This is a genomic window from Methanomethylovorans sp. PtaU1.Bin093 (assembly GCF_002067275.1).
Taxonomy (GTDB): Archaea; Halobacteriota; Methanosarcinia; order Methanosarcinales; family Methanosarcinaceae; genus Methanomethylovorans.
The window spans coordinates 1-47,100 of the sequence record NZ_MVQX01000028.1; the positions used below are offsets into that span (position 1 = coordinate 1).

At 45.6% G+C, this 47,100-nt stretch carries 46 protein-coding genes, 1 tRNA gene and 1 pseudogene; 29 read left to right on the forward strand and 19 right to left on the reverse strand.

The window, feature by feature from the left end:
• Both A4E24_RS02660 and nadA read right to left on the reverse strand, forming a co-directional pair.
• Positions 1 to 1,305, reverse strand: a pseudogene (locus tag A4E24_RS02660) (LVIVD repeat-containing protein); the annotation flags it as partial.
• Positions 1,306 to 1,695: 390 nt separating this feature from the next.
• A complete protein-coding gene (nadA, locus tag A4E24_RS02665) occupies positions 1,696 to 2,613 on the reverse strand; it encodes a quinolinate synthase NadA (protein ID WP_292351421.1) in 918 nt (305 codons plus the stop codon).
• Positions 2,614 to 2,730: 117 nt separating this feature from the next.
• Between nadA and thiM the strand changes: the two genes are divergently transcribed.
• From thiM to A4E24_RS02695, 6 genes are all read left to right on the forward strand, one after another.
• Positions 2,731 to 3,516, forward strand: a complete 786-nt coding sequence (gene thiM, locus A4E24_RS02670; protein ID WP_292351499.1) for a hydroxyethylthiazole kinase — start codon at positions 2,731 to 2,733, stop codon at positions 3,514 to 3,516.
• A gap of 18 nt (positions 3,517 to 3,534) precedes the next feature.
• Positions 3,535 to 4,188, forward strand: coding sequence for a thiamine phosphate synthase (thiE, locus tag A4E24_RS02675; RefSeq protein WP_292351423.1), 654 nt, complete (start codon positions 3,535 to 3,537; stop codon positions 4,186 to 4,188).
• A 99-nt stretch (positions 4,189 to 4,287) separates the two neighbouring features.
• On the forward strand, positions 4,288 to 5,022 hold the full coding sequence (locus A4E24_RS02680; protein WP_292351425.1) for a HesA/MoeB/ThiF family protein: 735 nt from the start codon (positions 4,288 to 4,290) through the stop codon (positions 5,020 to 5,022).
• Between the two features lie 395 nt (positions 5,023 to 5,417).
• Positions 5,418 to 5,672, forward strand: a complete 255-nt coding sequence (locus tag A4E24_RS02685) for a hypothetical protein (protein ID WP_292351426.1) — start codon at positions 5,418 to 5,420, stop codon at positions 5,670 to 5,672.
• A gap of 126 nt (positions 5,673 to 5,798) precedes the next feature.
• Positions 5,799 to 6,785, forward strand: a complete 987-nt coding sequence (locus A4E24_RS02690) for a phosphotransferase (RefSeq protein ID WP_292351428.1) — start codon at positions 5,799 to 5,801, stop codon at positions 6,783 to 6,785.
• Complete coding sequence (locus tag A4E24_RS02695) at positions 6,764 to 7,423, forward strand: HAD family hydrolase (RefSeq protein ID WP_292351430.1); 660 nt, start codon at positions 6,764 to 6,766, stop codon at positions 7,421 to 7,423. The genes A4E24_RS02690 and A4E24_RS02695 overlap by 22 nt, the downstream gene beginning before the upstream one ends.
• A 275-nt stretch (positions 7,424 to 7,698) precedes the next feature.
• On the opposite strand, the gene A4E24_RS02700 is transcribed toward A4E24_RS02695, so the two are convergent.
• Positions 7,699 to 10,155 carry a PAS domain S-box protein gene (locus A4E24_RS02700; protein WP_292351431.1) on the reverse strand — a complete coding sequence of 819 codons (2,457 nt, stop codon included), beginning with the start codon at positions 10,153 to 10,155 and terminating at the stop codon, positions 7,699 to 7,701.
• A 102-nt stretch (positions 10,156 to 10,257) separates the two neighbouring features.
• Entirely contained in the window at positions 10,258 to 10,437 is a 180-nt protein-coding gene (locus tag A4E24_RS02705) for an MM0924 family protein (RefSeq protein ID WP_292351434.1), read from the reverse strand.
• A gap of 360 nt (positions 10,438 to 10,797) precedes the next feature.
• Between A4E24_RS02705 and mch the strand changes: the two genes are divergently transcribed.
• Positions 10,798 to 11,760 carry a methenyltetrahydromethanopterin cyclohydrolase gene (gene mch, locus A4E24_RS02710; protein WP_292351435.1) on the forward strand — a complete coding sequence of 321 codons (963 nt, stop codon included), beginning with the start codon at positions 10,798 to 10,800 and terminating at the stop codon, positions 11,758 to 11,760.
• A gap of 300 nt (positions 11,761 to 12,060) precedes the next feature.
• Here mch and A4E24_RS02715 read toward each other — a convergent pair whose 3' ends face one another.
• Complete coding sequence (locus A4E24_RS02715; RefSeq protein ID WP_292351437.1) at positions 12,061 to 12,894, reverse strand: CPBP family intramembrane glutamic endopeptidase; 834 nt, start codon at positions 12,892 to 12,894, stop codon at positions 12,061 to 12,063.
• Positions 12,895 to 13,402: 508 nt separating this feature from the next.
• Here A4E24_RS02715 and A4E24_RS02720 point away from each other — a divergent pair.
• On the forward strand, positions 13,403 to 13,636 hold the full coding sequence (locus A4E24_RS02720) for a hypothetical protein (protein WP_292351438.1): 234 nt from the start codon (positions 13,403 to 13,405) through the stop codon (positions 13,634 to 13,636).
• Entirely contained in the window at positions 13,636 to 13,899 is a 264-nt protein-coding gene (locus A4E24_RS02725; RefSeq protein WP_292351440.1) for a type II toxin-antitoxin system RelE/ParE family toxin, read from the forward strand. The genes A4E24_RS02720 and A4E24_RS02725 overlap by 1 nt, the downstream gene beginning before the upstream one ends.
• Positions 13,900 to 13,991: 92 nt before the next feature.
• On the opposite strand, the gene A4E24_RS02730 is transcribed toward A4E24_RS02725, so the two are convergent.
• The 3 genes from A4E24_RS02730 to A4E24_RS02740 all read right to left on the reverse strand — a co-directional run bounded on the left by A4E24_RS02730 (position 13,992) and on the right by A4E24_RS02740 (position 17,916).
• Complete coding sequence (locus A4E24_RS02730; protein ID WP_292351441.1) at positions 13,992 to 15,233, reverse strand: SLC13 family permease; 1,242 nt, start codon at positions 15,231 to 15,233, stop codon at positions 13,992 to 13,994.
• A gap of 86 nt (positions 15,234 to 15,319) precedes the next feature.
• Complete coding sequence (locus tag A4E24_RS02735; RefSeq protein ID WP_292351501.1) at positions 15,320 to 17,467, reverse strand: PEP/pyruvate-binding domain-containing protein; 2,148 nt, start codon at positions 17,465 to 17,467, stop codon at positions 15,320 to 15,322.
• Positions 17,467 to 17,916: a pyridoxamine 5'-phosphate oxidase family protein gene (locus tag A4E24_RS02740; RefSeq protein ID WP_292351443.1), complete on the reverse strand. Its 450-nt coding sequence runs from the start codon at positions 17,914 to 17,916 to the stop codon at positions 17,467 to 17,469. Before A4E24_RS02740 ends, A4E24_RS02735 begins: the two co-directional genes overlap by 1 nt.
• 88 nt (positions 17,917 to 18,004) lie before the next feature.
• On the opposite strand from A4E24_RS02740, the gene A4E24_RS02745 reads away from it, so the two are divergent.
• Positions 18,005 to 18,235 (forward strand): DUF2892 domain-containing protein, encoded by a 231-nt coding sequence (locus A4E24_RS02745; RefSeq protein WP_292351445.1) that lies wholly within the window; start codon positions 18,005 to 18,007, stop codon positions 18,233 to 18,235.
• Between the two features lie 21 nt (positions 18,236 to 18,256).
• On the opposite strand, the gene A4E24_RS02750 is transcribed toward A4E24_RS02745, so the two are convergent.
• Positions 18,257 to 19,543, reverse strand: a complete 1,287-nt coding sequence (locus tag A4E24_RS02750) for an MFS transporter (RefSeq protein WP_292351447.1) — start codon at positions 19,541 to 19,543, stop codon at positions 18,257 to 18,259.
• A gap of 88 nt (positions 19,544 to 19,631) precedes the next feature.
• Here A4E24_RS02750 and alaXM point away from each other — a divergent pair, with 88 nt between their 5' ends.
• The 17 genes from alaXM (at position 19,632) to A4E24_RS02835 (ending at position 31,934) form a co-directional block, all read left to right on the forward strand.
• Positions 19,632 to 20,339 carry an alanyl-tRNA editing protein AlaXM gene (gene alaXM, locus A4E24_RS02755; protein WP_292351449.1) on the forward strand — a complete coding sequence of 236 codons (708 nt, stop codon included), beginning with the start codon at positions 19,632 to 19,634 and terminating at the stop codon, positions 20,337 to 20,339.
• A gap of 215 nt (positions 20,340 to 20,554) precedes the next feature.
• On the forward strand, positions 20,555 to 22,126 hold the full coding sequence (serA, locus tag A4E24_RS02760; protein ID WP_292351451.1) for a phosphoglycerate dehydrogenase: 1,572 nt from the start codon (positions 20,555 to 20,557) through the stop codon (positions 22,124 to 22,126).
• Positions 22,127 to 22,185: 59 nt separating this feature from the next.
• On the forward strand, positions 22,186 to 22,665 hold the full coding sequence (locus A4E24_RS02765; protein ID WP_292351453.1) for a hypothetical protein: 480 nt from the start codon (positions 22,186 to 22,188) through the stop codon (positions 22,663 to 22,665).
• Positions 22,665 to 23,132 (forward strand): DUF2240 family protein, encoded by a 468-nt coding sequence (locus A4E24_RS02770; protein WP_292351455.1) that lies wholly within the window; start codon positions 22,665 to 22,667, stop codon positions 23,130 to 23,132. The genes A4E24_RS02765 and A4E24_RS02770 overlap by 1 nt, the downstream gene beginning before the upstream one ends.
• Positions 23,133 to 23,274: 142 nt before the next feature.
• Positions 23,275 to 23,655 carry a 50S ribosomal protein L18e gene (locus A4E24_RS02775; protein ID WP_292351457.1) on the forward strand — a complete coding sequence of 127 codons (381 nt, stop codon included), beginning with the start codon at positions 23,275 to 23,277 and terminating at the stop codon, positions 23,653 to 23,655.
• 12 nt (positions 23,656 to 23,667) lie between these two features.
• On the forward strand, positions 23,668 to 24,087 hold the full coding sequence (locus A4E24_RS02780) for a 50S ribosomal protein L13 (protein WP_292351458.1): 420 nt from the start codon (positions 23,668 to 23,670) through the stop codon (positions 24,085 to 24,087).
• An 11-nt stretch (positions 24,088 to 24,098) separates the two neighbouring features.
• Positions 24,099 to 24,503 carry a 30S ribosomal protein S9 gene (locus tag A4E24_RS02785; protein ID WP_292351459.1) on the forward strand — a complete coding sequence of 135 codons (405 nt, stop codon included), beginning with the start codon at positions 24,099 to 24,101 and terminating at the stop codon, positions 24,501 to 24,503.
• 11 nt (positions 24,504 to 24,514) lie between these two features.
• The gene (locus A4E24_RS02790) at positions 24,515 to 24,703 is read left to right on the forward strand and encodes a DNA-directed RNA polymerase subunit N (RefSeq protein WP_292351461.1); all 189 of its coding nucleotides are present in this window, start codon (positions 24,515 to 24,517) and stop codon (positions 24,701 to 24,703) included.
• Positions 24,704 to 24,801 (forward strand) — tRNA-Pro (locus tag A4E24_RS02795).
• Between the two features lie 200 nt (positions 24,802 to 25,001).
• Positions 25,002 to 25,196: a DNA-directed RNA polymerase subunit K gene (locus A4E24_RS02800; RefSeq protein WP_292351463.1), complete on the forward strand. Its 195-nt coding sequence runs from the start codon at positions 25,002 to 25,004 to the stop codon at positions 25,194 to 25,196.
• On the forward strand, positions 25,193 to 25,864 hold the full coding sequence (gene rpsB, locus A4E24_RS02805; RefSeq protein ID WP_292351464.1) for a 30S ribosomal protein S2: 672 nt from the start codon (positions 25,193 to 25,195) through the stop codon (positions 25,862 to 25,864). The genes A4E24_RS02800 and rpsB overlap by 4 nt, the downstream gene beginning before the upstream one ends.
• A 67-nt stretch (positions 25,865 to 25,931) precedes the next feature.
• Positions 25,932 to 26,732 carry an MEMO1 family protein gene (locus A4E24_RS02810; protein WP_292351466.1) on the forward strand — a complete coding sequence of 267 codons (801 nt, stop codon included), beginning with the start codon at positions 25,932 to 25,934 and terminating at the stop codon, positions 26,730 to 26,732.
• Positions 26,733 to 26,742: 10 nt separating this feature from the next.
• Positions 26,743 to 27,657: a mevalonate kinase gene (locus A4E24_RS02815; protein ID WP_292351468.1), complete on the forward strand. Its 915-nt coding sequence runs from the start codon at positions 26,743 to 26,745 to the stop codon at positions 27,655 to 27,657.
• 1 nt (position 27,658) lies between these two features.
• On the forward strand, positions 27,659 to 28,450 hold the full coding sequence (locus A4E24_RS02820; RefSeq protein ID WP_292351470.1) for an isopentenyl phosphate kinase: 792 nt from the start codon (positions 27,659 to 27,661) through the stop codon (positions 28,448 to 28,450).
• Between the two features lies 1 nt (position 28,451).
• Positions 28,452 to 29,555 carry a type 2 isopentenyl-diphosphate Delta-isomerase gene (gene fni, locus A4E24_RS02825; RefSeq protein WP_394334452.1) on the forward strand — a complete coding sequence of 368 codons (1,104 nt, stop codon included), beginning with the start codon at positions 28,452 to 28,454 and terminating at the stop codon, positions 29,553 to 29,555.
• Between the two features lie 45 nt (positions 29,556 to 29,600).
• On the forward strand, positions 29,601 to 30,944 hold the full coding sequence (locus tag A4E24_RS02830; RefSeq protein WP_292351473.1) for an RNase J family beta-CASP ribonuclease: 1,344 nt from the start codon (positions 29,601 to 29,603) through the stop codon (positions 30,942 to 30,944).
• Positions 30,945 to 30,968: 24 nt separating this feature from the next.
• Positions 30,969 to 31,934: a polyprenyl synthetase family protein gene (locus A4E24_RS02835; protein ID WP_292351475.1), complete on the forward strand. Its 966-nt coding sequence runs from the start codon at positions 30,969 to 30,971 to the stop codon at positions 31,932 to 31,934.
• A 118-nt stretch (positions 31,935 to 32,052) separates the two neighbouring features.
• Here the strand turns inward: A4E24_RS02835 and ppdK are convergent, their stop codons facing one another.
• From ppdK to A4E24_RS02850, 3 genes are all read right to left on the reverse strand, one after another.
• Positions 32,053 to 34,719 carry a pyruvate, phosphate dikinase gene (gene ppdK, locus A4E24_RS02840; protein ID WP_292351477.1) on the reverse strand — a complete coding sequence of 889 codons (2,667 nt, stop codon included), beginning with the start codon at positions 34,717 to 34,719 and terminating at the stop codon, positions 32,053 to 32,055.
• A 261-nt stretch (positions 34,720 to 34,980) separates the two neighbouring features.
• Entirely contained in the window at positions 34,981 to 35,793 is an 813-nt protein-coding gene (locus tag A4E24_RS02845; RefSeq protein ID WP_292351479.1) for a nitrilase-related carbon-nitrogen hydrolase, read from the reverse strand.
• A 102-nt stretch (positions 35,794 to 35,895) separates the two neighbouring features.
• The gene (locus tag A4E24_RS02850) at positions 35,896 to 36,324 is read right to left on the reverse strand and encodes a hypothetical protein (protein ID WP_292351480.1); all 429 of its coding nucleotides are present in this window, start codon (positions 36,322 to 36,324) and stop codon (positions 35,896 to 35,898) included.
• Between the two features lie 240 nt (positions 36,325 to 36,564).
• Here A4E24_RS02850 and A4E24_RS02855 point away from each other — a divergent pair, with 240 nt between their 5' ends.
• Positions 36,565 to 37,545 (forward strand): radical SAM protein, encoded by a 981-nt coding sequence (locus tag A4E24_RS02855; protein WP_292351483.1) that lies wholly within the window; start codon positions 36,565 to 36,567, stop codon positions 37,543 to 37,545.
• Between the two features lie 17 nt (positions 37,546 to 37,562).
• Here the strand turns inward: A4E24_RS02855 and A4E24_RS02860 are convergent, their stop codons facing one another.
• The 7 genes from A4E24_RS02860 to A4E24_RS02890 form a co-directional block, all read right to left on the reverse strand.
• Positions 37,563 to 38,117, reverse strand: coding sequence for a GNAT family N-acetyltransferase (locus A4E24_RS02860; protein ID WP_292351485.1), 555 nt, complete (start codon positions 38,115 to 38,117; stop codon positions 37,563 to 37,565).
• A 44-nt stretch (positions 38,118 to 38,161) separates the two neighbouring features.
• Complete coding sequence (locus A4E24_RS02865; protein ID WP_292351487.1) at positions 38,162 to 38,392, reverse strand: hypothetical protein; 231 nt, start codon at positions 38,390 to 38,392, stop codon at positions 38,162 to 38,164.
• Positions 38,393 to 38,405: 13 nt separating this feature from the next.
• The gene (locus A4E24_RS02870; RefSeq protein ID WP_292351488.1) at positions 38,406 to 41,168 is read right to left on the reverse strand and encodes a heavy metal translocating P-type ATPase; all 2,763 of its coding nucleotides are present in this window, start codon (positions 41,166 to 41,168) and stop codon (positions 38,406 to 38,408) included.
• Positions 41,169 to 41,187: 19 nt separating this feature from the next.
• A complete protein-coding gene (locus A4E24_RS02875; protein WP_292351490.1) occupies positions 41,188 to 41,397 on the reverse strand; it encodes a heavy-metal-associated domain-containing protein in 210 nt (69 codons plus the stop codon).
• Positions 41,398 to 41,505: 108 nt separating this feature from the next.
• Positions 41,506 to 42,387 (reverse strand): EFR1 family ferrodoxin, encoded by an 882-nt coding sequence (locus A4E24_RS02880; RefSeq protein WP_292351492.1) that lies wholly within the window; start codon positions 42,385 to 42,387, stop codon positions 41,506 to 41,508.
• A 62-nt stretch (positions 42,388 to 42,449) separates the two neighbouring features.
• Complete coding sequence (locus A4E24_RS02885) at positions 42,450 to 43,469, reverse strand: restriction endonuclease (RefSeq protein WP_292351494.1); 1,020 nt, start codon at positions 43,467 to 43,469, stop codon at positions 42,450 to 42,452.
• Positions 43,470 to 43,991: 522 nt separating this feature from the next.
• Positions 43,992 to 45,068, reverse strand: a complete 1,077-nt coding sequence (locus A4E24_RS02890; protein ID WP_292351496.1) for a YbhN family protein — start codon at positions 45,066 to 45,068, stop codon at positions 43,992 to 43,994.
• A 383-nt stretch (positions 45,069 to 45,451) separates the two neighbouring features.
• On the opposite strand from A4E24_RS02890, the gene A4E24_RS02895 reads away from it, so the two are divergent.
• Positions 45,452 to 47,100, forward strand: a 1,649-nt coding sequence (locus tag A4E24_RS02895; RefSeq protein WP_292351497.1) for an HAD-IC family P-type ATPase, incomplete at its 3' end; no start/stop codon positions are given.

The following is a 47,100-nucleotide window of genomic DNA, read 5'->3' on the forward strand; positions in this document are numbered from 1 at the left end:
AAATACAGGTGATGAGGAGTTACTGATGTCCACTATCACAAGACTGTTGTTAAAGTCGGCTATATATGCATAATTGCCTGAGACCGCAACACCAGAAGCGTAACCCTCGGTATCATACCATCCTGCAAGCGCCGGCGCTGACGGATCAGTTACATTCACGATCACAAGACCATTGTAATCATCGGCTATATACGCATAATTGCCTGAAATGGTAACACCATAGGAGTAGCCCTCTGTATAAAAATTCCCAACAAATTCGGGAGACGAGGAGTTGCTGATATCCACTATCACAAGACTGTTGTTATAATCGGCTATATACGCATAATTGCCTGAAATAGCAACATCCAGTGAAAAACCATCCGTATCAAAAATGCTTTCAAGAGCTGGTGCCACAGAAGCATTGACATTCACGATCACAAGGCCACTGTAACCATCAGCTACATAGGCATAATTCTCTGAGGCGGCAACACCAAATGAATTACCTGCAGTATCATAACTTCCGGCAAGTGTTGGTGCTGAGGGATCCGTGGCATCCAGGATCACAAGGCCATTTTCTTGGTCGGCTACATAGGCATAATTGTCTGAAACAGCAACACCAAACGAATTACCTGCAGTATCATAGCTACCTGCAAGTCTTGGTACTGACGGGTCAGTGACATCTACGATCACAAGACCATCTGCACCATTGGTCACGTAGGCATAATTGTCTGAAAAAGCAACACCCAACGCAGAACTTATATAATAACTGCCTGCAAGGGTTGGTGCGACCGGATCACTGACATCCAGTATCATAAGGCCACTGTGACCGTCAGCCAAATAAGCATAATTGCCTGACACAGCAACGTTATTTGCTGCAACTGTTTCATAACTTCCCACAAGAGTTGGGGCGGATGGATCAGTGATGTCGATAATAAGAAGTCCCTTATTATCATTGGCTACATAGGCATAATTACCCGAAACAACAACATCCGATGCATTGGCATCAGTATCATAGCCACCTGCAAGTGTTGGTGCAGACGGATCAGTTACATTCACGATCACAAGACCACTATAGCTATCCCCCATGTCGGTCTCAGCGACGTAGGCATAATTTCCGGAAACTGCAACACCAAATAAGTACCCCTCAGTATAATAACTTCCAACAAATTCAGGTGATGAGGGATTACTTATATCCACGATCACAAGGCTATTATCATAGTCGGCTATATATGCATAATTGCCTGCAACAGCGACATCCAGTGAAAAACCGTCTGTATCATAATTACCTTCAAGTACTGCTGCAGAGCAAACCCCTGCAGTGATCATTATCAAAAACAGAACAACGAAATAATTTATATATTTGTTTGCCATACTCTGGTTCGATCTGATATTCATATGTACCACGCACTCTAAATTTTACTGCATATCCTAATTGAGTTTTGAAGTTCAGAAACCAAAGGAGAGTATAAAAAATTCCTTTGCAAAGCTAAGTGATTGTTGTTTCAACCCTCCCGAATTTGTTTCCCCTTTAATTAACTAAATACTTTTTTGTCCCATCTATATATAGTTTCCCACAAACAAGTATAGGGCACGCATTAAGCAAAAATTTAGTGATCTAAACAATATCATTGGGAAAAATGGTGAGGCTGTTGCAGGCTGCATATAGCAGATCTGATCCAGGATCTCAAAAGACCCTATAATTGAACATTTGATCATTTACACTGCCAGCATCCTTTTAATTGCCTTCCTTGCCCTGTTAGCTATCTCCTCAGGCACTGTTCTCCTGGGCTTAAGCAATTCCAGTGACTCACAGACCCTGGCAAGGTCCGTCCTTTTCATGTTGGTGCATACTGCCTGGGAAGATAATGGATAACATTTCTTGTCAGGACACTTTCTTTCCAGTTGGTGCAGGATGCCTATCTCAGTGCCTATGATGAACTCCTTATCCGGTGCTGAACAGACGTGTTTGATCATGCCAGATGTGGAAAATATGTGATCAGCAAGGTCAATGACCTCAGCCCTGCATTCGGGATGGACGAGCAGCTTTGCATCAGGATGAGCGCTGTGTACCTTCATTACGTCATCCGTTGTTATCCTGTCATGTACAAAACAGAATCCCTGCCAGGGCAGGATCTCTTTGGAAGAAAAACGGGCAACGTAATTGGCAAGGTTTTTATCAGGCAGGAAAATGACCTGTTCCTGTTCAAGTGATCCCACTATTTTAATGGCGTTCGAGGACGTACAACATATATCGCTCTCTGCTTTCACTTCTGCAGTAGTGTTCACGTAGCTGACCACAGCAGCATCCGGGAACCTTCTTCGAAGCATGCGTACTTCATCCGCTGTGATCATTGAAGCCATAGGACAGCATGCGTCTTCAGCAGGCAGAAGTACGGTCTTTTCAGGATTCAGGATGCAGGCGGTTTCAGCCATGAAATCCACACCGCAAAAAACAACTACATCGCATTCAACGGACCTTGCGGCACGGGCAAGTTCAAGTGAATCGCCTACTATGTCCGCTATGTCCTGTACCTCAGGGACCTGGTAATTGTGTGCCAGGATGGTGGCATTTCTTTTTTCTTTTAATTGCAGGATACGATCTTGTAAGGTTTCTGTCATATTGCTCTCATTCACAACCTTTAAATGTTCACGATTGTGAATACATATGCATTCCACACTTGTAAACTTTACGACAGACTAAAATGACATTAATATACTAAGAGCACCTTAAGTGTGTACCGAGGAGTAATGATGCAGGAACCCCTTAAAAAAATAAAGGAAACAAGACCGCTGATACACCATATCACAAATTGGGTCACTATATATGATTGCGCGAACATTACACGCACCTTTGGCGCTCTTCCTGTAATGGCCCATGCACCAGAGGAATGCGCGGATATGACACGCATCTCGTCTGCTCTTGTGCTTAACATAGGCACCCTGACAAACGAGCTGATCGACGCGATGATACTTTCTGCGAAAGCCGCGAACGAGAAAAAGATACCTGTCGTCCTCGATGCTGTTGGCGTCGGCGCTACGAAGTTCAGAGATTACATGGCTGCGAAGATCATCGATTCGGTTCATGTCGATATCATCAAAGGGAACTATTCCGAGATAGCAAAACTTGCAGGCGAAAAAGCTCAGACAAAAGGTGTCGAGGCAACTTCCATCAATGCTGATCCCAGGCTGATAGCAAGAGAACTTGCAACATCCAAGTCCTGCACAATAGTCATGACGGGAAAAGAGGACATTATCAGCAATGGCAAAAAGACTTTCGTTGTCAAGAACGGACATGAGCTGATGGGGTCCATTGTAGGAACAGGATGCATGGCCGCTTCAGTGATAGGCTCTTTCGCTGCTGTCAATCCAGACCATTGTGATGCCTCAAAAGATGCCCTCTGTTATTTTGGGATAGCAGGAGAACTTGCTGCTGAGGTCTCGCGTGGTCCTGGGAGCTTCAAGGTAAATTTATATGACGAGGCATTCGGTCTTTCTGACGAAAAAGCCGAAAAGATGATGAACTTCGAAGCATACTGAATTATCCGGTGGAGAAACATGGTCACTAAAAAGGAAATGCTAAAGGAGATCGACTTTTATCTTGTGACCGACTCCGGTCTTTCAAAGCAGGGGACCTTGTCCGACGTGCGGGATGCAGTTGCGTCCGGCTGCCGGATAGTGCAGTACAGAGAGAAGAACAAGAGCACCAAGGAAATGGTCGCAGAAGCCTTGCAGATCAAGGCAATATGCGGGGATGAGGCTTTATTCCTGGTGAACGACAGGATAGATGTTGCTCTGGCTGTGGATGCGGATGGTGTGCACATCGGTCAGGATGATATGCCCATAGATATTGCAAGAGCGATCCTTGGCGCTGACAAGGTCATTGGTCTTACGGTCCACAACACTAGTGAGGCCACAGAAGCTGAAAAAAGCGGTGCTGATTATGTAGGGCTCAGCCCTATATTCGACACTGCTACAAAAAGCGATGCGGGTAAGGGTATTGGCACTGCGAGGATAAGGGATGTTAAAAATGCTATCAATATACCCATAGTTGCCATCGGTGGAATTAATAAAGAGAACTGCAAAAGCGTGATAGAGAATGGTGCCGATGCTCTGGTGGCAATATCCGCAGTGTTATGCAGTGACGACGTACGACGTGAGACCCGGGATTTCATTACTATTGTCAGGAAGGCTTTCGGTCGTATCTCCTGATGTGATGCATGCGGTATTCTCCACCGGTTTCGATCCCATGAGCTATATTCACTATTGTGAAAAGTGAAGTATGACAATAATTCAAAAAGGAGTAAGACAGTGCTTAGTGAGCAGGAATTGCAGCGCTACCAGCGCCAGGTAATGATATTCGGTAAAGACGGGCAGGAACGCTTGAAAAGATCCCGGGTGTTCATTGCAGGCGGAGGGGGGTTGGGTTGTCCCGTAGCACTTTATCTTGCAGTTGCCGGTGTTGGATGCATTGACATTGTGGACCGGGATGTCGTGGAGCAGACTAATCTGAACCGTCAGGTGCTGCACTGGGAAAAGGACATAGGTAAACCTAAGGTCCTCTCCATCGAAGAAAAGATCCGGGAAATAAACCCTGATGTCAAGGTCATTGCACGACATGAGACCATAACTGAGCATAATGTTCTCGAACTTGTAAGGGATACAGATATCATAGTGGACGCCTTGGATAATTTCTCTGCGAGATATCTGCTCAATCATGCAGCTCTGCAGAACGGCATTCCTCTTGTACATGGGGCTATCCGGGGCTTTGACGGTCAGGTTATCACTATAGTTCCGGGTAAGACCGCTTGCCTGAAGTGTGTATTCCCATCTGCGCCTCCTGAAGAGATATTCCCTGTGATCGGTGTGACCCCCGGTATTATCGGTACGCTCCAGGCAAACGAAGTGCTCAAGTGCCTTCTGCGAATGGGCGAACCCCTTGAAGGACGATTGCTTGTATGGGATGGTCTGAATGCGAAAATGGACTCCTTTACAGTTAAACGCAGGGATAACTGCGAAGCCTGTGGGGATCCAAAACACTCTTAACTATCTGTCAAATGCATTGAATGTTATCATTAATAACAGTGTTATCAAGCCCCAAGTTAAAGGCCCGAAGTGATCATGAATATTTTACTGAACGTTCCAGTGGAAATAAAGGGGTTTTATATTTATAATGTTACATAAAATGAAACTTTTGTGGTAGAGTTTAACATCAAAGAAGAGAGGGAACAAGTTATATGAATGGATCACGGGTATGCTTTAATATGAATTTTTTTATGAATAGAAATTATTCTAATCGATGATGCAGAAAAAAAATGACCACTTATCCAAAAAAGACTGTAGCAACCTATATATGTAAATATATACTATTAATCATTAAGTAAAGCTGCTTTGCTCCCGAAGCAGCCCATGGCATCAAATACCTGAATGATGTGTTGATCATGACACATGTTGTTGTAAAAAATGTTTTTAGGAAAGAGAGCATTGGATTTACTGGATTACTCACAATTGCTTTAGTGGCTGCTAAGTCAATGGGGTTCCTGGACATCGAATGGTTATGGGTATTTGCACCATTGTGGTGGCCTGCGGCGTTCGTTCTTGGTTTGATGCTGATCGTTGTAGCTCTGATAATAATAGCACTTTTCCTCGCTATTATTGCTGTAAATGCTGTAAAGATCGCGTATCACCTGACATAAATAAAGTGGATCACGTATTGTTTATGTTTTTATAAATGTATGTGATGTTGTGCTGCATTCATTGCAGCACAGAGTGCATTCTATTGAAATCTAAATAGTTACAAATAGGATGATATAGCTAGATGGATGTATAACTCCTCTGAAATTATCGGAGCGGTGATCCCTGTTTTGAACCATCATGTAAGTACTTTAGGCCCTGGTGACGTTTTCCGGGATTGGCTGGTACATGCACTTGGAGACAGAATAAAGAACAAACACTGTAAAGTAGACGTTTTTAAGTACCTGCCCTCGTCACACACTGTATGCAGGTATAAGTTCAAAGGGGAGAGGTACAGTGTTATAGTGAAGTTCTTTGCAGAGCCTACGGGAAAATTGAAAAGATACAATGCTTCCGAGGCAATGGCCAAGGAATACAATAATCTTATGGCAGTCCGGTCCATCATAAACGTTCCCGCACCGATAGCAATGCATAGGGACTTCAACTGTGCCCTTGTGACCGAATATATTTCGGGCAAGTCTCTTGCATGGCATCTGTCACATGAGAATGATCTTTATGACAGGCTTACATCTGTTGCTCACATGCAGCGCAGGCTCCATGAACATACACGACATGACTATTATGACAAGGCGAGAGACTTCGCTAATTTTCATAGTGTGCTGGACCATCTTAAGCTTGATCGCTCCACGAGGGACCATTTCGATCAGCTGCTTGGGAAATGGTGGTACAGTCACCTTCTTGACCAAAGGCAGGGCTGTATGATACACAGGGACGCAACGCCCTCCAATTATGTGTTCCATAAAGATGTTCCATATATCCTCGATCTTGAAAGTTCCTGGTACAATGCACACTATGCAAGGGACCTGGGGATAATGTGCTCCGAACTTAAGAACCATTTCCAGCTTCAGAAAGGTTCAGGCAGGCTTGCGGAACCATATATAGGTCATTTTTTGTGGCATTACAGTAAAAATGAAAGTGACTTTTTAAGAACCACCAAAGTCATTCCTTTCTTTATGAGCCTGGGCTTTTTGAGGTCTGCCAGACTGCACAGGCACTATCCACATCACGAGTATCTGATAAAGGAGGCAGCTGCATGTTTGCGATCTCTCGGATAAAAGGTATTATCTTTGATTGCTACGGGACCCTGATAGATATAGATACAGACGAAGATGACTATTATACGTTCGATACTGTGAGCAAATGGCTGAAATACAAAGGAGTGAAGATCGACCCTGATCTTCTAAAATTCGAATATCATTCAAAGGTCCGGGATAAAATGGAAGTTTCTAAAGAAAAATACCCGGAAGTAAGAGTGGAAGAGATATTTGCAGAGATCTGCGATGAGCACGCTATATGGAAGAGTGACACCACGTATCTGGGCATTGAGACTTCAAAAGTGTTCCGCTCAGCGTCCCTGCGCAGGCTGCGTCCTTTCCAGGAAAGCCTGGAACTACTCAAAAGATACAAAGATCTTCCCCTGTGTTTAGTTTCTAATGGACAGCGTGTGTTTTCCGAAAAGGAGTTGCGTTTTCTGGGGTTATACGAATTTTTCGATCATGTGATCTTTTCTTCTGATGTGAGATACAAAAAACCAGATCAGCGCATCTTCAGGATAGCACTTGAGCGTATGAAGCTCAAGCCTGAAGAAGTGCTTTCAGTTGGTGATACTACAGAAAATGATATAATCGCGCCTCAGGAAATAGGAATGGAGGCCATGCATATCTATGATGCCTGGAGGGACTTGCTCGATTAAGATCAATTGATACCATCTTTCTTCTGTCTTCAGGCAAATATTTCTCATGCACATCGTCCACTTAATTTGAGGTTCGATCTCCATGAACATGATATTTGATCTTTTACTCTATGTGCTCATGTATACAATTTATTTCGCATCTCTTACATTTTGCTTATCTGCGATCTATACTTTTGAGGTAAAATACGTTTTTGATTTAGACGGCTTCCTATGTACTGTGTTTTAATATATAATCTTTTGCTATGCGTGGATCAATGTCATAAAAAATAAAAGGACTATGCTCTGTCGCCTGCAGGCAACTCAAAAGTGAAGTTGCTGCCCTTACCCGGTTCGCTCTCCACCCACACTCTGCCTCCATGAAGTTCGACCAGTTCTTTGACAACTGCAAGCCCAAGACCTGTACCCTCATACTGTTTGGATACAGAATTATCCAGTTGTATGAACGGAGTGAAAAGTTTTTTCTGGTCGTCGGAAGAGATGCCTATGCCATTATCAATAACAGATATGCGTACCATCGACCCTGCCAAACTTGCCTGAATGTTTATCTCCCCTCCATTGGGAGTGAACTTGATAGCATTACCGAGCAAGTTATAAAGTATCTGCTTTACTTTTGCCTCATCGGCCATTAGGATGATATTAGCATCATTGTCTTTCAGTATATTCACAGTTATTTTCTTCTTTGTTGCAAGAGGCTGCATTGTTGCCACCATTTCTGCTATAAGCCCCTCAAGCTTTACCAGTGCCGGAAAAAGTTCCATCTTTCCAGCTTCCACTTTTGAAATATCCAGTATATCGTTGATAAGGTTGAGCAGGTGTTTGCCGCTGTTTGAGATGTGCTGAATATAATGATCATGTTTAGTGCTTAGCTCACCGAAATATCCTTCCAGCATAACGTCGGAAAAACCAATTATAGCATTAAGGGGTGTGCGCAGTTCATGGCTCATGTTGGCAAGGAATTCGCTCTTAGTGTGGCTTGCCGCCTCGGCAATAACCTTTGCATGAAGCAGAGATTCCTCCAGCCGCTTACGTTCACTGATATCTCTTATGATCGACTGTATTGTATATGGACGTACATCCATGATCGAACCACTTACATCTGCGACCATCCTATGGCCATCTGCCTTAATGAGTTCTATCTCCATGCGGAAAGTGCCTTCATGCCGGATCTTTCTCTGGGCCTCTAAAAGCATATCCAACTGATCGGAAGGCAAGATATCAGTGAATGACAGCTTCGTTAGTTCTTCTTTAGTGTATCCCAGCATTTCACAGGCTCTAGAATTAACATCTATATGATTACCTTCCAGATCATATAATATTATGGCATCATTGGACTGTTCAAAAAGAGACCTGTATTTTTTCTCGCTTTTGATGAGTTCCGCCTCTGCATGCTTTCGCCATGTGATGTTTATAATGGTGCCGAAGATCTTAACCGTTCCATCCTGCTGAAGATGTGCTATCGTACTGGAGCTCACCCAGGCTATATGGCCATTATCTGCGACCAGGCGATAGTCCAGATCAAAATAGTTCTCGGGATTATCTAAAGCGAGGTTTAGGGCATCAAGGACTTTTTGAGTATCTTCGGGATGGATACAGGAGGAATACTTATCCCAATCGTTCCCTATGGTTCCCCGAGGTAATCCCAGCATTTTGTCCACAGCTGGAGATATATACGTATTGATGAGCTTTTCATTCTCATCAACATCAGCTTTCCAGATGGTGGTATCTATTGCATTGACAACATGCTCATAATCTTCCTCTTTTCTGACCAGCAGACTTTCGGTATGTTTGCGCTCAAGGACATTGATGATCATCTCACCTATGAGCTTCAATAGATAAAGAGTAGTTTCGTCCCATTCTTTTTTCTGAGTTTGGCAATCCAGTCCTATAAAACCACTGAATTTACCTTTATAGGATATCGGAACCAACAGCACAGATAAAATTCCGAACTCAAGAAGTGTTTCTTTAACAGTGATGTCCTCGTCAGTTAATTGCTGAGTGTCAGGCACATAAATGCTTTCGAATTTATTGAACTTGTTCAACTGTTTTGGTACCGGAAATTTTTGGTTGACGCCTATCTGTGATATAATACCTTCGGCATGCCATTCATGAGTCTTGATGACAAGACCTGTATCATCAGTTGCTAAAAAAATACTAGCTCTCTCTGCACCAGTAAATTTGGCAATTTCCTCCAGGGTTTGATCGACCTTAGTGTCAATATCTTTAAAACTTGTATTTATAAAATTACTGGAAATATGTGAATAGATGTTTTCTTGCCGTTTTTTTTGTTCCAGTTCGCTACGTGTTTGCTTTATTATCGTGGCATCTTCGACCACTGCATGACAACCGATGACCTGTCCTTCTTTGTCTATCCGGGGGATCGTCTTAAAACGCACAAAAGCCTCTTTACCCCATTTAGAATGATAACATGTCTCTATTTCTGTGATCTTACCGGTTGAAATGGCTTCCCGGATGCTGGCCGATATGCCGGAGGCGACCAAGGGCGGAAAGGTTAGCAGATTGATCTGTTTTGTGGATGCAGCTGAAGGAGAACCCATGAACTCAAGAAGAAATCTATTGACTGCAGTGACGTTTCCCCTGGTATCAAATGAAAGGATCCCTAAAGGCAATTCATCAATAAGATCATTGCAATTCTCTTCATCCGGTCCGTCAGATAAGATCCTTACATATTTAAGTGGAAACATAATGTTCTTTGCAAATTCTATGCTCTCCATATACCAAGGTCTGAAGTTCCACTCCAATGGAAATGGCCCTTTTATACAGTTGCCATATCTGAAAATGATCTTTTTGTGTTTCCCGCGTGAATCGGGTATAGTTCATGCTGTTATGGTAATGATCTTATCAACAGCTATTGATGTGTATCGGCCTTGAACTATCTCAAGTCGGACAAAACCGTTCCCGCACTCTTTAACCTTGCCTTTGAAAGTGGCAATCCCACCGCAGTAGATCGTCACTATCCTGCCAAGGAAGTCCCGCACGATAAAATCCTCCATCATGTTCGTTCTCCCGATGTATGATGATGGCCTCACTATTTATTCTATATATATAATTTGATATAAAAGTTTGCATCGATATAAGACTAAGGCATTCGGCCATATTACAAAATAATTAGAGTTGTCTCTCTTATTTAGTCATATGAGTTCTTTGACAAGTGCAAGCCCCAGTCCGGTGCCTTCATATCCTGTGGCAACAGAAGAATCCGGTTATGTGAGGTTTTAACAGTTTGTCCATGTCTTGGAATGAGATGCACATATATGTGTCGATCACTGATCCATCCGTTCAGTGTGCTTCAAATCGCTAGTTATATATGCTTTTCAATCAAAACAGAGCCAACGAACTAACTCAGAGTGATATTTGTGATCAGTGTCAACGAAAAGGGATTAGATATAATCGATGAGATGCTCGACTGGGAAGAAGAACTCAATGTCCAGTCCTTTGAACTTGGGAACGGGGCTACTGTAATTGACTGCGGTGTCAAGATGCAGGGTGGTTACGATGCAGGTATGTACCTGTCCCGTCTGTGTCTTGCTGACCTTGCAGACCTAAGCTATACTAAGTTCGATCTGAACGGACTGCCGGTGCCTGCCATACAGGTAGCTACCGATCATCCGGTCATAGCATGCATGGGTTCACAGTATGCCGGCTGGAGAATATCCGTAGGAAAGTACTTTGGAATGGGTTCAGGACCTGCGAGGGCCCTTGGCCTTAAGCCAAAAGAACTTTATGAGGAGATCGGGTACAAGGATGACTCTGAGTTTGCGGTCCTGGTCATGGAATCATCTGCTCTTCCCACAGAAGAAGTAGTGGAATATATCGCAAAGCACTGCAGCGTTGATACTGAGAATGTGTACATTGCCGTAGCACCTACTGCTTCGATCGCAGGCAGTGTGCAGATATCAGCAAGGATAGTAGAGACCGGTATACACAAACTGGAATCAATAGGATTCGATATCAATACCATTAAGAGTGGTTTCGGAGTAGCTCCCATTGCACCCATCGTAGGTGACGATACAAAATGCATGGGCTCGACCAATGACTGCATTATCTATTGTGGTGAGACCTATTATACAGTTGAGTATGGAGATGCTGAAAAGCTGGCTGAGTATGTTAAGAAGGCACCATCCACAACATCAAGGGACTTTGGTAAACCGTTCTTCACCACCTTCAAAGAAGCAGGCTTCGACTTCTTCAAGGTTGATGCTGGTATGTTCGCTCCTGCAAAGATCACCATAAATGACAAGAAAACAAAGAAGTCATTTACAAGCGGTCGTATCAACCCTGGTATCCTTCTCGATTCATTTGGAATAAAGGAAGTCTGATCCTTTTAAATTCAGGTACATCCCACTGGATTGTACCTTTTTTGGCGAATGATATTTTATTTCATTTATAGTGGTTATGCTTCTTAAATTTTGGACAACTTTCTTACTGGAAACAGGTTTTTAACTCAAAGCTGCAAGGTCTCAAAGGTTTGTTTTCATCTTTGCGTTGAGAATATTTTGTGCACATTCGTAATGAAATGAATCTCTATAGATCGATAGAGGGCACGGAGATAGTTCTTGTTCTGTATTCGGCGTTCTTCGTGTACTCTGTGGTTAGATCGTTATTGAAGATACTGCACATCAGAAAAACCCAAGTCCGGGACCTAAGAGCGGTATCAGACCGAACAGGAAGACGTTCACAGCCCCGTGGGTCAGAGCGATCAATGGTAAGCTGCCTGTTTTCTGGAACATGTATCCCATCACTATGCCTGCAAAACCTGTGAGCAGCAGCTCGTATACACTTCCATAGCCTGAGTGCATCATTCCGAAAAGGGCACCTGTAACTACCAGGCCTTTTGTCATGCCGAAGGATGCCTGCAGCCGGGTCTGCAGCAGTGACCTGAAGATCAGCTCCTCCACAAGACCCACAAAGAAGAACATAACAAAGGATATCTTCAGCAGGTTCAAAGGCGAAGTATCCGGTATCAGGCTGCCAACTCTGATGGTATTGTACTCCCCAAGTCCGATCAGATATCCCACGACCAGGGCAAGAGGGATGTACGGGTACAGTTTCTCTGGTGTGAATCCCAGCTCTTTCAGGGTAAGGCGCTGGCGGCGTGCTATAACGAATACCGGGATCAACAGAGGCGCATAGATATAGATGTACAGGTACAGTGTCATGGGCGTGAAAACGGGCATGGAGATATTGACAAGCCGCAGTATCGGTAACATCGCCAGGGCCTCAAAGGAGAAGCTCACATTGGATTCCCGCATCCACATCGATGAAACGGCCATGCCCAGGGGGATCATCACATGCAGGAATATGCCTGCCTGATGTTTGCCCATGTACAGCAGTATCTCTGCAATTACAATGGCAACAATAGGGACAGACACTATTTCCCAGTCCTTCATACGATGATGGAACACTGAGAAATTGCCCGCAGACTCGATGTTTGTATCTTCCATGATCAACATTCCCGGATCACCGGGCTCTTCGTGGTCATTTCCCGGCGGGTGCCCAGGATGCTATCTATCTTCAAAACAAGGCCTCTTCAATGCTTATCATAGTTCGTGCCACCCATAAGGATCACTGGTTTTGATAGCTCCTGTTGTATCCACCAGTTCAGGAGCATTTGATATTTTTATCAGGTTTTCATAACATAATGGACATATTTAAGGGTTTTGAAATGACCCTGTGGGAAAAGATGTGGTTTTGAATGGCACGCAGCATCCTGGCAACAAGTTGTGCAGTGCAGGCTTTGCGTATTCTCTGTGTGCTCCGTGTACTCTGTGGTTGAATTGTTTTGCATTTCCGAGGGTCTTGCATATTGCATAAGGAACGGATCAACACACAGTCGCATGCGGGGCTGTCCACGAAAAATGCGCCAACATGAAGCATTGCATTTAAAGAGCTTTTTTGAATGGATCAGTAGTTGATTTTTAAGAGTAGATATTTATGGTATACTTACATATACTTTGGTATATGCACGCGACTACGATAAAAGTAGATCCAAAGCTAAAAAGCAGCCTTGATAATTTGAAACTTCATCCCAGGGAATCATATAATGACGTCATCGCACGCCTGCTGAACATGGCATATGATGAGGAGCCTTTAAGTGATTCAACTCTTGAGAGGATCGAAGAAGCTCTTAAAGACCTGAAGAATGGAAAATACTACACCCAGGAAGAAATAGAAGCTGAACTGGGGCTTACTTGATGTACTCCATCCTATATTCTCCCGGAGCAAGAAGAGACCTGCAGAAACTTCCGATCGATGTAGCGAAAAGAATAGTCACTGCTATCAGGGAGATACAGGACGACCCAAAAGCTCATGCAAAGAAACTCAAAGGCTCTCCAAAGTCACCTTTGTATTCACTGCGGATAGGGGAATACCGTGTGATCATGAGCATTGACGGCGACAAACTAATAATCTTTGTTATTGAGGTCGGTCACAGAAGTGTGATCTACCGGAAAAGCTGAGGTCGATTCTGAGTTCAATCATAATTAAAAAAACCTATTCAATAATTAATAATTTTTTAACTATTTTAATGTCTTCTATCAAGTTCATTGGATCACCAGACAGATAAGAAAAACCAATAGACACCTGTCTGGATCATTGTCAGCGGTACCCCTATCCTGAAGAACTCCATGAAAGTAAGCCTGATATTGCCTTTTTTCTCAGCATTGTGAATAATGATCACATTACTTGCTGCACCCAGGACAGAGAGATTGCCTGCAATGGTGCTGCCTGCCGCAAGTGCCAATAATCCACCGGTGTCCACCGAAGCATGGGACAGTATGGGTAAGTACAGGGCTACAAGGGGCACATTTGAGATGAACTGGCTCAGGATGACACTTACACTCAACACCATGGGGATCGAGATAACACTTTGTTGCGTATCCGTCAGAAAACCCTGGAAAAATCCTGAGTCCCACACACTTTCCATGAGTATGAACATAGCCGCAAAAAAAACCAAGGTGTGCCAGTCCATTCTTTTGACCAGTTCATATCTGCGGCCATTGAGAACAAGCACCGGGATAGCAGCTATCAGGGCAATGTACGTCAGCCTGAAGTCAAAGGGAATGGTCAGCAGCTGCACGAGGATCTTTGCACACACCAGCAATACGAACAAGACAAGTGAGAGCCGGGACAAGCTGGCAAGCTTAGGATCGCTTATCTGAGGCTCTGAATGGTTCAGTACGGCTGTAGAAAAATGTTCCCTGAAAAAGAACTTGAGCACAAGGTATGCAGCTATCAGGTTTACTATGGTCGGCAGCAGCAGGTATCGTGCAAAGACCACAAATGGGCCTTCTATTTTCCCGTTCAATGCTATCAGGAGATTCTGAGGATTACCTATCGGGCTTGCAACACTACCGGTAGTTACTGCAAAAGCCAGTGCCAGCAGGAGCACCTTTGGATCGATCTGATGTTGCCTTGCAAGCAAGAGCACTACGGGAGTACCGATTATTGCCAGAGTATCGTTCATGAGGAAAGCTGATGCGAACCCCATCCCAAAAAGCACGTACAGGATGATGGCATCCATGTTCTTTGCAGCCTTAAAGAAATTATAGGAAACCAGGGAGAGATAACCACTGGTCTCCAGGGCCTGCCCGATGGCGAACACCCCAAAGAGGAATAACATAACATCCAGATTGATAGCTGCTATGGCCTCCGGAACGGAGATCTGACCGGTGAGCAATACAGCAAGGGCCCCAAGACCCATTATCTGCCACAGATCAAGCCTGATATTGCCTATCTGTCGGGTGATCGTTAAAAGAAAAACAAGACTAAGGACGACAACAGGAATTATCATTGCATCAATAGAATATGCTATAATAAATATAATTATTGGTAGTTACAATGTAACCTGTCAGGAAGAACATAGTTGTCCAGCGGTCCTTACGATGCATCTGCTTTTTGTATCACTATGATCCCCAGATAACCATCCACTGTAATCATATCACCAGTATTGATGATACCGGTGGCGTCTGGTATGCCGGTGACACATGGTATGCCGTACTCCCTGGCTATGATCGCCCCGTGGATGAGCATGCCTCCTCTGCGTTCCACTATACCCGATGCAAGAGGCACCACGAATGTCATGGATGGCTCTATGGCATCGCATATCAGGACCTCTCCTTTCTGCATTTTGAAAAGGTCTCCCCGGGAACGTATGACCCTGGCCATGCCTGATACGATTCCTTTACTGGCAGGCTGGCCCTGGACCTGCCTTACATGCACCCTGGACCGGACCTCCCCGGCAGGAATTTCAGAGCTCCTTTTCTTCGGAACATGAGCCTCATCAATAAGTGTAGCCATGATCTCTTCTGGTCCGATCTCCCAGTCTATTCCCTTTGACCTCAGGCGCACAAGACCCTCTTGCAATGCGTGTTTAAGTTGTCCTTCTATACGGTCCAGGTAAATATTATCGTCATCACGCATACGGTAACTTGTCCTTGCAAGTTCAAGCAGTTCTGCGGCTTTCGTTTTTTCCTCTCCTTCGAACCTATCCAGAAAATCACTCTCCAGGAGACCCACATCTGTCTTTCCTGATCTCCCGGGGACTGCAGCAATATCCCCAATGTGGCCTAAAAGCTCTTTCAACCCTGCGACATCTGCTTCATCATCTCCGGTACCCCATCTGGTAAGATATGAACTGAATCGTTCACCGAACTCATTGGCCACATCTTCCGGAAGTCCGGATGAGGGGCTTTGCATCAGATCTGCCAGTTCTGCAAGTTCCCTGTTGCGCCTGAGGCTCATGAGTTCCTCTCCTTTTAACAGTTCCATGAACTCGTAAGGATCTTCCGGTTTGATGACATCATTATACACCTGACCGAATAGTCGCATGCCATGCGCAAAAGGAATGAAATGCTCCCAATAGACACCTTTCCACTTGTTAAAAATACCCTGCCTGTTCTCTATCTCAGCTGCAAGCTCCCCATCTTTCAATGCTGCCAGATCGGACCCTTCCAGTTCCTCGGCAGTTCTGACCATTGCAGGCACCAGTTCCTGTTCTATCTGTTTTTTGAGTTGCTGAAGATTGGAGAGAGAACGTGTTAGGGACAGATACCATTGCCTGTTGCTGTCCTTATCAACGAAGGTTGTGACAGGCCTTGCCTGTAGCAGGAACAAAGTATCAGCCCTTATTGTCCATTCTATGTCCTGTGCACAGCCGAACATCTGTTCTATCTGAAGTCCCAGGGCACACACGTCATGGACCTCAGCATCTGTCAAGGGAGGCGAAGATCTCTTGATCTTTGGCAAAGGAGCGAGATGTGTGCCTTTATTATCTGATTGCACTGCTATATCCCTTGCAGGTGGTGCTCTGTGCTCTTTCATAGTGCCTGAGGTTCTCTCGATGGTCCACCGGTCCGGCTCCACCTCGCCGTCCACAAGTCCCTTATTGAGCCCGTGTACTGCCTCGATGATCATTTCTCCGGGGTCTTGCGGGCTTGCAGTGAACATTATCCCTGACCTTTCTCCGTTAACCAGTTCCTGCACGATCACGGCCATGGAACTTTGTTCGATATCAAGGTCCAGCTCTTGCCTGTACATGAGGGCTGCATCGGACCACAGAGAAGCCCAGACCAGTTTCACGTGCTCCAGCAAGGAGTTTGCTCCACGTATGTTCACGTAGGATGCGTGCAGGCCTGCAAAAGATGTATTTGCCGAATCTTCTCCTTTCGCCGATGACCTGACAACAAGAGCCGAGGTTCCAAAGGTTTCCTTTGTTCCTGAGATGAGCAGCTGGCCGAGTTCCGGAGGCATGGTCGCCCTGCTGAACATGTTCCTTATACGCAGGGCTGTATCCCATATCTCTTCCCAGCGCATCTCATCAAAGCTCTTGCGCGTAAATTCCAGGGCTATTCTGCCTCTTAGACCGTTACTGTCAACGAACCGTTCGTAAGCTGCTGTGGTCAGCACCAGGAAATCCGGGACCCTGAGGCCCGAAGAGTACATTTTCCATAAAGCAGATGCCTTTCCGCCGATAAGGGCCTTATGGTCTTCATCGATCTCTTTCCGGAGCAACAGCAACGGATACATCACATATCAAGCTCCACCACGTTCTGAAAATCTCTTACTATGATGTACTTTTCCACATCCATGCACATGAGTGCCGATGAAAGTGAACTGAAGAACTCCTGCAGATATGGATGCTTATGCAGGTATATATCCCCCAGATGAGGGTAGTTCTCACGGTCGACCTCCCTTACCCTGCCTGTGGCGTTGATGGCCACTGCATCTCTGAAATCAATAAAACTGTTCGACCTGTTGTCAATGAGCAGGGAAGCCCTGTTATCGGAGATCAGATAAAGATATTTACGTGTGGACCGTGTGGTCACAAAGAGCAGCTTTTTCAGGTCTTCGGTGGCTGCAAAGGCTACAAGGTTCGTATAAGGATATTCCGGAGCTTTTGTGGCAAGTACAGCAAGAAGTTCTGCCGCCATAATGGAACCGACCAGGTCCTCTATCTCTTTTTCATGCTCATGCATGCATCTTTTCCTCCACTATTATTGTATTTGTGATACATTGCATATTTTAATATTGGAACACTGGATTATAATAGAAAGGAGGGATCGTATGAAACTCAAAGATACGCTGACCCGGGAGAACGTGGGCGGATATGATCTGCTGTTAAGGGCATTGCTGGGCTCGATAGCAATTGTGATACTTGCCATGGACCTGGTGGAACCCGGACCATGGAAATGGGTTACAGCTCTCATTGCGTTCACAGGCCTGTTCACCGGTATGACAAGACACTGCACACCTTATGTGCTTATGGGGTTCAGCACAGCTGAAAAGAAGAACTAGGCAGGGTGTTCATCATCGATCTTACTGTGTCCTCTTTTTAAAAGGTTCCATCTTAAAGGATATCACGAAAACACCAAATATCATTGCGCCTGCTATGAGGAAGGTACCTGAGTCAAGGAAAGAGAACATAAAGCCTCCTGCTATAAGCCCAATGATGCTGGCCAGACCTATGAAACTGGTAGATACGCCCTGTATAGCTCCTTGATATTCTTTTTTAGCTGTTTTGGAAAGTATGGACATCAGTGAAGGCCACATAAATCCGTTCCCCACTGCAAAGAAAACCAATGCACAGTATGTGATAAGATCAGTACCGAAAAAAAGCAGCAAGAAATTGATGCATAGAACGAAGCTGCCAAAAGTGAACAGTGAAGCATCGGAATATCTTTTTGTGGCCCAAGAGAGCACAGGACCTTCAACGACAACAAGCAGCAGGCTGAGCGCAGAAAAATACAGGCCAAGGGTAGCTGCATTCCATGCGAGGTTGTTTGCGGCATGTACCGGAAAGGCCGTATAGAAAATATTGTAACCGAGGAATATGAGGAAATATATAAGCAAAAGGCTGAAAATGCCTGGCATCCTTATCACTTCCAGAAAGCCAGGCTTATCTGAGACATTTGAAGTTCCGGCCTGCATCTCTGTGTGCTGCGCTTCATCATCCCGGACCTGAGCGTCATGCAGGCCATGTGTCCTGGGTTCGGGCACAAGGAAGGCTATCATCAATATTCCTGCGAACGATATCAGGACCGCAGCGATCACTGGCAGGATCTCACCGTACACTGTAACGCTCAGTATGCCTGCAAGCGCCGGTCCGAATATGAAGCCCAGGTTCGTTGAAACCGAAAGCTTACCATATACACTGCTCCTGTCCTTATCCTCAGTGATGTCAGCAAGATAGGCATTGGCAACGGATACATTCCCGCCCGTCAGGCCGTCAAAGGCCCTGGCTATAAAAATAAGCAGCAGGGGCAGGGTGAGGACAAAACTTCCCAATATGCCAGACCTCACATCGACGATCCCGGTAATGGGAATGAGCATAGCTGCCAGAAAAATGACCCAGGAAATAAAGGTGCCTACCTGGCTCAGTAACAGGACCTTTTTCCGGCCATATATATCTGACCATCTTCCAAGCAACGGTCCTCCCAGCAGCTGAAAGACAGGGTACATTGACGCTGCAAGGCCATAGATGATAGCATTGCCTCCGAACCGTTCCACAAGGAATATCAGAAACGGAAGAACAAGGCTCAGGCCCAGGGTGCCTATGAAGTTCACAGCAAGCATGGGATAGATCGAGATCCTTGATTCCGGCATCGGTGCATATATGGGACGTGGTGATATTAGAAATTTTGCAGATGGTGCATAAGAAACCCATTTATGGTATACCTCATCATTCATAGGCATGGAAGAACTGTATTTCAGAGACTGTTATCTCAGGGAGTTCGATGCGGTAGTTGAAAATGTGATCGATGAACGATATGTGATGCTGGACAGGACAGCTTTCTACCCTGAAGCTGGCGGCCAGCCCCATGATACGGGTTTTCTGTATTGCGCCGGCAAAGCATACCCTGTTACTGGCGTGAGGAGATCTGATGGAAGGGTATACCATGAGGTCGGAGCAGGCGGACTAAAAGAGGGAGATGCTGTCCAAGGGGTTATCGACTGGGACAGGAGATACCTGCTGATGCGTTACCACACAGCATGTCATATCCTGAGCGCCATCATACATAGCGAGACCGGTGCCAAGATCAGCGGTAACCAGTTATCAGAGGACAAGACACGTGTGGATTTCTCCCTGGAGGAGTTCGACAGGGAACAACTCAAGGCCTATGAGGCAAAGGTCAACGATGTGATAGACAGGAATATTCCTGTCACCATTGAAACAATGGACCGTGAAGAAGCCTTCAGGATACCTTCGGTAGTAAAACTTAAAGATGCTTTTCCTCCGGAAGTCCTTTGCATAAGAGTGATCACCATCCCTGGCATAGACAGGCAGGCCTGCGGGGGCACACATGTTGCCACTACCGGAGAAATACCTCATATAGAGGTGTTCAAGGCCGAGAACAAAGGTAAGAACAACAGACGTGTCTACTTCCGTTTCAGAGAATAGTGCTGTTACGGGCGCAAGCGTGCAGATATGGACCAGATGCGAACCTTCTGGAAGGAAGATATATGTATGTACAATATCTTTTCTGCTGTATTGCTGCAATAACAACTGCTAAATATACTTGCATGGTAGTTAGAGTTGGACTTAACATACTGCAAACAGGTGGAAATTGGCTTAAATCGCCATGACCATATCGCCCATTTACAGGAGACATACAGATGAAGATATTAGTCAGTGATCCATTATCCGAGGAAGGCTTGGCAATGCTCCAGAAACATTTTGATGTAGATGTTATCACGGGCTTGTCCGAAAGCGAGCTGTCAGCTAAGATAGTCAATTATGATGCCCTTGTCATCCGCAGCGGAACACAGGTGACGAGAAAAGTTATCGAGGCTACCAGGAATCTTAAGATCATAGGCCGGGCAGGAGTGGGTGTTGACAACGTAGATGTGGAAGCAGCTACTGAAAAAGGTATAATAGTTACCAATGCGCCCGAAGGAAATATGCTTTCTGCTGCAGAGCACACTATTGCCATGATGATGTCCATGGCAAGGAACATACCGCAGGCAAACGCTTCAATGAAGGCCGGAAAATGGGAACGTAAGAACTTCATGGGTGTGGAGGTCAACGGCAAGGTGCTTGGGGTTATCGGTCTGGGACGCATTGGCGCAGAAGTTGCTAAAAGGGCGCAGGGCCTCAATATGACCATAATGGGATACGATCCCTACATTTCAAAAGAGAAAGCACAGGAGCTTGGAATAAAACTGGCCACAGTAAAGGAAATAGCAGAAAATGCCGATTTCATCACAGTGCATACCCCACTTACGAAAGAGACCCGGAACATCCTCGATACTGAAGAGTTCAACGTCATGAAGAGGACTGCGAGGGTCATCAATTGTGCCCGTGGCGGGATCATCAATGAAGAGGCCCTTGCTGAGGCGCTCAAGAGCGGAAGGATCACGGGAGCGGCACTTGATGTGTTCGTCAATGAACCTCCCAAGGGCAGTCCTCTGCTGGAGTGTGACAATCTTATCATGACCCCGCACCTGGGAGCATCCACCGAGGAAGCACAGGTAAATGTGGCTATCACTATCGCGGAAGAAGTAATTTCAGTACTGAATGGCGGGACTGCAAAGAACGCTATCAACATACCTTCTGTTAAACCGGAGGTCATGAGGGTTCTTGCACCTTATATCGATCTTGCCGAGACCATGGCGGATGTCTGCGCCCAGCTGCTTGGCACCAGCTATGAGAAAGTGGAGATCTCATATAACGGGGAGATAGCTGAGAAGGACACCAGGCCAGTTACAGTTGCCGCTTTGAAAGGTATGCTGCAGAATGCCCTGGGTTCCAGCGTGAACTATGTGAATGCCCCTGCACTTGCAAGGTCAAGGAAGATCGAAGTGGTAGAGAGCAGATCCGAAACTTCCGGAGAAAGGGCATCTGAGATCCAGATCAAACTAAGCAATAATGGAGGATCAGTATCTGTTGCGGGAACCATGATAGGGGACGAAGCCAGGATCATTGGAATTGACGGAGAGCGTGTGGATATAGTCCCATCCGGTTATATGATCGTTGCAAAGCACATCAACAGGCCCAACGTGATAGGACCATGCTGCATGGTGCTTGGAAAGAACAATATCAACATATCCGGCATGCAGGTCGGCAGAGCGGCGATCGGGGGAGTCACTATCATGACCCTTAACGTAGATTCCGAAGTCTCTCCTGCCATTCTGGAAGAAATGCGTAGCGTGGATGGGATTATTACGGCAAAGCTTGTTAAGCTCTGAAAGCCATACACATCTCAAGGATATAAATTTGGTAATATGGCCTATTCCAGGTCCGGACCATGAGAAAGCGCATATATCATAAGTTCCCGCATAGGGAGATCGAGTTCGAACAGAAGTACCGGTATCACTCGGATCTCCCCTATCTTGTAAAAGTGATGGCGAACATGGATGGGAAATTCGGGATGTTCGTCACCGAATCTGTAGTGCAGAGAGGGCACCGGATCCAGGCGAAAAGGGAGATCAGTGTGGAGATCGTGCGTAATGGAGTGGACTTTGAGCCTCTTAACTACAAGAATGTGGATCAGATGATCGACACGATCGAAAAGGAGGGTATGATAGATTTCAAGGTGGTCCTTAGTTACAGTTACCTGGATGGGAAATATAATCGTGTGCCTTTCAGAGGAGATACTTATCTTGTGCGTGCCCTGCTTGAGAACGAGGTGCTAGTACTGCAGATACACAGGATAGAAGGGCCCGGCAGGACCGAAGCCGGAAGGGTTGCAGACACCATCATAGAAGAGATCAGGCGCGGATCCTGATGGATGACTTCCTGTACGTTGTGGCAGCACCCTTCAAACAGCATGCTGCGAAATTCATTTCTATAAGGGATTTTGAGTTTGCCCTTTCTTTTGGCCTGAAATGGATGTCACCTGAAAATGCCTCAAAGGTGAGGGATAAGGCTCTTAGCCTGCGCTTATTAGAGATAAATGATAATAAGCTGGTTCCGACATTCGATATAGGAAAAGTGGAAATACCGCGTGGTTTTCGCCCGTCTGAAAGGATATTTCATGAAAGGCCTCTCATAGAGCAGATCATGGGAATGATAGCTGCCTGTTCCGGAATGGAGAACAGGAATGTGGCTGCTCTGATCAGCAGAAAACAGGAAAGCCTGGGAGATATGGTCGATATAGAGGTTGCCGCACTTGTAGTAGCTAAGGAGATAGGGTGTGATATAAGCAATATCTACCCTAAAGTGCTGGCGGAGATGTTCCCAAACATGGAGTGAGCCACACAATCTTTATGTACTAGTAATAGTATTCAAGAGTCAGATGTCCTTATGGACATGGAATACCCTGAAGAACACTCATGGATGTTCGAACGCGGTTTAGCGCGTGAGTAAGGTCCGGATGATCTTGCGGAGGGACATTATGGGAAATAAGACACAAAGAAAAATTACAAGAAAGACCAATCCCAGAATACCTGAACTTATCTCCACTCTTAAGGAAGAGTCGCGGAATAATGATGTTCTGATCTGGAGAGATATTGCAAAGAGACTTGAGAAACCCAGCCGTAAGTATGCTCAGGTCAATCTCAGTAAGATCAACAGATATGCCAAGGAAGGAGAGGTTGTCCTGATACCCGGTAAGGTACTGGGTGCTGGTGAGCTGAAAACCTCGGTCACAATTGCTGCACTTGATTTCAGTGGCACTGCCATTGACAAGATCAATGAGATCGGTGGCAAATACCTGACGATCGAGCAGATCCTTGAAGAGAACCCCAGCGGATCAAAGATAAGGATACTGCAGTAAGAGGTGTTGAAGATGACAATAATCGATGCCAATGGGCTTATTCTGGGAAGACTTGCAAGTGATGTGGCAAAGAGGCTGCTTGCAGGAGAAAAAATAGATATCGTTAATGCTGAAAAGGCAGTGATCTCCGGTTCCAGGCTTGATACCATAGCAGAATACAGGAATAAAATAGCTACAGGTTCAACCGAATTTGGTCCTCATTTCCCTAAAAGGCCAGACCGTATTCTAAAAAGAACAGTAAGGGGAATGGTGCCTTACAGGAGAGCAAGAGGACGTGATGCAATGGCTCGTCTTAAAGTGCATGTAGGCGTTCCGCTCGAACTCAAGGACAAGGAAATGATACAGGTTGCCGAAGCAAGTATGAAGAGGCTCAGTTCTAACAAGTATATTAGACTCGGGGACGTGAGCACAAAGATGGGCGGCCAGTTCTAAGGAGGATCATCATGTCAAACAAAGTAGTCAATTCATCAGGTAAGAACAAGACCGCAATTGCCCGTGCCACTATCAAAAAAGGAGCCGGGAGAACTCGTATTAACAAGAAGCCCGTTGAGATATATGAGCCTGAATTCGTAAAGATGAAGATATATGAATCCCTGATGCTTGCAGGAGATGTTGCAGAGGGACTCGATATCGATGTTAAGGTAAGCGGCGGAGGCATTATAGGACAGGCCAATGCCATAAGGACAGCTATCGCAAGAGGTATAGTGGAATGGGCCAATGATACCAACCTGCGTGATGCTTATATGGAATATGACCGCAACCTACTTGTCAACGATTCCAGGCAGAAAGAGACCAAGAAGTTTGGTGGACCTGGTGCACGTGCTAAGTATCAGAAATCATACAGGTAAGGCATATATAGATGATACCAGTCCGTTGTTTCAGTTGTGGTAAAGTGATCGCAAGCAGCTGGGATGAATACAAAAGGAGAACTAAAGATGGCGAGGATCCTGCCCGGGTCATGGATGACCTGGGTATCACACGTTACTGCTGCCGTCGGATACTCCTGTCCCACGTGGAGCTTGTAGATACACTGGCACCATATCAGTAAGGGACCGTAGGGTAGCCTGGACCATCCTTCGGCGTTCGGGACGTACTTTTAAGTGCGCGGATCACGCCGGAACCTGAGTTCAAATCTCAGCGGTCCCATTCCCTTACTCTTACTGTAATTAGTATAGACTGGCCTGTAAGAACAGATATGTGACCACATTCGGAGGGATTCCGGATAAAACTATCTCAGGTATGGAAAGAACACGCACTGATATAAGCGTTACTTATGCAGCTTTTAGTTGACGATACCTGACATTATATCCTAATGATCACGTTCTATCATTCCTTAAGGTGATTTTTTGAGCACAGAACATTATACTAGATATGAGCGAGCAAGGATTATCGGTGCCAGATCCCTGCAGATCTCTATGGGCGCACCCGTTCTGATCGATGATCCAAGTACTCAATCTCTGTATATAGCAAAGAAAGAACTAGAGCTTGGGGTTATCCCAATTACTGTAAAAAGGGACTATAAATTCAAGGTGATCCAATGACCACAGAAGAAATACGCGTTACTGATAATGCAGATATACGAACGGATAGTGATGATAAACTATTGGACGTCAGTGCAGATGCAGAGAAATCCACTTCACTTGTTCCTATAGATGAATATCTGGCAGCCGGTGTACATATTGGTACCCAGCAGAAGACAGAGAACATGATGAAGTTCGTATACAGAGTAAGAACTGACGGACTCTACGTACTGGACATCCAGTCAACTGACGAAAGGATAAAACTGGTGGCAACCTTCCTGTCCAAATATGAACCATCCAGGATACTTGTGGTTTCTGCAAGGCAATATGGTCAGTACCCGGCTATGAAGTTCGCAAAAGCTCTCGGGGCCAGGTCAATGGTCGGGCGCTTCATTCCGGGAACACTTACAAATCCGACAGTAGAGGCATTCTTTGAGCCCGATGTGATCATAGTCACAGACCCCGCAGGAGACGCACAGGTAATTAAGGAAGCTGTGAACATTGGGATCCCCGTGGTGGCACTTTGTGACACGAACAACATGACTTCCAACGTGGACCTGGTCATACCGACCAACAACAAAGGAAGAAAGGCCCTCTCACTCATCTACTGGTTGCTTGCAAGAGAGATCGCAAAGACCAATGGGGCATACTTCAATTACCAATTCGAGGATTTCGAAGCCGGTATTTGAAAGGCCTTCCTTTGGAAGCATACTACATATACAATGTACCCATTATATGTACATGGGGTGATGTAGTATGAGACAGGCTATAGTTGCGGGAAAATTCTATCCGGCGAATCCGGGGGCTTTGAGGAAAGAGTTAGATGATTGCTTCAAAGGCACCACGATCGATCCAAGGTCCGGCATAAAGGGTATTGTGGTACCCCATGCCGGCTATATCTACTCCGGAAGGGTCGCAGCTCGCTCGTATGCCGTACTGCCAGTGGCCGAAACCTATGTAGTGTTCGGCCCAAATCATACTGGCTATGGCTCGCCGATAGCTCTTTCAACAGAAACATGGTCTACACCTCTGGGACAAGTAGAAACAGACCATGAACTGGCGGAAAAGCTTGCCGGCAGTATGATCGATCAAGATGAGCTTGCGCATCGATTCGAGCATTCGGTCGAGGTCCAGATACCTTTTCTCCAGTACCGTTTTAAGCATGACTTCAGGATACTGCCTATATGTATGGGAATGCAGGACGAAGAAACAGCCATTGAGGTAGGCATGGAAATTGCCAGGGCTATCGCAGATATTGGCAGGAAGGCTGTTATGATCGCATCAAGCGATTTCACGCATTACCAGCCTGCGCATGTGGCAGAGAGCAATGACAGGTACCTGATAAAGGCTATTTTGGACATGAACGTAGATGATCTTTACAGCAGGCTGTACGCAAAGGATATATCGGCATGCGGTTATGGACCCATTGCAGCAACCATTACTGCTTCCAGGGAACTCGGAGCAAGCAAAGCGGACCTTCTTAAGTATGCAACCAGCGGAGAAGTAACAGGTAATGATTCCGGTGTAGTGGGATACGCCTCTATAATATTAGAATGAGTCAGATACGATGCAAACGATAACATGTTCTGCTCCCGGAAAAATATACCTGTTCGGTGAACATGCGGTAGTTTACGGGGAAAGCGCAATATGCTGCGCTGTAGACCTGCGCACTCAGGTACGAGCCAGTTTAAGCGATACCATCCGGATCAGTTCGGTGCTGGGTGATACGGGGCTTGATCATGACAGGTACCCCTACGTATCATCTGTGATAGAGAAAATGTCCGAGATGGCGGACATCAAAGGTATAAAGCTGCGCATTGACTCCGATATACCGGTTGGTTCAGGCCTGGGCTCATCTGCAGCCGTGACAATTGCCACTATCCAGGCATTGAACCTGTTGTTCGGATGCGGTCTGGGACCAGAGGACATTGCCACTCTGGGACACAGTATCGAAAGAAGGATACAGGGTGCTGCCAGCCCAACCGATACCTACGTCAGCACCATGGGTGGAGTTGTGATAGTGCCTGTGAAAAAGAAGCTTAATATCATTGATTGCGGTATTGTGATAGGCAACACAGGAAAATTTTCTTCTACAAGGCAACTGGTATCTAATGTTGCATTACTTAAGAAAAATTATCCACAGATCATCGATCCCATCCTTTCCACCATTGGAAGGATATCGATCACCGGAGAGGAACTGGTCATAAAACAGGAATATGGGTCTATAGGGGAGCTCATGAACATTAACCAGGGACTTCTTGATGCTATCGGTGTCAGCAGTCCGGAGCTTGCAGATCTTATATTTGCAGCTCGCAGCGCCGGCGCATACAGCGCAAAGATAACGGGTGCAGGAGGTGGAGGGTGTATGGTAGCACTAACTCAACTTCCTGATGTGGAAAAGGTGGCTTCGGCAATAACAAGGGCCGGAGGAGAGGCCATAATAACCAGAATAACTGAACATGGAGTAAGAGTGGAGCATTGATATGGTTTCGTCGGAAAGTCTAACCATACTTAAGATCGGCGGGAGTGTCATCACTGACAAAAAAGCTGACGATGGCGTGGTCAGAGTAAATGAGATACGTAGAATAGCTCAGGAAATATCCGGCTTCAAGGGAAAGCTCATAATTGTACACGGAGCAGGTTCTTTTGGTCATCCTCAGGCAAAAAGGTTCTCACTTAATGAACAGTTCAATGCTACTGGTTCTATCATAACCCATCTTTCAGTGAAAGAGCTATGCGGTATGGTGGTCGGTATACTCAATGAGAATGGCATATGCGCTGTGGGAGTTCACCCAATGTGTTGCATGCTTGCCGATAACGGGAGAATAAAGACCATGTTCCTTGACCATATATACTGCATGCTGGAAAAAAGTATCATTCCGGTCTTGCACGGAGACGTGGTTATGGATAACAGTCTTGGAACATCCGTGATCTCCGGGGATCAGATAGTTCCTTATCTTGCAAAACAGATGAAAGCAGGTCTTTTAGGTATAGGGAGCGCAACTGCGGGGGTTCTTGACGATAAGGGTTCTACCATCCCTGTAATAACGCCCAAAAACTTCGAGAATGTAAAAAAGCATATCAGAGGTTCAGAAAACACAGATGTTACAGGAGGCATGCTGGGTAAAGTTCAAGAGATGCTTGAACTCAGTGACAGCACCTATATAACCTCACATATTTTCGATGCCTCAAAACCTGGTAATATCGGACGTTTTCTAAAAGGCGAGAAAATAGGCACAGTTATAACACATGAACAATATGAATGCAGGTCTTAATATGAGTACATCCCAGAGAAAGATAGAGCATCTCAAGCTATGTTCTTCAAGTCCTGTAGAGTCACGGGTAAAGGGAACTGGTCTGGAAGACGTAATGTTAGTGCATCGGGCCCTTCCGGAATTTGATATCGAGGACATAGACCTTCATACGAATTTTCTGGGAAAGAGCATGAAAGCGCCTTTTCTTATAGCATCTATTACGGGAGGACATCCTGATACAGGACCTATCAACGCTGCTCTTGCACAGGCTGCTGAAGAAATGGGTATCGGCATAGGTGTAGGCAGCCAGAGAGCTGCTATCGAGGACCCGGCCCAGGCAGGTTCTTTTTCCATCATGAGAGATGTGGCTCCGGATGCTTTTATTTATGGAAATATCGGAGCTGCCCAGATAAAAGAATATGGCATAGAAAAAATAGAAGACCTGGTGGAAATGCTTGATGCAGATGCGATGGCGATCCACTTGAATTTCTTGCAGGAAGCAATACAGCCGGAAGGGGATACCGATGCAAGCGGTGCTCTTGATGCTATCAGAGAGATCTGCTCTTTAGACATACCTATCATTGTAAAGGAAACAGGAGCTGGAATTTCCCATGAGGATGCATTGTTGTTGAAAAAAGCAGGTGTTTCCGCCATTGATGTCGGTGGAGCCGGGGGTACAAGCTGGTCCGGAGTAGAAGTATACCGGGCAAGGGACAGAAAGGACGTGATGTCGGAAATGCTTGGTGAACTGTTCTGGGACTTTGGTATCCCTACAGCCGCAAGTGTAGTGGAATGCAATGTATCTTTACCAGTGATAGCCACCGGCGGGATAAGGACAGGCATGGATATCGCCAGATCAATAGCTATCGGTGCCAGCGTGGCCAGTGCTGCACTTCCTTTTGTTGCTCCGGCGCTTGAAAGTAAAGAGATGGTGCTTAAGAGATTAAAGCTTATGATGAACGAGCTTAAGGTAGCGATGTTCCTGTGCGGATGTCAGGACCTGCACAGATTGCACATAACACCCACCGTGATCACCGGGTGGACAAGGGAATACCTTGAATTGCGCGGATTCAATGTAAAAGAGTTCGCTCTACGCTCTGACCGTAGCGAATTACAGGTCATATGACAGTCATTTGTAAGGAACAATATATTTAGAATTTGAGGAATCAACATGACAGAAATCGGAATAATAGCAGTTGGCGGTTATAATGAAATGGGCCGCAATATGACTGCTATAAGGGTTGATGAGGATATAATCATCCTGGATATGGGTCTGCGGCTGGACAGGGTGCAGATACATGAAGATGTAGAAATAGATAAGATGCACTCCCTTGAGCTTATAAATATGGGGGCCATACCCGATGATACAATAATGAACGATGTCAACGGGAATGTACGTGCTATCGTATGCACACATGGTCACCTTGACCACATTGGTGCTATCTCAAAGCTGGCACATCGCTACACTGCACCTATCATAAGTACACCATACACGACAGCGCTGATAAAACATCAGATAGATTCGGAGCGCAAATTCGGTGTGAAGAACAATCTTATCTCCATGAAGGCAGGAGAGACCTACGAAATAACAAAAGATGTCTCTGTAGAGTTCATCAATACACAACATAGCATAATTGATACGGTGTTCGTGGTGATCCACACTCCCAAAGGTGCTATTATGTACGCCTGTGATTTCAAGCTGGACAGGACACCCACTTTAGGAGAAGCTCCGGATTTCAACAGGCTCAAAGCCCTTGGAGAAGAGGGAGTTATTGCACTTATAACCGAAAGTACGAATGCGGGAAGGTCCGGTAAAGCACCTTCAGAGCAGATAGCACATGACCTGGTAAAGGACGTGCTGCTGGGTACCGAGGAATCGGAAGTGGGAATGATAATTACTACCTTTGCTTCTCACGTATCCCGTTTGAACTCCATTATCTCCTTCGCTGAAGAAATGGGACGCATACCCATATTGCTTGGCAGGTCCATGGACAGGTACATGAGCACGGCAAAAGAACTGGGATACGTTGAGCTCCCCGGGAACGTGGAAATATACGGTCAGCGCCGTGAAGTTGAAAAGGCTCTGGAAAAGGTTATGAGAGAAGGCAAGGACAAATACCTGCCTATTGTTACCGGACATCAAGGAGAGCCAGGTTCCATATTGATACGCATAGCGAACGGTGATCTGCCTTACATGATAGAACCCGGAGATAAGATCATCTTTTCCGCTAATGTGATACCGAATCCCCTCACTCAGGCTAACCGCTATGCTCTGGAAACAAAGCTGCGAATGAAAGGTGCAAGGATATATGATAATGTGCATGTGTCAGGACACGCCTACAGGGAAGATCATTGGGAACTACTGAGGATGGTCAAACCTGAACATGTCATCCCTGCTCACGGGACCATTGAAATGCATTCCGCATATATAGAGATGGCAGAAGATGCCGGCTACGTGCTGGGAGATACGCTCCACCTGTTAAGGAACGGAGAGGAACTATATATAGAGGATTAATACCGCATCAAGTCACGAGGTATCATGAACCTGATAGAAGAGATCAAGAAAAGGAGCGTGCATGTGGATGAGGGCATCCGGGAAATGCTCCCCATTAAGCAACCCGAAGAACTATATAAAGCTGCACGATACCTGCCTGATGCAGGCGGAAAAAGGCTTAGGCCTGCAGCATTGATACTGACAGCAGAAGCTGTTGGGTCCGATCTTCAGACAGTCCTGCCTGCTGCTGTTGCTGTGGAACTGGTACACAATTTCACTCTGATGCATGATGACATCATGGACAGGGACGATGTACGCAGGGGAATGCCCGCAGCGCATGTAAAATGGGGTGAACCCGGAGCCATCCTTGCAGGAGATACATTATACTCAAGAGCCTTTGAGATCATAACCCGCATGGATAACGACCCTGCACGCATTGTAAAATGCATCGATATCCTGGCAAGGACGTGCACAGAGATATGTGAAGGCCAGTGGCTGGATGTGGAATTCGAGCATAAGGGTATGGTCTCTGAAAACGAGTACCTCCAAATGGTGGAGAAGAAAACCGCTGTGCTCTATGGAGCTGCATGTAAGATAGGTGCATTGCTTGGAGGCTCCTCCCTTGAAGTGGCTGAACAGATGTACGAATTTGGCCGCATGATAGGTATCGGTTTCCAGATCTATGATGACGTGCTGGATATAGTGACCCCTGAAGAAGTGCTGGGCAAAGTAAGGGGAAGCGATATCATGGAAGGGAAAAAGACCCTCATAGCTATTCATGCCCTTACCTCCGGCCTGCAACTGGAAATATTCGGCAAGGGCAAGGCTTCAAAGGGACAGCTGGAAGATGCTATCAGACAGCTTGAAGAAGCCGGTTCTATCGAATATGCACGCAATGTAGCTCTTTCATACATCCGTGACGGTAAAGCGAAACTCGATGTGCTCGAAGGTTCACAGGCAAAAGAGATACTCCTTGCAATAGCAGATTACATGGTAGAGCGATCTTATTGAATCGGGTCATATTATTGACCCTAAGTTTTGTTTTTAACCTGTTATTCAAAACATGAACTTAATTGAGCTATAGGTTTAAAAAAATCATGAACAGGGTCGGGAAAGACCCTGTTTTACCTTACTTCTTGTTCATTTCTTCTTCCTGGAGTGCTGCGTGGGCTGCTGCCATTCTGGCCACAGGCACACGGAAAGGTGAACAGCTGACGTAATTTAAGCCCACCTTGTGTCCGAAGATGACCGAACTGGGCTCTCCCCCGTGTTCGCCACAAATGCCTATCTTCAGATCGCGCCGGGTGGACCGGCCTTTATCAATTCCTATTTTTATAAGTTCACCCACACCGCTCTGGTCAAGCACAGCGAATGGATCGTGTTCCAGTATGGATTGCTCTATATAAGCGGGCAGGAACTTACCTGCGTCATCTCTGCTGAAACCGAAGGTCGTCTGTGTGAGGTCGTTCGTACCAAAGGAGAAGAATTCCGCCTCACGAGCTATCTTGTCAGCAGTAAGGGCTGCCCTTGGGAGTTCTATCATGGTACCGATCTTGTAATTTATTTTCACATCTTTGTCTGCCATGACAGCACTTGCTACTTTTACAACCTGCTTTTTAACGATCTGAAGTTCCTTAACATGGGATATGAGAGGGATCATTATCTCTGGCACTATCGTCATGCCTTCCTTGGTAAGTTCACAGGCCGCTTCAATAATGGCCTGCACCTGCATCTCATATATTTCAGGATAGACGACTCCAAGCCGGCATCCTCTGAAACCAAGCATTGGGTTGATCTCTTTCAGGGACTCTATCCTTTCCATAACTTTCTTCACTCTATCGATCTCATGTGCAGGAGCACCTTTGCTCTCAAGCTCCATTAACTTTTCCAGAGCTTCCTCGTGGTTTGGAAGGAACTCGTGAAGAGGGGGATCAAGCAAACGGATGGTCACCGGATATCCTTCCATAGCACGGAATATGCCCGCAAAATCCTCTCTCTGCATGGGAAGAAGCTTTGCAAGAGCACTCCTTCTTGCGGCTTCGCTTTCGGCCATGATCATTTCCCTTACAACGGGAATACGCTCTTCGCCGAAGAACATGTGCTCCGTGCGGCATAGTCCGATCCCCTCGGCACCGAAATCTCTGGCAACAGTGGCATCATAAGGAGTATCGGCATTTGTCCTCACGCCGAGGGTTCTCACTTCATCCGCCCATTGCAGCACTGTCCGAAGCTCCCCGCTTACCTCAGGAGTGATCAGGGGGACCTTGCCCACTATAACGTGACCGGTTGAACCATCAATGGAGATATAATCTCCTTCATTGATTGAGCAGGAGCCTGCAGAGAATACTCCTTTCTTTATATCGATGGAGATCTCGCCACATCCGGCTACACAGGGTTTTCCCATACCTCTGGCCACCACTGCAGCATGTGAGGTCATTCCGCCGCGCACTGTAAGGATACCTTCTGCAGCGTTCATTCCGCCTATGTCCTCAGGAGATGTTTCAGCACGTACGAGGATCACCTTTGCACCGGACTCTGCCATCTCTTCAGCATGCTCAGCAGTGAAAACGACCTTACCCACTGCAGCTCCCGGAGATGCCGGTAGCCCTGTTGCCACTACCTGCAGGGTTGCATTTGGATCTATCATCGGATGCAGCAGTTTGTCGATCTGGTTGGGTTCTATCCTTAAAAGAGCGGTCTTCTTATCGATAAGACCTTCAGCGACCATGTCAGCAGCGATCTTTATAGCAGCTGCAGCAGTGCGTTTTCCATTCCTGGTCTGCAGCATGTACAGTTTACCCTGCTCAATGGTGAACTCAATATCCTGCATATCGCGGAAGTGATTTTCCAGTTTTATATATATCTCTTCAAGTTGTTCAAAGGCAGCAGGCATTGCCTCCTTTAGAGTGGAAATAGGCTTTGGGGTCCTGATGCCTGCTACGACATCCTCTCCCTGGGCATTGATGAGATATTCCCCGAAGAAGCGTTTCTCGCCGGTTCCGGGATCCCTTGTGAAAGCAACGCCTGTACCGGATGTCTCTCCCATGTTCCCATAGACCATGGCCTGTACATTGACTGCTGTACCCCAGTCCATAGGGATGTTGTTCAGTTTACGGTATGTTATGGCACGCTGGTTGTTCCATGACTGGAAGACCGCTTCTATGGCCATCATGAGCTGTTTCCGTGCATCCTGGGGGAACTTTTCTCCCGTTTCCTTTTCAATGATCAGCTTGAATTGTTCCACAAGTTCCTTTAGAGCATTGACATCGAGCTCAGTATCCTGTTTCACACCTAAAGCGTGTTTTTTATCACTCAATGCATGTTCGAACTTATCATGTGCTATGCCGAGAACGACATCTCCGAACATTGTCAGAAAACGCCTGTAACTATCATAAGCGAACCTGGGGTTGTCAGTGTTCCTGGCAAGACCCAGCACAGACCTGTCGTTCATTCCAAGGTTAAGGACAGTATCCATCATCCCAGGCATTGAAACCCTTGCACCGGAACGCACGGACACCAGCAATGGGTTATTGTCATCGCCGAATTTCTTCCCAACGACCTCTTCAAGCTTTACGATAGCAGCATCCACCTGCTGCAGCAGTCCTTCAGGATATTTATTATCTTTAAGATACTGCACACAGACTTCGGTCGTGATGGTAAAACCAGGTGGTACCGGAATTCCAAGGTTAGCCATTTCCGCCAGGTTTGCGCCTTTACCACCCAGCAGGTCTTTCATACTGTTTTTTCCTTCTGTCTTATTACCGCCGAAAAAGTAAACGAATTTGTTGTCTGCCACCAACTTTCCTCCCTGTGACCGATGCATCAGATATAGCTAAATGGTTGGATCATGTATGGAATGCAGCACAATTGTTGTATTAATATTTAAGGTTGTGGTCATCAGTAAAAAGTAAAAAATAATGGTGCTCTTCAATATCATGTGCTTCTTTTTTAGCCAAGTTCCACAGGATGCGGTTTACATATATGCCTATTACCTGATTCGGAATGGAACACATTATTGAACAGTTTTTTTTATTTTTGGAAACTTCACATCTACTTTTTAGTACAGGTCCAATTGCCTGTCATCCAAGAGAGAAACCTTTCCCCTTATCCTTTTTGTTTCATCCGTATCTATCTCCCCTATGATGAAACACTCATCCCCCTCAGCTTGTGCTTTCACATTTCCCCATGCATTGATTATCATGGAATTACCAAAGTATGATGCAAAGGGAGCAGTGCCTACCCGGTTGCAGGCAATATGCGGTATCTGGTTCTCTATTGCCCTGGAAGCCGCAAGTGCTTTCCACTGACCGGCTTTGGGTTCTGCAAATCCGCCAACCGTGACCAGAATATCCGCACCTGAGAGTGCCAGTTTTCTTGATATCTCAGGAAACCGCAGATCAAAGCATATCTGGAGTCCGACAGTTATACCGTTCCTTTCAAGTCTGATCGGAGCGATATTCTCTCCCCTTGAAAAATATTTTTTTTCCAGTCCATACAGATGGGTTTTCCTGTAAGTTCCAGCCAGATATCCGGATCCGATACAAAAACCCAGATTATGATATCTGATCAGATCGGGTTCTTCCATCCTTTTTTCAATGACCGAGCCTATAAGTACACAATCGTGCACTTTTGAGAATTGTAATAGCTTCTCTATGGTAGGATAATCCTCAACTCTCTGAGATGGAGAGGTTTCAGCAACCGACCCAAGGCCCTTATAACAGAAACCTGTTGAGAATACTTCAGGCAACACTATTATCCTGGCACCCGAACCTATTGCTTTATCAGCCAATAAGAGGGCTTTTTCAATATTCTCTTCTTTTGAACATTGTGTTATGTTCATCTGAACACAGGAAACCTTGATAGTTGCCATTTTAATGTGTTCCTTTTTAGGTCAAAAGAGGACTTTTGTTATCCTTCTCTAAGTTGCTTGATCAATAACTTATATTTCTTTCAAACTCTGACGTCAGCAATTTCAGCAAATGAAGTACTCCTTTTTGGAGAGGATATACAATAACGCTGGTATGGCTGTTATCAACGAGCTGGTTGCAATTATGATCAAGGAGCTAACCGTTATTGGAGGAAATATGAACAAGGAAAGGAAGCCGTTGACACCTTCTAACAGAAGCCACGGCAATCCTAGTGTCCATGCGATCTTTTTGAGCTTATAGAACCCATATGTAATAAATAGTCCAATGATCCCAAAGATAAAAGCTAAGACAGCGCCTACAAGTCCATATATCATTTTTCCGAATATGAAAGCCGGTATTTGAGGCATGGTCTGGAGCAGGTGTCCAAATACCCCCAACATCAGTATTGTAAGCATGATGCTGAATCCGTTTGGCCTCTTCAATTCCTTTGAAAGCGTATTACACGTTGCATCCACTACAGCTTCAGTTGACATTTTTCTCCCATTATAGGCTCTCCGGACAAAATGCTCTATGTCATATAAAATACTATTGTAGTATAAAAAGGTACATCTTACCTTATATGAGTTTTTTGTTTTTGTCGTACTAAATATTGTATTCAAATCAAAGTAATATAAAACAATATATCTTATAGCCGTACTTAAGGCGATCTCTCTGACAGAAAGAATCAAGTATTTCGCGGGATAGTTGTAGAGCATCAGCTTATAGGTAATACCATGAGACCCGAAGTAAAAGCCGAACTCATTGCTGCAGGTTCTGTGGATATGGACCCCTGCCTGCCGGGCCGTACCACCATACCTACCGCAGGTCCCGGTGCAGGAAAAATGGCCTTTTTCTTTACTTCCGGTGGACACCGGGTACGCCTCGGGATCAACTCAGGATCTCCTCTCAAAGGTAAAAAAGATAATGAAGAGCTTGTGATCACGAAAAATGGTGAGGAGATCGCCCGTGGCATTATTGAAGAAGAGCTCATCCATTGCCCGGACCAGGCTTTCATCACCATGTGCGAGAAGTGCATCTTTGACTGCAAGTTCTGCCCTGTGCCCAAACTGCAGGGTAAGGTCAAGACCATGGATGAGATGCTTGCAATGATAGCTCAGGCCCATGCCACAGGCAGGATGCATGCGATCTCCATAACATCAGGTGTCGAGATCTCTCCTGAAAAAGAAGTAGACAGAGCCGAAGAGCTGATCCGCAGGCTCAGGGAAAGATATACTGTGCCCATAGGCGTTTCAGTTTATCCCACTAAAGATTCCACCCGCAGGCTCAGAGATGCCGGCGCCGATGAACTCAAATACAACGTAGAGACCATGGACCGTGAAGTATTCAGTAAAGTGTGTCCGGGAGGCGGTCTGGAAGATGTGCTTGCCGGCCTGCGTGAAGGTGTGGAGATCTTCGGACGCAATAAAGTGTGCTCTAATTTCATAATCGGCCTGGGGGAAACCGATGAGTCTGCCATGAAAGGTATTGAGGAGCTTGTGGCCATGGGCGTGGTCCCTATCCTCAGGGCTGCCAGTCCGCATCCCTTAAGAAAAGGAGAGGTATTCATAGAAAGGCCATCTGCTGACAGGCTCATGCATCTGACACGCTTCCTGCGTGAGAAACTGGACGAATATGGTCTGCGTGCCGATACATTCCATACAATGTGCCTTCCATGTACTGGATGCGATCTTAATCCGCATTCGGATATGGAATAAAGGACATGAAGCAGGAATTACTTCAGGCTGTTTTCAAACTCATCTTTAAGGACAGCATATATGCAGCCATCCTGTACAACATCATTTTTAATAATATTGCTCTTCAGGACAGCTTCAAGCCTGAAGCCTGCCTTTTCAAGAACTCTCCTTGATGCTGTATTTCTGGCAAAGGGTTGGGCATAAATCCGTATTATGTCGAAGTTCTCGAACAGGTATTGTGTCATGCACCTTACCACCTTTGTCATGATACCTTTTCCCCAGTATTCCTCAGCCAGATAATAACCCAGTTCTGCGTTCTTGTGATGTACATTTTCCTTAAAGTATACAGCTATGCTACCTGCCACAAAACCGTCTATAACAATGGCGAAAGCTTTGGAAATACCTTCGCTGTGTTTAACAAGGTGAATGAATTTCCTGGCATCGTCGATGGAATATGGATAAGGGAAGCCATCCCTTAGATTATCGACTATTTTTTTGTTGTTCGCAATGAATGCAAGCCTTTCAGCATCTTCCTCTTCCCATGGCCTTAGAGTGATATCATTGGTCACTATTATAGGATTGTCTCTTTTCATGGATGATCCTTTTCTTGAAATATTCAATATACATATTCTCTGGATCAGCTCAACCTTTTTTCAATGATCTCAGGCCAGATAGAAGCTGATACTATCATGCTCAAAACAAAAACGAACACCATGCCTGCAATGATATCCACCTGGCTGTACAGGGGCACAACCCTGGTTCTGTTGACCATTACAGCAAGCCCTGCAAAAAGGACCACAAGCAAGACTGACGAAAGGATACTGGCAATAAGCGCGTATTTCCCTTTATTGTCTGAACTTTTATCCATACCTGTCATCACCTTATTTTATCCGGCTTCTTTTCATGAGCAGGGAGTTCGTTGTGACGGATAAGGAACTCATGGCCATGAAAGCCGCAGCAAGCTCCGGGGTTATCAGTATCTTGTGGAACAGCGGGAACAGTAAGCCCGCAGCTATGGGTATGCCAATACTGTTGTATCCGAAGGCCCAGAACAGGTTCTGCTTGATCTTGTTCATGGTAAGCTTGCTAAGAGTTATAGAAGCCACCACATCCCGCAGGTCATTCTTGATGAGCACGATACCTGCTGATTCCATGGCAATGTCCGTACCGGCACCCATGGCAATGCCGATGTCGGCCTGGGTCAGCGCAGGTGCATCGTTGATACCATCACCTACCATGGCAACTATGCGTCCTTCCTCCTGCAGTTTCTTTATCCCGGAAGCTTTGTCCTCAGGCAGCACATCAGCAAGCACTCTGTCGATACCTGCTTCTTTTGCAATTGCTTCAGCTGTCCTGCGGTTGTCTCCGGTGATCATTACGACCTCTATCCCCATTTTCCGAAGTTTTTGCACGGCTTCCCTGGAGTTCTCCTTGAGAGTATCCGCAACGGCAACTATACCTATGACCTTTCCATCCTTAGCGACGATCATGGCAGTCTTGCCCCCCGCTTCAAGCTTTTCCATATCCTGAACGATAACTGAGATCTCAACGCCATTTTCTTCCATGAGCCTGCGGGTCCCAAAGAGTATTCTGCTGCCATTTACTGTAGCTTCGATGCCTTGTCCGGCGATGGATCTGAAATTCTCTGCATTTCCAATGTCCAGCTGCTTCTCCTGAGCAGCTCTCACAATAGCCTCGCCAAGAGAATGCTCCGATCCCTTCTCGGCAGTTGCTGCAATTGCAAGTACTTCTTTCTCATCATGGCCTTCCAAAACTGCAATATCCGTAAGCTCAGGTTTCCCTTTGGTAAGAGTTCCGGTCTTGTCAAAAACGATGGTATTTACTTTCTGGGTAAGCTCCAGAGCTTCTCCGCCCTTGATGAGGATACCGTTCTCAGCGCCTTTGCCCGTACCCACCATGATAGCCGCAGGCGTGGCAAGCCCCACGGCACATGGACAGGATATGACCAGCACTGTGATGGAAATAAGTAATGCGAACAGAAAAGGACTTGTTATACCTGAAACTGCGGTCACATCATATCTCTCGTAGCCTATAAAGAACCAGAAGAAGAAAGCTGCAAGCGCAATGACATGCACTGCCAGGATGAAGTTCCCTGCCACCACGTCAGCGATGCGCTGGATGGGAGCCTTGGATGTCTGGGCATTCTCCACCAGCTCGATGATCTGTGCTAGGGCAGTGTCCGCACCAACCTTTGTTGCTTTGAACTGCAGGTAACCGCTCTTGTTGATAGTTGCTCCGATAACTGTATCTCCGGATGCTTTCTCCACAGGGATGCTCTCCCCGGTGATCATAGATTCATCTACAGCAGAACCTCCCTGTATTACCACTCCGTCCACAGGCAGTTTCTCCCCCGGCCGGACCACCACAATATCCCCCACCTGCACATCTTCCACAGGGATCTCCTTTTCCTCTCCTCCAACAAGGATACGTGCGGTCTTGGCCTGCAGGCCGATGAGCTTCTTGATGGATTCCGATGTCCTGCCCTTTGCCCTGGCCTCCAGATACCTGCCCAGGGTTATGAACGCAATAAGCATAACAGCAGTATCGTAATACAGATGGTGGTAGCCCGGTCCCAGGTCCAGGAAAGAGGATGCCACACTTATAACATAGGCTGCTCCGGTACCAGTAGCGATGAGCAGGTTCATGTCCGTGACACCGTGTTTCAAACCTTTGTACGTGCCTGCGAAGAACTGCCTGCCCGGAAATACCATTACCATTGTGGTGAGCAGGAACAGCACGATGTCATTTGTCAGGATATCCGGCACAAAGGATAACAGCTGCGGGAATCCCATTTTCATGCTCCCGAGCATCACCGGGATGACCATACCGCCAGATATGAGCAGGTTCCTTTTCTGCTGCCTGATCTCCTCTTCCCTTTCCTTGCGTTCCCTGTCTTCCAGGGCTTTTCGGTCCACTTCCAGGGATGCTTTGTATCCTATGCCGTCCACAGCTGCTTTCATCTGCTCAGGGGAAACCAGGGAAGCATTGTATTCCACGTGGGCTTTCCCAAGGGAAACGCTCACGCTTACGGACTCCACGCCATCGAGCTTTCTTAGCACCTTTTCCACGTTCAGAGCACATGAGGCACATGTCATGCCTTCTACCTTTAGGTTCAGGCTGTCCCTTACAACTTTGTATCCTATGCCTTCGATGGCGTTTTCCATCTCCTGAAGACCCACAAGTGAGGGGTTATAAGAAACGTAAGCCCTTGCCATAGGCAGGTTCACAGAAGCAGAAGCCACACCCTCTAATTTCTTGAGGGTGCGTTCTATATTAAGGGCGCAGGCAGAGCATTGCATGCCTGATACTTTCAGGGTGATATCTTCAAGTGTACCCGGCTCGGTCTTTTTTATTTCTTCCTCATCTTCATCAGGTATGGGCAAAGGGCATGCCTGCTGCCCATCAACAGCAGCGCATTCCTCTCCTGTCTCATAACCTGCTGCCGCCACTGCCTGTTTTATGGTCTCAAGGTCAGTTATTGCCGGGTCGAATTCAACTGTAGCGCTTTCATCTTCCAGTTGGACCTCCACGGAACTGACCCCGGATACCCTGGAAATTGCTTCTGTCACACGCTTGTGACAGTGCATACAGGTCATGCCGTAAACTTTGAATTTGGTCTTCATGCAACCTTATATTGAAATATTAAACCACAACTTCATAACCGGCATCTGTAACAGCTTTTTTGATCTTGCTCATGTCAGTTGCAGCATCATCATATTCAACGGCCGCCTGTTTCTTTTCCAGGTCAACTTTTACGTTCTTTACCCCCTTTACCGCCTTTATGGCCTTCTCCACAGTTGCCTGACAGTGTCCACACATCATTCCATTTATGTTAATGATCTCTTGTGTCATGATATCACCAATTTTGTATTTTCGATCTCATCAAGCATTTGGCAAGCAGACTATAATATCCTTATGCAAGTGCATTAATACATTTTTTCTTACTGCATAATACTGAAATCAATCCTCAAGCAAATATTCCTTTACTCCCTTCCAGATATATCCTCTCGCCAGATCCTCTACCGGAGTCAGTTGAGCGCCGTGCATTCTTTTTTCAAGAGCTTGCAGATCATATCCTTCTTTCAGGACTATGAATCTGAGCGCTCCTGCCCCAATAGCTTGTGTGGGACAGCCGTATATGCATTTCAAACAGAGGATACAGTCCTCTCCGAACACAGGTTTGTTATCCAGCATAGTGATGTTGTTTGACGGACAGTTCCTTAAACACCAGCTGCAGCCATTGCAGGTATCGTTTACCCGCAGATCCCTGCCAAAGAACCTTGCTCCGGTTTTTTCCATTTCCCCGATCATGGAGAAAACGCGGTCTATTAACTTTGGCCTGGTCCTGCGTACAACTCCTTGCACAAGGTCATCAACAATACACTCTACCTTCGATGGCAGGACCCTAAGCAGCCTGATAGCCAGTCCGTCATCTGTTCTCATGACCCAGTTCGAAGGCATGACCATCATTTTCTCATAGACCACTCTGTAGTTCTTCTTTTCCAGCCTGCGTATGGAACTTAAGCGGCATGCTGTGTTGGGTGAGATCTCCCCTCCCCCGGAGACTGAAATAACCGCCACAGGAATCTGTCTGGCACCGGGAAGACCGTCGATCCACTGATATACAATCCGCGGAGCATTGAATGCGTGCACGGGAAACAGTAATATCAATAGGTCTTCTTTCTCATCCGAGTGAAGGTTCTCTCCTCTGATCTCGGACCTTATAACAGATAACCCGCGTCTGTTCAGTTCGTCCTCAAAGGCACCAGCAACCCTTGCCGTGCTTCCTGTGCCGGAAAAATAAGTGATCTTAACTGTCTTTATCTGCAATGATGCAGTCATAGCCCGGTTCCCTGTAGTACGAGTATCAACACTTTGATCTCAGATATGTCTCTTTCCTAAATTCAACTCACTCTTATAGCCGCTTCTATAGCTTCCTTCCACGATGCCAGATCTGCACAATCAATTTCATAAAGGGTATTTTCCTTCCTATTTCCTATGAGTAGGAGCTTACTGCGGTTCAGAAGGCCGCCGCCCTTTATCTCAGTGCCCAGTATGTTTTTCAGGCTTATTTCATCTGCACCGCCTGAAGAATGGATCTTTGCTATTCTTTTATTTGTAAGCACTATGAACTCGTCTTTTGTTCTTTCGAACTTCAGCAAATGCTCTCCCCGTATGTATCCCTGCTGCAGGCATTCCAGCATCTCCGTTGCATTTTCCGGCTTCCTGGCCCGCATGCTCAGCACTGTTATCTGTCTGCCCCCCATGACCAGATATAGTGAAGGCGTTTCATGTGTCCATCCCAGCAGGTCCTTTACCTCCATCGAGTGAAGCACCTCTCTTCTTTTAGAGAGGAGAGAGCTTGTATCTTTGATCAGAAAGATGCGCTTGTTGGTACAGGCCATCAAGACCCTTTCACCCCTGAAGAAGACCTCTGTTTCTCCAAGGGTCTTTTCTCCCTGTTTGAGAACAGTACCTTCAATGTTCCATGTCTCTCTGTTTTCAGACAGAGCACACTGCTGTACCCTTCTGTCAGGATCTTCAGGCATGTAGCGCTCCAGCATCTTCGCAAGCAGCGGACCATCAAGCAGTTTCACATTATGGCCCAGGGCTTCTTTTTGTGCCTCCTTAGTAAAACCCGAGGTAGTGGCTATGATAACTCCGTCAACATTGTCCCTGTAGCGGAGGCTGCTGTATTCCCTTACTTCTTTTACACCCACCGGCTCAACATAGCGCTTGGCCTGTACGATCCATGTATGGGACAGGCCAAAGTTCTCAATGGAGACATTGATGTCCACTCCCGCATCCCTTGACCTCTGGGTGACTTCTGCTCTGTATCCCATCTTTGTGAATAAATGACCAAGCAATTCCTCGAACTCATAGGGTTCTAGGTCCAGCAGTCTTTCGATCGTCCAAGTAACCATGTAATAAACCATCTAGTAGATCAATAGAACATAAATATGGAAGTATGTAATTCTCATTACTTCCTTCTGATTTATATTCTTGCTTCGGTATAGTTATCTACTGGTTGCATGTATTAATATGCCTAAGATATGTACTATAATATAACTAGTGGTAATTAAAGCGATTACGTGCTTACATTACTCTCATCGCTCTGGGGTAAGAGAATAGCTACGAAGTTTCATCATTTCCTGGTTCAGGGTATGGCATCATCAGTAAATCCATGTTTGTAAGGAAGTTATGCGTCAAGAAAATAGAAACTGGCAGCGTACTAAAATTATATGTACGCTGTATGACTACAGGGAAGATTAGTTGCTGAAAATTAAGAACACTGAGATACAGAACTTTCACTTTTAGGTACACAGCCTTTTGAAACCAGCTCTACGCCATTGCTAGCCAATGCATCAATGAGTAGGATCACAAGTTTGTTTGCAAGTCTACTGCTGCCACCATGGGGGACACTTTAAATGGAGACAAACATAATGTTAGTCTTTCCCATTCAATACATCATTCTTTTTTGTTTGCAGCGACAACTGTTGTAGATAAAATGCCACTGGAAATCCCAGCATACTGGGTATCCAGAAAGATACAATACGGTAGATCAATATCACCACTACTGTAATTGGAATTGGCACCCCCATGACGTTATAAAGTGCAGCCATCGACCCTTCAACTATCCCTACTCCACCTGGGATTAAAAAAGCCATCTTTCCAAAAAGAATGGGCAGACCATAACCAGCAAGTAGTATCCCAATGCTCACTTTGTACCCGGCTGCCAGGAATATCAAGTATAGTGTCATTATGTCAAATCCTATGCTTAGAGCCGAGCCAAGGGCTGGTCGTTTCCATCCATCCTCTTTTAACCTGTCCACCGAATCAAACAGGCGCTGGAGCGTCTCGGATGAAGTGGAAGTATGTGGTTTTCTTTTCAATTTTTCCCATGATATGGAAACTTTGCTCACTACTGAGATGAGTTGCACACGGTGGGCATTTCCCCAGAGAACGACGATAATAAAAGCTCCGATAAATATTAGTATCAGGATGAAAGCAATTATTTGTGCTTTTGAGAGTTCATGCATGATCAACAGGTATGCGACTCCAAGAAAAGCTACAAGCAAAAGTATTGCATTGTTAAATGCTGTAGGCAAGGTTCCTGCCTGGACTGCCCCCTGCCGATTCACGCCCAGAGCACGAGTCCAGTGATATGTGGCTGCTGAGTTTCCCAGTGTACCTCCGGCTATCAATCCGATACTGGAAGCGGCTAGTGCTATCAATGCTCCCCATAATGTGGAAAGTTCCTGTCGTGCGACCGCTACGCATGCCCTTAGAAGATAACCGTATTCGATATAGCTGGCTATCTGAGCCATAACCGCCAGCATAAAGACCCATCTGTTCATTGAACTGATGACTTTGAGAGAGTTTTCTAAAGCTGTAAGTTGTGGTAAGATCAGATGCACTGCAAGACCTAATATCAGCAGTTCCAAAAGGTAGCGGCCAGCTCGTAAAGTAAGAGGGGGAAATAATTCTTGAATAGGGCTGCCGTTTTTTTCTTTGGAGGCCATCTTGATTACCTTGACTCTGCTTATTCAGGAAATAAATCAAATTTTAATCTTTTTTTACTTCAATTTTCGTTTTAAGCAATTAACCTTATCTGCGTAGCCAGATTCATTAAATAGTTATTTATTTCAATTAAAGGAATTTACGTCATAAGTATAAACCCGAATTTGAGAGTTTTATTTTTAATCAGCTAAATATCCATCTTTCTTCGTTTTCACCACAATCTAATTATTTCTGTTTTCTTTTAGCTGATTGATAATCCCTTTACTTTCGCTCATATTCGTTTTTATAATTATCTGCCAAAACTCCTGCTCGATTTACGAGCCTCTATAGTTATCTTACGATTGTATTATATTGATTGAGAATAAATTCTTCTTAGTTTTGCAGTATGAACAATCACACTCTCCCATTTTGGAGTTTTCAGACTTCAGAGATGCTTCAAAAACTTGAAGCAACATCTAAAGGCTTGACCAGTAAGCAAGCTCAGCAGCGCCTATCGTTTTATGGTGCCAACCTATTGAAGCCTTCAAAAAGGTCTGACTCGTTAACGATCCTACTTGGTCAATTCAAGAGTCCTATTATACTCATCCTTATCTTTGCAGCCGGATTGTCTTTCTTCCTTCATGACTCGGCTGATGCTCTTATCATTTTTATAATTGTACTAATAAGTGGGGTTTTGGGTTTTTGGCAGGAAAAAGGTGCAGCAAACGCTTTTGAAAAATTGGTCGCGACAGTACAAATAAAATCTACAGTTCTCCGGGATGGGAAAGAAACTGAGGTTTCGATAGATTTGATAGTGCCTGGTGATGTTCTTTCTCTAAATGCTGGCGACATAATCCCTGCCGATTGCCTGATACTAGATTCAAAAGATCTATTTGTCAATGAAGCACCTCTTACAGGTGAAACATTTCCAGTAGAAAAGGAAGTAAAAGTATTGGGAGTAGATACTTCTCTTGGTCAACGTGTGAACTCTCTGTGGATGGGGACCAACGTAGTCAGTGGAAGTGCATATGCATTGGTAGTACACACTGGCAAGGAAACAGAGTTCGGCAAAGTTTCTGAAAGATTGAAACTGAAACCTGATGAGACTGAATTCGAAAAAGGTGTTTTGAGGTTTGGCTATTTCCTTATGGAAGTTACTCTTCTAATGGTTATAGCTATCTTTGCAATTAATGTATATCTGGCACGTCCGATTCTAGATTCCTTTCTATTCTCACTAGCTCTCGCTGTGGGGCTAACTCCACAGCTTTTGCCAGCAATCATCAGCATAAATCTCTCTCACGGTGCTAAGCGCATGGCACAAAGTAAGGTCATAGTCAAAAAGCTTTCTTCTATCGAGAATTTAGGTAGTATGAACTTGCTATGCTGCGACAAGACTGGAACATTGACCTCTGGGGAGCTAAAAATACACTCCTACTGCGATATGGTTGGATGTCAAAGCGACATAGTACTCTTATATGCTTATATAAATGCTTATTATCAAACAGGTTTCAATAATCCTATTGATCAAGCGATTATTGATGAGCATCAATTCGACCTCACTGGCTACCAGAAGCTTGATGAAGTACCATATGATTTCATTCGAAAACGTTTGAGTGTTTCGTTCTCAAAGGACAATGTGCATTTAATGGTCACCAAAGGTGCACTTGAAAACATACTTGAAGCATGTTCTTCAGCTGAAGTTGCGGATGGTAAAATTGTTGATATATCCACAGTCAATGATGCAATTCAACAAAAGTTTGAAGATTTTAGTAATAAGGGTTTGAGAACACTGGGTCTCGCTTATAGGTATTTAGGGGCAGAGTCATCAATTAATAAAGACAGCGAAACCAAAATGACTTTTTTAGGATTCATCTTCCTTTTTGATCCTCCAAAGCCCAACATCGTTGAAACTATAAAGGATATGGAGCAGCTTGGCATTGAATTGAAGGTGATCACAGGGGATAATAAGCTGGTAGCAGGTACTGTTGGTCAGGAAATTGGATTATTAAGTTCTAAGATTATTACTGGCACTGAAATTCAACAGATGAGCGATGA

What these genes read in the sequence shown, in the direction of transcription:
- thiM (WP_292351499.1), top strand. Translation starts at nt 2,731, where the DNA reads ATGCAGGAACCCCTTAAAAAAATAAAGGAAACAAGACCGCTGATACAC.
- thiE (WP_292351423.1), top strand. Translation starts at nt 3,535, where the DNA reads ATGGTCACTAAAAAGGAAATGCTAAAGGAGATCGACTTTTATCTTGTG.
- A4E24_RS02685 (WP_292351426.1), top strand. Translation starts at nt 5,418, where the DNA reads ATGACACATGTTGTTGTAAAAAATGTTTTTAGGAAAGAGAGCATTGGA.
- A4E24_RS02690 (WP_292351428.1), top strand. Translation starts at nt 5,799, where the DNA reads ATGTATAACTCCTCTGAAATTATCGGAGCGGTGATCCCTGTTTTGAAC.
- A4E24_RS02695 (WP_292351430.1), top strand. Translation starts at nt 6,764, where the DNA reads ATGTTTGCGATCTCTCGGATAAAAGGTATTATCTTTGATTGCTACGGG.
- A4E24_RS02700 (WP_292351431.1), bottom strand. Translation starts at nt 10,155, where the DNA reads ATGGAGAGCATAGAATTTGCAAAGAACATTATGTTTCCACTTAAATAT.
- A4E24_RS02705 (WP_292351434.1), bottom strand. Translation starts at nt 10,437, where the DNA reads ATGATGGAGGATTTTATCGTGCGGGACTTCCTTGGCAGGATAGTGACG.
- A4E24_RS02715 (WP_292351437.1), bottom strand. Translation starts at nt 12,894, where the DNA reads ATGTTGATCATGGAAGATACAAACATCGAGTCTGCGGGCAATTTCTCA.
- A4E24_RS02720 (WP_292351438.1), top strand. Translation starts at nt 13,403, where the DNA reads ATGCACGCGACTACGATAAAAGTAGATCCAAAGCTAAAAAGCAGCCTT.
- A4E24_RS02725 (WP_292351440.1), top strand. Translation starts at nt 13,636, where the DNA reads ATGTACTCCATCCTATATTCTCCCGGAGCAAGAAGAGACCTGCAGAAA.
- A4E24_RS02730 (WP_292351441.1), bottom strand. Translation starts at nt 15,233, where the DNA reads ATGATAATTCCTGTTGTCGTCCTTAGTCTTGTTTTTCTTTTAACGATC.
- A4E24_RS02735 (WP_292351501.1), bottom strand. Translation starts at nt 17,467, where the DNA reads ATGTATCCGTTGCTGTTGCTCCGGAAAGAGATCGATGAAGACCATAAG.
- A4E24_RS02740 (WP_292351443.1), bottom strand. Translation starts at nt 17,916, where the DNA reads ATGCATGAGCATGAAAAAGAGATAGAGGACCTGGTCGGTTCCATTATG.
- A4E24_RS02745 (WP_292351445.1), top strand. Translation starts at nt 18,005, where the DNA reads ATGAAACTCAAAGATACGCTGACCCGGGAGAACGTGGGCGGATATGAT.
- A4E24_RS02750 (WP_292351447.1), bottom strand. Translation starts at nt 19,543, where the DNA reads ATGCCGGAATCAAGGATCTCGATCTATCCCATGCTTGCTGTGAACTTC.
- alaXM (WP_292351449.1), top strand. Translation starts at nt 19,632, where the DNA reads ATGGAAGAACTGTATTTCAGAGACTGTTATCTCAGGGAGTTCGATGCG.
- serA (WP_292351451.1), top strand. Translation starts at nt 20,555, where the DNA reads ATGAAGATATTAGTCAGTGATCCATTATCCGAGGAAGGCTTGGCAATG.
- A4E24_RS02765 (WP_292351453.1), top strand. Translation starts at nt 22,186, where the DNA reads ATGAGAAAGCGCATATATCATAAGTTCCCGCATAGGGAGATCGAGTTC.
- A4E24_RS02770 (WP_292351455.1), top strand. Translation starts at nt 22,665, where the DNA reads ATGGATGACTTCCTGTACGTTGTGGCAGCACCCTTCAAACAGCATGCT.
- A4E24_RS02775 (WP_292351457.1), top strand. Translation starts at nt 23,275, where the DNA reads ATGGGAAATAAGACACAAAGAAAAATTACAAGAAAGACCAATCCCAGA.
- A4E24_RS02780 (WP_292351458.1), top strand. Translation starts at nt 23,668, where the DNA reads ATGACAATAATCGATGCCAATGGGCTTATTCTGGGAAGACTTGCAAGT.
- A4E24_RS02785 (WP_292351459.1), top strand. Translation starts at nt 24,099, where the DNA reads ATGTCAAACAAAGTAGTCAATTCATCAGGTAAGAACAAGACCGCAATT.
- A4E24_RS02790 (WP_292351461.1), top strand. Translation starts at nt 24,515, where the DNA reads ATGATACCAGTCCGTTGTTTCAGTTGTGGTAAAGTGATCGCAAGCAGC.
- rpsB (WP_292351464.1), top strand. Translation starts at nt 25,193, where the DNA reads ATGACCACAGAAGAAATACGCGTTACTGATAATGCAGATATACGAACG.
- A4E24_RS02810 (WP_292351466.1), top strand. Translation starts at nt 25,932, where the DNA reads ATGAGACAGGCTATAGTTGCGGGAAAATTCTATCCGGCGAATCCGGGG.
- A4E24_RS02815 (WP_292351468.1), top strand. Translation starts at nt 26,743, where the DNA reads ATGCAAACGATAACATGTTCTGCTCCCGGAAAAATATACCTGTTCGGT.
- A4E24_RS02820 (WP_292351470.1), top strand. Translation starts at nt 27,659, where the DNA reads ATGGTTTCGTCGGAAAGTCTAACCATACTTAAGATCGGCGGGAGTGTC.
- fni (WP_394334452.1), top strand. Translation starts at nt 28,452, where the DNA reads ATGAGTACATCCCAGAGAAAGATAGAGCATCTCAAGCTATGTTCTTCA.
- A4E24_RS02830 (WP_292351473.1), top strand. Translation starts at nt 29,601, where the DNA reads ATGACAGAAATCGGAATAATAGCAGTTGGCGGTTATAATGAAATGGGC.
- A4E24_RS02835 (WP_292351475.1), top strand. Translation starts at nt 30,969, where the DNA reads ATGAACCTGATAGAAGAGATCAAGAAAAGGAGCGTGCATGTGGATGAG.
- A4E24_RS02845 (WP_292351479.1), bottom strand. Translation starts at nt 35,793, where the DNA reads ATGGCAACTATCAAGGTTTCCTGTGTTCAGATGAACATAACACAATGT.
- A4E24_RS02850 (WP_292351480.1), bottom strand. Translation starts at nt 36,324, where the DNA reads ATGTCAACTGAAGCTGTAGTGGATGCAACGTGTAATACGCTTTCAAAG.
- A4E24_RS02855 (WP_292351483.1), top strand. Translation starts at nt 36,565, where the DNA reads ATGAGACCCGAAGTAAAAGCCGAACTCATTGCTGCAGGTTCTGTGGAT.
- A4E24_RS02860 (WP_292351485.1), bottom strand. Translation starts at nt 38,117, where the DNA reads ATGAAAAGAGACAATCCTATAATAGTGACCAATGATATCACTCTAAGG.
- A4E24_RS02865 (WP_292351487.1), bottom strand. Translation starts at nt 38,392, where the DNA reads ATGGATAAAAGTTCAGACAATAAAGGGAAATACGCGCTTATTGCCAGT.
- A4E24_RS02870 (WP_292351488.1), bottom strand. Translation starts at nt 41,168, where the DNA reads ATGAAGACCAAATTCAAAGTTTACGGCATGACCTGTATGCACTGTCAC.
- A4E24_RS02875 (WP_292351490.1), bottom strand. Translation starts at nt 41,397, where the DNA reads ATGACACAAGAGATCATTAACATAAATGGAATGATGTGTGGACACTGT.
- A4E24_RS02880 (WP_292351492.1), bottom strand. Translation starts at nt 42,387, where the DNA reads ATGACTGCATCATTGCAGATAAAGACAGTTAAGATCACTTATTTTTCC.
- A4E24_RS02885 (WP_292351494.1), bottom strand. Translation starts at nt 43,469, where the DNA reads ATGGTTACTTGGACGATCGAAAGACTGCTGGACCTAGAACCCTATGAG.
- A4E24_RS02890 (WP_292351496.1), bottom strand. Translation starts at nt 45,068, where the DNA reads ATGGCCTCCAAAGAAAAAAACGGCAGCCCTATTCAAGAATTATTTCCC.